At 38.7% G+C, this 57,671-nt stretch carries 22 protein-coding genes and 1 pseudogene (2 of these 23 running past the window's edge); 9 read left to right on the forward strand and 14 right to left on the reverse strand.

What is annotated here, in order from left to right:
• Positions 1-6,395, forward strand: partial view of a beta strand repeat-containing protein gene (locus tag MS2017_RS06475; RefSeq protein WP_122951662.1) — the 3' portion only. Its footprint begins 8,674 nt before the window's first position; the window shows 6,395 of its 15,069 coding nt (coding positions 8,675-15,069); its start codon lies beyond the left edge, outside the window; the stop codon is at positions 6,393-6,395.
• 155 nt (positions 6,396-6,550) lie between these two features.
• Here MS2017_RS06475 and MS2017_RS06480 read toward each other — a convergent pair whose 3' ends face one another.
• Positions 6,551-8,506, reverse strand: a complete 1,956-nt coding sequence (locus MS2017_RS06480; RefSeq protein ID WP_164707642.1) for an LTA synthase family protein — start codon at positions 8,504-8,506, stop codon at positions 6,551-6,553.
• A gap of 202 nt (positions 8,507-8,708) precedes the next feature.
• Here MS2017_RS06480 and MS2017_RS06485 point away from each other — a divergent pair, with 202 nt between their 5' ends.
• From MS2017_RS06485 to MS2017_RS06510, 7 genes are all read left to right on the forward strand, one after another.
• Positions 8,709-10,544, forward strand: a complete 1,836-nt coding sequence (locus MS2017_RS06485; RefSeq protein WP_122951664.1) for an LTA synthase family protein — start codon at positions 8,709-8,711, stop codon at positions 10,542-10,544.
• Positions 10,545-10,626: 82 nt separating this feature from the next.
• Positions 10,627-11,664, forward strand: coding sequence for a hypothetical protein (locus tag MS2017_RS06490; RefSeq protein ID WP_122951665.1), 1,038 nt, complete (start codon positions 10,627-10,629; stop codon positions 11,662-11,664).
• Positions 11,665-11,807: 143 nt separating this feature from the next.
• On the forward strand, positions 11,808-13,559 hold the full coding sequence (locus MS2017_RS06495; protein WP_241156913.1) for an LTA synthase family protein: 1,752 nt from the start codon (positions 11,808-11,810) through the stop codon (positions 13,557-13,559).
• Positions 13,559-14,500 (forward strand): lipopolysaccharide heptosyltransferase II, encoded by a 942-nt coding sequence (gene waaF / locus MS2017_RS06500; RefSeq protein ID WP_206423653.1) that lies wholly within the window; start codon positions 13,559-13,561, stop codon positions 14,498-14,500. The genes MS2017_RS06495 and waaF overlap by 1 nt, the downstream gene beginning before the upstream one ends.
• A gap of 233 nt (positions 14,501-14,733) precedes the next feature.
• Positions 14,734-18,435: an nSTAND3 domain-containing NTPase gene (locus tag MS2017_RS06505; RefSeq protein ID WP_122951667.1), complete on the forward strand. Its 3,702-nt coding sequence runs from the start codon at positions 14,734-14,736 to the stop codon at positions 18,433-18,435.
• A gap of 198 nt (positions 18,436-18,633) precedes the next feature.
• A complete protein-coding gene (locus MS2017_RS11325; RefSeq protein WP_164707643.1) occupies positions 18,634-18,795 on the forward strand; it encodes a hypothetical protein in 162 nt (53 codons plus the stop codon).
• Between the two features lie 241 nt (positions 18,796-19,036).
• Positions 19,037-25,825: a SwmB domain-containing protein gene (locus MS2017_RS06510; protein ID WP_122951668.1), complete on the forward strand. Its 6,789-nt coding sequence runs from the start codon at positions 19,037-19,039 to the stop codon at positions 25,823-25,825.
• A gap of 407 nt (positions 25,826-26,232) precedes the next feature.
• Here the strand turns inward: MS2017_RS06510 and gmhA are convergent, their stop codons facing one another.
• The 10 genes and pseudogenes from gmhA to MS2017_RS11920 form a co-directional block, all read right to left on the reverse strand.
• A complete protein-coding gene (gene gmhA / locus MS2017_RS06515; protein ID WP_122951669.1) occupies positions 26,233-26,799 on the reverse strand; it encodes a D-sedoheptulose 7-phosphate isomerase in 567 nt (188 codons plus the stop codon).
• 2 nt (positions 26,800-26,801) lie between these two features.
• Positions 26,802-28,229: a D-glycero-beta-D-manno-heptose-7-phosphate kinase gene (rfaE1, locus tag MS2017_RS06520; RefSeq protein ID WP_122951670.1), complete on the reverse strand. Its 1,428-nt coding sequence runs from the start codon at positions 28,227-28,229 to the stop codon at positions 26,802-26,804.
• Positions 28,226-29,230 (reverse strand): ADP-glyceromanno-heptose 6-epimerase, encoded by a 1,005-nt coding sequence (gene rfaD, locus MS2017_RS06525; protein ID WP_122951671.1) that lies wholly within the window; start codon positions 29,228-29,230, stop codon positions 28,226-28,228. The genes rfaE1 and rfaD overlap by 4 nt, the downstream gene beginning before the upstream one ends.
• A gap of 164 nt (positions 29,231-29,394) precedes the next feature.
• The gene (locus MS2017_RS06530) at positions 29,395-32,844 is read right to left on the reverse strand and encodes a M4 family metallopeptidase (RefSeq protein WP_122951672.1); all 3,450 of its coding nucleotides are present in this window, start codon (positions 32,842-32,844) and stop codon (positions 29,395-29,397) included.
• Entirely contained in the window at positions 32,844-33,443 is a 600-nt protein-coding gene (locus MS2017_RS06535) for a hypothetical protein (RefSeq protein ID WP_122951302.1), read from the reverse strand. Before MS2017_RS06535 ends, MS2017_RS06530 begins: the two co-directional genes overlap by 1 nt.
• 246 nt (positions 33,444-33,689) lie before the next feature.
• Positions 33,690-43,838: an integrin alpha gene (locus tag MS2017_RS06540; RefSeq protein ID WP_122951673.1), complete on the reverse strand. Its 10,149-nt coding sequence runs from the start codon at positions 43,836-43,838 to the stop codon at positions 33,690-33,692.
• Between the two features lie 580 nt (positions 43,839-44,418).
• On the reverse strand, positions 44,419-47,370 hold the full coding sequence (locus MS2017_RS06545) for a hypothetical protein (RefSeq protein ID WP_122951674.1): 2,952 nt from the start codon (positions 47,368-47,370) through the stop codon (positions 44,419-44,421).
• 362 nt (positions 47,371-47,732) lie between these two features.
• Positions 47,733-47,996 carry a hypothetical protein gene (locus MS2017_RS06555; protein WP_122951675.1) on the reverse strand — a complete coding sequence of 88 codons (264 nt, stop codon included), beginning with the start codon at positions 47,994-47,996 and terminating at the stop codon, positions 47,733-47,735.
• A 620-nt stretch (positions 47,997-48,616) separates the two neighbouring features.
• Positions 48,617-53,275: a beta strand repeat-containing protein gene (locus tag MS2017_RS06560; RefSeq protein ID WP_122951676.1), complete on the reverse strand. Its 4,659-nt coding sequence runs from the start codon at positions 53,273-53,275 to the stop codon at positions 48,617-48,619.
• A 389-nt stretch (positions 53,276-53,664) separates the two neighbouring features.
• Positions 53,665-53,802, reverse strand: a pseudogene (locus tag MS2017_RS11920) (IS30 family transposase); the annotation flags it as partial.
• Between the two features lie 165 nt (positions 53,803-53,967).
• On the opposite strand from MS2017_RS11920, the gene MS2017_RS06565 reads away from it, so the two are divergent.
• The gene (locus MS2017_RS06565; RefSeq protein WP_122951677.1) at positions 53,968-54,228 is read left to right on the forward strand and encodes a hypothetical protein; all 261 of its coding nucleotides are present in this window, start codon (positions 53,968-53,970) and stop codon (positions 54,226-54,228) included.
• 1,682 nt (positions 54,229-55,910) lie between these two features.
• Here the strand turns inward: MS2017_RS06565 and MS2017_RS06570 are convergent.
• The 3 genes from MS2017_RS06570 to MS2017_RS06575 form a co-directional block, all read right to left on the reverse strand.
• Positions 55,911-56,420 (reverse strand): Lcl C-terminal domain-containing protein, encoded by a 510-nt coding sequence (locus MS2017_RS06570; RefSeq protein WP_122951678.1) that lies wholly within the window; start codon positions 56,418-56,420, stop codon positions 55,911-55,913.
• 70 nt (positions 56,421-56,490) lie between these two features.
• A complete protein-coding gene (locus MS2017_RS11330) occupies positions 56,491-56,637 on the reverse strand; it encodes a hypothetical protein (RefSeq protein WP_158009224.1) in 147 nt (48 codons plus the stop codon).
• A 40-nt stretch (positions 56,638-56,677) separates the two neighbouring features.
• Positions 56,678-57,671: the 3' portion of an Lcl domain-containing protein gene (locus MS2017_RS06575; protein ID WP_122951679.1), read on the reverse strand. Its footprint extends 593 nt past the window's final position; the window shows 994 of its 1,587 coding nt (coding positions 594-1,587); the start codon falls outside the window, past its right edge; it ends in the stop codon at positions 56,678-56,680.

Here is a 57,671-nt window from a genome sequence, read left to right on the forward strand (position 1 = left end):
AATATAAGGTTTATACGGTTGATATTGCAGGCAATATTTCAACTGCTTCTGCGGGTGCAGTGACAATTGACACGACAAATCCAAGTGCGCCAACAGGTTTGAGTTTGGCTGATAGTAGCAATACAGGAAGTAACGATGATAATATTACTAGCCAAACCAGTGCTTTAACCCTTTCTGGAACTGCAGAAGCAAATGCCACAGTAGAGTTATTTAATGGTGCAACTTCATTAGGAACTGTGACGGCTGATAATAGTGGTAACTTCTCTAAAAATGTGGATTTAAGTGCTGATACAACGCATAATATTACTGCAAAAGCAACGGATACGGCAGGTAATACCAGTGATGCTTCTGCTGTTTTGGCTATTACGGTTGATACGGTTGTTCCTACAATGACTACAAACACCACAGGACAAATAGCATCTAGTAGTGATCTGGTTGCTACATTTAGTGAGGCCATTGCCAAAGGTACAGGTGATATTGTCATTAAAGAAAGTGGTGGCACTGTGTTTGAAACACTCAGTATTCTTGGGAATAATATTACCATTGGTGGTGCAGACAATCGCACTTTAACTATTAATCCAAGTGCTGATTTAGAGCCTAATAAGTCTTACTATATAGAGATTGCTGCTGGTGTGTTAACCGATGTTGCGGGAAATGATTTTGCAGGTATTAGTAATGCTACTGACTGGACTTTCAGTGCGGCGAGTTTAAGTACGACAGTTGTTTGGTCTGGTACTGATGTTGATGCTACTGATAGTTATATCAATGCTAATGAATTGGCGGCGGCTACCATCACAGGTAAGATTAAAAATCAAAGTAATGCTAGCGATGTGTCTATTACAGAGATTAAGTTTATTTCAGGTAATGGAGGCGCGCAACATATTGTTAGCGATGCTTTAAAGAATGCAATAAGCATAGATACTGATGGCAATTGGACATTGGTTAATGACGCTAGTTGGACTTCTGCATTGGATAGTGATAAGACATATATCGTACAAGTTGCCTTATCAGGTACTTTGTTAGGCAATGTCGTGAATGGCTTAGGTCAAACCTTAAGCGTAATCATTGACAATACAATAGTAGGTACACTAGCAGGTACACTAGCAGGTACACACACGGTTACCATTAGTAATGATACAGGTATATTGGACAATGACCGTATTACTAATGACAGTGCAGTCAAAGTTAGCTTGACTTTGGTTAGTGCACTCACTTTGAGTGCCGATGAGGCACTACAAGTCAGTGCTGATGGTACAAATTGGATAGCAACCACCAACACCGATACCAATACTAACACCGCATGGGCAACTGCAGACGATGCTGTTACCTTGGTAGCAGGTGCAAGCACCACTTTAACTGCTCGGGTGATCGATACGGCTGGCAATGTTACGGTTCTTGCCTTAAGTGACAATGATTACACCTTAGACACTGTTGGGTCTTCTGCAACTTTAAACACCACGGTTACAACTAAAAATACAGGTAATATATCTGTTCAAAGTTCTGAAATTGGCACGGCATATTTGGTTCACAGTTCAATAACAGTTGATGCAAACACTACTCAAGCCAACCTTGACGCCTTTGCATTGGCAGACAAGGTAAACAAAGTTACTATTGCAACTGTTGATACTGCAACTGATTTAGCGGCAACTGATTTAGTTGATGGTGAATATAAGGTTTATACAGTTGATATTGCAGGCAATATTTCAACTGCTTCTGCGGGTGCAGTGACAATTGACACGACAAATCCAAGTGTGCCAACAGGTTTGAGTTTGGCTGATAGTAGTAACACAGGGAGTAACGATGATAATATTACTAGCCAAACCAGTGCTTTAACCCTTTCTGGAACTGCAGAAGCAAATGCCACAGTAGAGTTATTTAATGGTGCAACTTCATTAGGAACTGTGACGGCTGATAATAGTGGTAACTTCTCTAAAGATATAGATTTAAGTGCTGACACAACGCACAATATTACTGCAAAAGCAACGGATACGGCAGGTAATACCAGTGATGCTTCTGCTGTTTTGGCTATTACGGTTGATACGGTTGCTCCTACAATGACTACAAATACCACAGGACAAATAGCATCTAGTAGCGATCTTGTTGCCATATTTAGTGAAGCCATTGCTAAAGGTACAGGTGATATTGTCATTAAAGAAAGTGGTGGCACTGTGTTTGAAACACTCAGTATTCTTGGGAATAATATTACCATTGGTGGTGTAGACAACCGTACTTTAACTATTAATCCAAGTGCTGATTTAGAGTCTAATAAGTCTTACTATATAGAGATTGCTGCTGGTGTGTTAACCGATGTTGCGGGAAATGATTTTGCAGGTATTAGTAATGCTACTGACTGGACTTTCAGTGCGGCGAGTTTAAGTACGACAGTTGTTTGGTCTGGTACTGATGTTGATGCTACTGATAGTTATATCAATGCTAATGAATTGGCGGCGGCTACCATTACAGGTAAGATTACAAATCAAAGTAATGCTAGCGATGTGTCTATTGCAGAGATTAAGTTTATTTCAGGTAATGGGGGTGCACAACATATTGTTAGTGATGCTTTAAAGAATGCAATAAGTATAGACACTGATGGCAATTGGACATTGGTTAATGATGCTAGTTGGACTTCTGCATTAGATGGTGATAAGGCATATATCGTGCAAGTTACCTTATCAGGCACTTTGTCAGGCAATGCCATGAGTGGCTTAGGTCAAACCTCAAGCGTAACTATTGACAATACAATAACAGCGACACTAGCAGGTACACATACGGTTACTATTAGTAATGATACAGGTATATTGGACAATGACCGCATTACTAATGACAGCGCAGTTAAGGTTAGTTTAACCTTAGCCAGTGCATTTACCTTGGCAAATGATGAAACACTACAAGTCAGTGCTGATGGTGCAAATTGGGTAGCAACCACCAACACCGATACCAATACTAACACCGCATGGGCAACTGCAGATGATGCTGTTACTTTGGTAACAGGAACAAATACTTTAACTGCTCGGGTGATTGATACGGCTGGCAATGTTACGGTTCTTGCCTTAAGTGACAATGATTACACCTTAGACACTGTTGGGTCTTCTGCAACTTTAAACACCACGGTTACAACTAAAAATACAGGTAATATATCTGTTCAAAGTTCTGAAATTGGCACGGCATATTTGGTTCACAGTTCAATAACAGTTGATGCAAACACTACTCAAGCTAACCTTGACGCCTTTGCATTGGCAGACAAGGTAAACAAAGTTACTATTGCAACTGTTGATACTGCAACTGATTTAGCGGCAACTGGTTTAGTTGATGGTGAATATAAGGTTTATACGGTTGATATTGCAGGCAATATTTCAACTGCTTCTGCGGGTGCAGTGACAATTGACACAACAAATCCAAGTGTGCCAGCGGGTTTGAGTTTGGCTGATAGTAGCAATACAGGAAGTAACGATGATAATATTACTAGCCAAACCAGTGCTTTAACCCTTTCTGGAACTGCAGAAGCAAATGCCACAGTAGAGTTATTTAATGGTGCAACTTCATTAGGAACTGTGACGGCTGATAATAGTGGTAACTTCTCTAAAGATGTAGATTTAAGTGCTGATACAACGCACAATATTACTGCAAAAGCAACGGATACGGCAGGTAATACCAGTGATGCTTCTGCTGTTTTGGCTATTACGGTTGATACGGTTGCCCCTACAATGACTACAAATACCACAGGACAAATAGCATCTAGTAGTGATCTGGTTGCTATATTTAGTGAGGCCATTGCCAAAGGTACAGGTGATATTGTCATTAAAGAAAGTAGCGATGGTACTGTGTTTGAAACACTCAGTATTCTTGGGAATAATATTACCATTGGTGGTGCAGACAATCGCACTTTAACTATTAATCCAAGTGCTGATTTAGAGCCTAACAAGTCTTACTATATAGAGATTGCTGCTGGTGTGTTAACCGATGTTGCGGGAAATAATTTTGCAGGTATTAATAATGCTACTGACTGGACTTTCAGTGCGGCGAGTTTAAGTACGACAGTTGTTTGGTCTGGTACTGATGTTGATGCTACTGATAGTTATATTAACGCTAACGAATTGGCGGCTGCTACCATTACAGGTAAGATTACAAATCAAAGTAATGCTAGTGATGTGTCTATTACAGAGATTAAGTTTATTTCAGGCAATGGGGGTGCACAACATATTGTTAGTGATGCTTTAAAGAATGCAATAAGCATAGACACTGATGGTAATTGGACATTGGTTAATGATGCTAGTTGGACTTCTGCATTAGATGGTGATAAGGCATATATCGTGCAAGTTACCTTATCAGGTACTTTGTTAGGCAATGCTATGAGTGGCTTAAGCCAAGCCTCAATCGTCATCATTGACGACACCATCACCAGCACACTAGCAGGTACGCACACAGTTGCCATTAGTAATGATGCGGGTACATTGGGCAATGATCGTATTACTAATGACAGTGCAGTTAAGGTTAGTTTGACTTTGGAAAATGCACTTACCTTGGCAAATGATGAGATGCTACAAGTTAGTGCCGATGGCACAAATTGGGTGGCAACCACCAATACCGATACCAATACTAATACCGCATGGGCAACCGCAGACGATGCTGTTATCTTGATAACAGGGGCAGGTAAAACCCTTACTGCTCGGATAATTGATACGGCAGGTAATGCCACTATACTTGATTTAACTAACAATAGTTATCTCTTAGACACCAGTGTGTCTAGCGCACCATTAGGCACGCATCTTGTGGCTATTAGTAATGATACAGGTGTATTAGATGATCGCATTACCAGTGATAGTGTAGTTAAGGTTAGTTTGACTTTGGCCAATGCTCTCATCTTGGCAAGTGATGAAATGCTACAGGTTAGTGCTAATGGTGTAACTTGGGTGGAGGCTACAAACACAAACACTACCACAAACACAGCGTGGGCAACCGCAGACGATGCTGTTACCTTGATAACAGGAACGGGTAAAACCCTTACTGCTCGGATAATTGATACGGCAGGTAATGTTACCACTCTCCCCTTAAGTGACAATAGTTACACCTTGGACACTACGCAAGCAACTATAACCAGTGTTGTTATTAACGGCAAAAAACGCGGTGATGGGCAGCTCTTTACTGGTTCTGGCATCGCCACTGATCCAAACTTCGTTTTCAATGAAACCAAAAGTATCTTGAGAGTCAGAGATGAAATTATTGTCAAAGTAACGATGAGTGAAGTGGTTCACTTGACAACAACAGATGCTTCAAACCCAGCAACTTACACTATTAAGATTGATGCTGTGGATAAAGTTGCTACTTATGTAAGTGGCTCTGGTTCCAACGCTTTGATCTTTAGTTATGCAGTTGAAGATAATATTAACACGACAAATATCACATCACCCGTCAATGCATTATCACTAGGTGCTGACATACTTAAAAATGCTATTGGTAACAATACCGACTTAACCATATCAGCACCCAATATTACTGTTACGGATATCACAATAGACAACACACCCTCAGTAATAAATGCAGAAGCAACAAAAATTTTAGATTCAGCTGACGGTATTAAAGTGAAAAGCAGTGAGAATGGAACGGCTTATTTAATTCAATACCAAATATCTACTTTTGTTAGCTCTGGCTCTATTTTAACCTACAAACAAAAGCTTGATCAAGTGGTGACTATTGCTGACCCTGATGGCATTCCTTATGGTGTTAAGATAGATGTTTTGGCCGATACCTTTGCAGATTTATCAATTAGCCAATTAAAAACAGGTGAGCGTTATAAGCTGCTTTTCCTTGATGAGGCGGGTAATTTCGTAGGTAGTGAGGTTGACGATCTCCTTATAATCATTGGTGGCAATACCTTGTCACACGACATAGGTAATATTAACTATGGCTTATCAGAATATCAAAATGATGCAGAGGTAAGTAACTTCATAGGTGGCATAGGTGCAGATACCATAACAGGTAATGCAGACATAGATACCATTGCAGGTGGTGCAGGTGCAGATGTGATAACAGGTGGTGCAGGTGCAGATGTCTTTAACTATAATGTTGTTGCAGACAGCACTAAAGATAACGCTGATACCATTACTGATTTTGAAGTTGCAATAGATAAATTAAATCTTAAAGATATAATAACAACTGGTACCAATGGTAATATTACAGATGCCGCCAGTTTGGCTAAATATATCTATGCTGAAGCTGATGCTGGTGCTGACACTAATGTTAAACTCTACATTAAGAGCGATGGTGTTAGCACTGGTACTGTCAGTGATTCTAATGCAGATATGCTGATTAATCTCACTGTAGTTGATGCTACGGCTCAAAGTGCGCTTGTTGCGGCGCTTGCTGATAACAACCTAGGTGAATATATCTTATCGTAGTGTATCTCCCTTAGCAAACAAAAAAACCACCCCTTGGGGTGGTTTTTTTTCGTCCATAGCAATTAAAAACAACAACTCTTCTTGGGCAACCTGCATTTAGGCAGAATCTCAAGTGGATGAATTTTTGTAAATCACACAACCAACCAATACTCAGTTTAAAACTTGTTTTGACGCTCGAAATCTTTAAATATTAAATACTTTGCGACTGCCTCTTGGTAGTGTAGTTGCTGGATAATATTGCGCTGATGGCTGTTTAATTCTATACTTTTCTTACTTAGTAAACTACCCTCGCCCCAAGTTTGTAAGCCAAATTTATTGGCAACGCCTTTAGGAAAAATAACATGGTAACCAGCATTGGCGTTCCAGCCGTACGACTGTTGCTGGTCTTTCTTAAGGAGCGATTTTCCAAAGGAAAAATAATCAATCTCAGACAAAGACAAATCAAACAAAGTGGGGAAAATATCAAGGTGAGAGCCGTATATTTGAGTATTGATAGGTGGTTTATATGACTCTGGAATGTATAAATATAAAGGCACAGCATATTTATAATAACCTAATTCAGCTAAATTATAATTAGCAAACCCCTTTAATACATGATCTCCCGTTGCAACAACAATGGTGTTCTTGGCAAACTCAGAAGATTTGAGCCAACTGATAAATTTACCCAATTCGTTAGTTTGATAATAATAACCATCTAACATAGTTTTGGTATTTTTATTATGCGCATCAAATTGGCTTAAGTCAAAATCAGGAGATTGATATTCAGCAGGTAAAACTACGGGTGGATGGTTATTTGTGGTGAGTAAGAAATTAAAAAAAGGTACACTTGAGTTTTGCATTTTTTGCTTGCTAAATTCAAACAAATCTCCGTCAAAAGCACCCCACGGATTATTTGACTGACGCTGCAAACTTTGCTCTATGCTACTGCGATCAAAAAAATTGTCAAACCCTTGACGGGATTGAAAATCGCCTACACTTCGCCAAGCACGATTACCCCCACTGATAAAATTGGTGGTATAACCTGCTTTTTTAAAAACCTGCATATTGGAAATATCAAATGGCGTTCTTTTGCCTTTGCTTTGCGACAAGGGTGTAATGGGACTATTTTGCAACAATCTTTCAATAGTGGGATTAGTGCCATAAGAATTGGAGAAAAAATTGGTAAAGAAGTAATCTTGATTTTTATGCTGATTAAACGCCCCTAAAACATTGTTATCACTCTTCTGCTTTGATGCAATATGAGATGACCAGCCTTCCATTAATACAAATACAATATTAGGTGGTGGCAAGTGTTTGTTTGAAGTTTTCCGAATCAAAGGATTGTGCTTGTTATAGCCAGCCTTTTGTTTTAATTCATCAAAATTATTGACATGATTGTCATTTAACAACTGACTACTAGAGAAAAAATGCGTATCTTTTTGATTGTCTCGATAAGCATAATATAAATTCATAATTGAATTTAATGCCAAGGCGTTAAGTGCGGCGTCAGCATTGGCTTGATTGGTTTTTCTAGACAAAGGAAAGGTACCAAAACTGCCTCTAGCAAAGAGTGACAACACAACAAACCACAATAAGAAGTTCAGCATTGTCTTTCTTCTAGGTATCGTATTTAAAGCACTTATTTGGTGTTTTTTCACCATCCAATACAACAATATAACGCTGAAACATAAAAAAGCAAGTGTTAAGTTAATGGCCAAAGAATTAACCGCCATACTTTTAATTACATTTACAAAACCATCATCCGTTAATCCGAATATCAACTGGTCAATGCCACTACCAAAGAAATGATAAAAACCATAACCTGACAAACAAATCAAAAGTTCCAGCAAAAAAATAAGCAACAATACATAACTAAACAATACAATAGTTTTTGAAGATTGCCTGACAAACAACAAAACAAAAGAGAGGGGAAGTAAATAAAATATTAAAGACAGCGCACTAATAACTTTAAGGTCAAACCTAAGCCCCATATAGTACAAGTCCAACATCTGTAAAGGCGAATAACGATTAAAATCTAGCAAAAACACCAACACTGCACTGCGTTGCAACACCAATAATATCAGCGAGGCGACAACAAACCACAGCATTGGACGAATAATATTAACTACCACAACAACAGTGGCTTAGAATAAAAAATGTTATGTGAGTTTTGAGTATTTAACGGTATTTGTTGGGCTAAAAAATCGCCAAATGCGTAAAAAGTAGAATCTTGATGATTGTTCATATTTATACCAAAACCTCACGCCTTTTAGTGTCATTACTTTTTAAAGATAATGCTAAAATATTTTCTTTAAAAATGCCTTAAAAACCAGTATGTCGCTATTCAAACAATATTATAAACTATTGCTACTTTATGTGGCATTCATTATCATTACAAAAGTTTTGTTCTATTTTTATCTGCGTGATAATTTCTCAGAGTTGTCATGGCAAGCCTCTATTTATGCGATTTTTTGGGGGTATAAATTTGATTTTGCTGTTGCTGCACTACTTTCTTTTATCGCCTCATTGTTTGATTTTAACAAAAAGGCTTATGCCTTCGTGTCAACACTTTTTTTGATTTTAATAGTTAATATTCAAATTGGCGATATGTTGTATTTCTCAGAGTCTGGCAGACATGTGGGCTACGAAATATTTGATATTTTTGTGGATATGAAAAGTCTTTTATTAACGGCTTATTCGCAACATTTTTTCCTAACATTGACAACATTAATTTTAAGCACCATTGTGTTTGTTATTGGCTTCAGTCAATGGAAAACAGTTGTTATTACACAATTTAATCGTTATTACATACCAAAAAAAGTGATACTTCTGATCATGTCAATATTTTTCATCAGAGGTATGTCGGTTCAGGGTATTCCACTTAACCCTTGGCAAGCAGGGCAACTTGCAAATAACAAACAAGCAATATTGGCACTGAATGCGTCGTATAGCGTAGTTTTTGCATTGACCAACAAAAATAAAGCAATCCATCAGTTGCCTATCCCTAATGTGACAAAAAATATCGCCAACCAATCCCTTAAGGCACTATATGCCGATAAAAATACCAAGATTGATACGCCAATTTTGACCAGTAAACCCAATGTCGTTATGCTCTTTTTAGAAAGTTGGAGCGCTAAATATATGCAGCCTTATGGTTATCAAAACTCAACCACACCTTATTTTGATACCATTCTCAAACAATCCATTCGACCTAGGGCAATGATTGCAGGTGGTCATCGCACCTCAGAAGGGATGTTTGCAACTTTAAGTTCTATGCAAAATCCCCTGGGAAGAACGATTGCCAAGACGCCATTACAAGACATTAAGCACCCTTCTATTGTGGATGATTTAAATAAAATCGGCTATTCTAGTGCTTTTTTTCAAGGCACAAGCAAGGAAACCAGCGGAGTTGGGAGTTTTGCCCAATCTCTTGGATTTGTTGAGTCGTTTGGAAAACGAGATATTAAAAATACACAATACCCTCGAAATAATTGGGGTGTGCAAGATTATGATTTGTATCAATTTGCCTTAACACACATACAATCCATGTCCTCCCCATTCGTCATTGGCATTAATGGCGCAACCACACATGACCTCGTTGTGCCTGATGAATTTCCCAGTCAGCATTTTTCTGATGATAAGGATTTAAACACAATGCTTAACACTTATCGTTTTGCTGATTTCTCTTTAGAATATTTTATAAAAGCAGTTAAAAGCAAACACCCCAATACTGTATTTATTTTATTTGCTGACCACACAGGCAGTAGAATCTCGGACAATTTGGAAAATTATTTGATTCCATTTGCAATATATGCACCCAATATACTGCCAGCACAATACAAAGATGTTGTTATGTCACAAAGAGACATAGCACCCAGCCTTTATGACTTGATTATTGGCGATTATACGAAGACGCAGTTTAGTGGCAAATCCATTTTCAGAGATGCATATTATTTTGCAGACTATTTTCATAACAATATACTGGGCTGGATTGAGGCAGAAGACATTGTTGAGATAAGCATTCAAACAGGGGATTTCTTATGCTTTAAGCTGAACTTCTTACAAAAACAAGCCGTTAAATGCGAAAATAAACACGACGATTTAAAAAATCACGCACTATCCTTTACTGCTTATCGTCAAAATTTGCTATTCAATGCCACCAATAAATAGCCCCAAGGTATTGATTTCCTTTTCAAAAAAATAAACCGAACAATGTCGTTAAATGTAAAAATAATAAAAACTTTGTGTAATTATGAATAATATTTTTAAATGGGATTGCCATTCTGATCAACCTTATATCATTACCGATAAAGCCTTTAAAAAGGAAAAGAAGAAACCCTATTTTCTTGAATATTTAAGTATGTTCTTGTTATTTGGCCTGGTTTTTCCAATAACATTCCTGTGGCAATTTGTTATGCGCTTTCCAAAAACGAATATGCAAGTTGGCATTGGGGTAAATTTAGACAAAGGTGAGGCACAATACGCACTGGTAAAAGAATTAGGCGTTCAGCATTTAATGATTAGAATGCCACTTTGGGAGATGGAAAAAATAGACGAATATGTGGCGTTTGCCCAAGGCTTTGGTGCTGATAAAAAATTTATTATCAATGTTTTACAAGACAGGGATCACATCGAGGATTTGGCACTTTTAGAACAAGATATTAAAATCATTTTTGACAAATTTCAATCAATTGCCCATGAGTATCAAATTGGTAACGCCATTAACCGCAGCAAATGGGGTTTTTTTTCAGTCAGCGAATATCTTGATTTTTATCAAGTGGTGCAGAATATTAGAGACACAAATTTTCAAAAAATTCAATTAATCGGCCCCAGTGTGATTGATTTTGAATATTATTACACTGCCTTTGCTTTGTTTAATTTCAGAAAGATTAAATTTAATAAATTATCCAGCCTACTATATGTGGACAGAAGAGGTGCCCCTGACAATCGACAATATGGCTTTAATCTAAAAAATAAAATTAACCTACTGGCAGCAATGGCAAATCTATCGCCAAAAAGCAATCATAAAATAGTAATTACCGAAACCAATTACCCCTTAAAAGCAACCGCCCCTTATGCGCCCACTAGCGAAAAAGAGTGTGTTAGTGAGTTGGAATATGAGCAATATATGCAAGATTATATTAACATTGCCAGAAAGACCCATAAAATTAGCCACCTTTATTGGCATCAACTTATTGCTCCAGGCTATGGTTTGGTGGATAATCGCAATGGGAAAATTAGAAAAACACCTGCATTTTATAAATTTAAACACTTAATTGGACAAACTTAATGGACATTATAAAGCAACTTTTAAAACATTATTTTTACTTAATCCTGGTTTTTTCGATTGGTAGATTGTCACTTTTTGTGTGGCAATTTGATAGATTTTCGCACACCCCTGATTATTGGCTAACTTTTGTATATGGGATCAAAATGGACACCATATTGGCGTTAATGCTACTGGTGCCATTGCTTTTTCTATTAACGCTTGCACCGAAAGTATTGGCAAAATTTGTTGATAAGTTATTGGGCTATTATTTCTTAATAGTCCTTATGTTAGTTATCTTTATAGAGAGCGCCACTTTCCCATTTTTTGCACAATATGACATCCGTCCAAATTATTTATTTGTTGAATATTTGGAACATATTCGTGAAGTCAGTTCAATGCTAATAGCAGATTATAAAATGGTTTTCTTAGCCACTTCTGTCGTTATGTTTATTGTGGCTCGTGCGTATTTAAAGCAAGCACAGCAGCAGTTTTTATGCTGTTTTGATTGGCCTTATATTAAAAGAGTTGCATTGCTTTTGCCGTTGTTTTTAATATTTTTAATTGGCATAAGGTCTTCATTTGGACACCGCCCTGCCAATCTTTCTGATGCCCTATATTCGCCAAACAGAATCCTTAATGAAGTGACTAAAAATTCGTTATACAGCATCTTATACGCCATTTATTCCAATAAGCATGATGGTAGCATTAAACGCTATGGATCGATGAAAATTGACGATGCCATCCAGCGCGTCAAACACAGGCTTAATATTCAAAATACTCATCCAAAATATATTTTTAACCGCACTGTTGGCACGCATTTCAAGCAGAATAAGAATAAGAATTTGGTGATTTTTATCCAAGAAAGCATTGGCGCTCAATTTGTTGCAGCCGTCGGCGGGGAAGACGGCATCACCCCTCATTTTAATCAATTGGCGAATAATGGTCTTTTGTTTACGGATGCATATTCAAATGGCACCAGAAGTATCAGGGGACTAGCCGGGTTGGTTGCAGGGAATTTTTCCATTCCGGGCAAAGGCGTACTTAAAAGAAACAAATCGCAACAAGATTTTTTCACAATGGCATCCTTGTTAAAATCTCATCAGTACGAAACTGTATTTTTATATGGCGGCGAGTCTCGATTTGACAATATGAAAAGTTGGTTTTCTGGCAATGGATTTGACCGCATTATCGAGCAAAATGATTTTGCTAATCCAAAATATGTAGGGTCGTGGGGCGTAAGCGATGAAGATTTGGTCATTAAAGCCAATCAAGAATTCAAAAAATACCATGACCAAGGTCAAAAATTTGCAGCCGTTATGTTCTCCACTTCCAATCACGCACCCTTTGATTTTCCTGAGGATAAAATCGATTTAATTGAGGGCGTTGCCGTTAAAAGCGTTAAAAATGCCATTAAATACGCCGATTATGCCATAGGTCAATTCATCAAACTGGCTCAAAAAGAGGATTATTACAAAGACACTATTTTTGTCATTGCCGCCGATCATGATGTTCGAGTTTATGGCGACGACTTAGTACCTGTCAATCATTTTCACATTCCCGCCTTAATTTTTGGACAAGGCGTACCGACAACAACCTACGACAAAATTAGCACACAGCCAGATATTTTGGCAACGGCGTTGGATTTAATGGGCATAGAAGGTTTAAGCCACCCTATTCAAGGGCATTCAATTTTTTCTGATAAAAAACAAAATGTCACACTAATGCAATTTAACGATTCTTACGCCTTAAGACAAGATGACACAGTTGCAGTCATCAGACCCAACAAAAAACCCCTAACATTTCTTTATAAAAACGGACAACTAAACGCCACAACACACGACAAAACACTTGAACAAGACGCACTCGCTTTTGTCATAACATTAGATTATTTATACAACAACACATTGCATCAATAATGCGCAAACTATTAATAGAAATCCCAACTTGGCTAGGCGATTGCGTAATGGCAACATCCGCCATTGAAAACATCATCAAACAACAACCCGATGTCCAAATAACCATTTTTGGCTCTAAAATTTCCACCGAAATTTTCAAACACCACCCACAAGTAAAGCGCATTGTCGTTGACACCAGCAGAGAACAAAAACATCGCCTTTATTATTTATACAAAACCGCCAAACAATTAGGAAAATTTGATTGCACCCTATCCTTCAGACGCACCATAACCAGCAAACTATTTGTCCTTTTCACCAATGCAACCCGCAAAGGAAACTATAAACGCTACAACAAAAAACCCACACACCAAGTCAATCGATACAACGACTTTGTCAACACGATTTTAAATACAAACAACAGCCCCGCAAAATTAGTCATCCACCCCAACCCAACAAAACCACCCAAACCTAATAAAAAAATCCTAGGCATCAACCCCGGCGCCTCATACGGTAGCGCCAAACGCTGGTACCCCACTGAGTTCGCCAAAGTAGCAAGCGCCCTATCCAACCAATACGATATCATTATTTTCGGCAGCAACAAAGAAACAGACATCGCCCAAGACATAGAAAAATCACTCCTCAAAATGGGCGTTACCAATTACCAAAACCTTGCAGGTAAAACCAACATTGCCCAATTAATTGAACACATCTCTCAACTCAATCTATTCATCACCGGCGACAGCGGCCCCATGCATGTAGCCGCCGCCTTTCAAATCCCCACCCTCGCAATCTTTGGCCCCACCAAAGACAATGAAACCGCTCAATGGAAAAACAAAAAAAGCACCATCATCAAAAAAAACCTTGAATGCCAACCCTGCATGCAACGCACCTGCCCCTTAGGACATCACGATTGCATGAAGCAAATCAAAGCCGAGCAAGTGCTTGAGGAAATAGTCTTTTAATCCAGTTGTATTCGCTATTTTTAAACTAAAAACTGTGGTTGTGTGGAAAGTTATGCATTTCTAAGTGGGGTTTGGGAACGAGGGTTAAGGCTTTAAAGAGTTGACAGAAATTTTAAAGTGGTAAAATGAAAACTGATTTTGCGCCAAATTACAATATTTCGCAAAATTATAATGACAAATTTAGTTTTAATTCACCCCTTGCCTTGATAACCTTTAATAATTATTAAAAAAAAATGTCAAAAATCAACCAAATAGAAACATCATTAAAAGAAATTGATGCAACAACTTTTCATAAACTAATGGATGCTTACTTGGTAAAAAAGTACGCATACCCCATAACTTCAAATGGTACAAAATTAGGAGAAGATAAACCAACAACTGGCACACCCGATAGTTATGCAAGTCTAGACAATGGTGATTATATATTTGCAGAATATACGACTCAAAAAGCTAGTGTTGCAAATAAGTTTTTAAAAGATTTGGATAAATGTTTTAAGGAAGAAAAAACAGGTATCCCTATAAATAAAATTAAAAAAATAATACTTGCTTGTAATTCAGATTTAAACCCTAGTGAAGTTAAAAAATTATATGACAAATGTGAGGAACAAGATATTGATTGCACGGTTTTAGGAAACTCAACAATTGCCAATGATCTATCTTGTAAATACCCAAGTATAGCAAAAGATTATCTAAATATAGAAATTGACACAGGGCAAATATTAGACTACAGTAATTTTATAGAAAATTACAATTCAAGCAAGTTTTCCACCCCTTTAAACACTCTGCTCTTATGCAGGAAAGAGGAATTTGACACCCTATGTGCAGATATTGAAAATTTAGCCATAGTATTGATAACAGGTGTTGCAGGCATAGGAAAGACTAAGTTAGCACTTGAAGTTTGTAAAAAATATTCTCGAAAAAACAATGTTCAGTTTAAAACTATCCTTAATAAAGGTGTGAATATTTTTGACGATATAAAGACATACTTTAATGAAAATGAGTCTTATCTTATTTTAATTGATGATGTAAATAGAGCTTATAAAGCCTTAGAGTATATTCAAGAATATTTTGGAGAAAAACTTACAAATGGTAGTATTAAGATAGTTGCCACTGTAAGAGATTATGCGAAAAATCAAATTTTACAAAAAATACCTTCAAAATTAAATCCTTCCGAATTTGAGCTGAAAGCATTAAGCGATAACTCTATTAAAAAAATTGTAGAAGATGAATGTGAAATTCATAACTCTGCCTATCTTGAAAGAATTACTGACATATCAAAAGGAAATCCTCGTTTAGCTTTAATGGCTTCATCTATAGCAAAAGAAAAGAATAATTTAGACTCTTTATACGATGTTACATCGCTATACGATGAATACTTTTCAACTATAAAACAAGATTTAGAGGTTTTTAACCAAAATAATTTTTTATTAATTATTGCAATTGTTTCGTTCTTTAGAGTTGTGGACAGACACAATCAAGAACAATGCGAATTAATTAAAACTACTTTTAACATATCAGTAAATGATTCTTGGAAGGATATTGAGAAACTACATGAACTTGAAATATTTGATTTGTACGAAAATGAAGTTGTAAAAATATCAGACCAAATCTTATCTACATATCTATTTTACAAAATAGTATTTGTTGATAAAAAAATATCAATTGATATTTTTTTGGAAAGCCTTTTTTTGCAATATAAAGCAGAATTTAAAGATATTATTAGCCCTATTTTAAATACTTTCGATTTTCAATATATTATTGATGCACTCAAAGAACCTGTCAATAAAATATGGGACAAATATTCCAATGATGAGCAAAATTTATATCATATAATGGATGCTTTTTGGTATTTAAAACAAACAGATATTCTACTTTACTTTAAGAAAAAAATTACAAGCATTAATAAAGAGGTATTTGATGTAAATTCTCTTAATTTTTGGAATAAAGAAAATACAGATATTTTAAATGATGAAATACTAAAACAACTTGTAGTTTTTAAAGACACTCAATCTGTAAAAATTGCCACTGAACTTATTTTATCTTATTTCGAAAAAAGACCATCTAAATTATCGGCAGTACTGCAAATTTTAGCTAATGAATATGGCTTTAAACATGAAATTTATCAGTATAAATACGAAAAAGAAAACACTTTACTGGAAACTATTTGGGTAGAGTGCAATAAGGGAGGAAACGAACTTATTTGTAAGTTGTTTATTCAAATATGTAGAGAGCTTCTTAAAGTAGAATTTAAGGACAACCAGTTTACAACAACCTTTAAATTAATGGAGACAAATGAGCTGAAAGAAATTAGAAATAATATGTTTAGATATTTATCTATTCTATATGAAGATGATAAATATCAAAACGATATTATACGATTAATTAGAAGCTATCCATCTGGAATGGGTTACATGCATGAAGTTTCTAAAGTAGAACAATGGGACAAAAAAAATATTATACAGTTCATTCAAACTCACTTTGACCCCAACATTTATGAACATGTAAAAGCCGTTAATGAGTGTTTAGATGGATTTGACAGACATAAGATTTCATATGAATTAGACATTCGTAATAAATTTCAACATCCAATATATGAATTAGAAAAGATCATGATGCTAGATTCATGGGATGAGTTCGATAAAACTAAAAAGAAGAAGTTGGCAAAATTAATTGAAAATTATGATTTGCCTGATTGGGAATTGTTTTTTGATCAATGTCACATACTCTTTAATAGCAACAAAGAGGGCGAGTATGAATTTGGAAATAATTTAAGAGATCTATTTCGTATATTAGCCAAAAAAAATCAATCGCTATACATCCAAGTACTTGAAAAATACCTTGAGTTATCCAATCCATTCAATATTTCTATTAACCTTGTAGACTTAGTTACTATACTGGGAAAAGAACAATCTTATGAATTCTTAAAAAAACACTCTTACAATTGCAAAAACTCTTGGCTATTTAGTTTTTTTCAAATGCTGCCAAATGATTTAACTAATGAGGGTGACATTGAAGAAATACTAACTCTTTACCAAAAATCTGAACAACAGTTTATACCATATCATACAAAATTTTTAGAAAAGTACCTTTCTATTGAGCCAGATATTTTTATTAAAATTACTCGTATTTTAATAAATAGAGAAAACAGTGAAGGCAGTCTGTTTATAAATGGAATTGCAACAATCTTTAATTCGAATATAGATGAATCTCAACATTTAGAGAAGTATTTTAAAAATGATTTAGAGTTATTGAAACAGGCTTATTTGTTATGCTTAAATAAGCAAGGTCGTTTTGATTATAATTCAGTTTCCTTAAATGAACTTGTTACTTTAGACGGCTCTTTTCTAAAGAGATTTATTCACAAAATATTTGAAAAAGAGATTGTTAGTTCGCATGACATAAATATTGATTTGAAAATATTTTGGTCAAGAGATGATTTTAAAACGGTTTTCTTCAATATATTGGAAATAATTTTCAATATTTCTAAATCTAAAAAAATATGGCGAAGTGGTGAAATATTAAAGAACTTCCTGAATAGCCCGCAGGAAGGAGAAGACATTAAAAATAAAATAGATTGCATTATAAAAAAATATATTACTAAATTTTCAAAAGATGAGGGCAGAATGGTATTTATTTTTGAATTTATTAGTAATCTTTCACTTGAAAATAGAAAAAATTTTATATTCTATTTTTTACAAGAAAATGATTCGTATGAACTTTTTAAAAAACTCTCACTTAAACCTAGTTTTTCTATATTTTCAGGTAGTCGTGTTCCATCTTTACAAAAAGATAAGGATTTTTATAAATCATTACTTAATAATCTATCGTCAATAAAATTTTTAAAGCACAATCGGTATTTGGAGCAGAAAATTTCACATATTGAACAACAAATAAAGTTTGAAAAGAAAAGGGACTTTATGAGTCCATTAAATTAAGCCGTTACAACCCTGTCATTCCTCACTCCCAAGTTCCACTTGGAAATACAGATGTATATTTAGTTCATTTGTTACGCATTTTTTTGTTTAGTTTAAAGAGTTTGAAATAGGAAAAATTAAATTATTGCCTAAAACTGTTGAGGCTTTATATTAAACGATATTTTAGATTTTTATATAAAAAGAGACCTTTGCATAAATATGAATAACCATCAAGCATCCACTTTTCACCCACTTGATAATTTTTTAAACCCAGCCTTGGCCCTGCTAGGACAAGGTTTAAGAAAATTACCAAGTGGGCAAAAATTGAATTTTGCTAATCATCCATATTTATGCAAAGGTCTCAAAAAATATCAAGAATGAATTAAACATAGAAACTATGCGTTACAAAAGATTGTCGCTGTATAATATGGAGATGATATTTTTGTATAAATAGCCATCAAAATCCACTTTTTTTACTACTCGGAAATTTTTTAAACTCAGTCTTAGTTCTGCTATGACAAAGTTTAATGAAATCATCAATTTGGCAAAAATTGAATTTCACTAATCCTCTTTACAAAGATCTTAATGTAAAGATAATAACAACAAAGAATCAGGAGGAAACATGCAAGCCAAAACATCGAAGGAAGTCACAATATTACAAAACAAAGCGCAAAAACTCGCCGACAAACTTAATGAAGAGATTGTTACTATTACCAGAGATACCCAACACATCCAAGTTCAAGTAGGCACAGTTTATCAATTAAACATCGAAGATTTTGATGCTAAAAAGTTAAACCTAATTGCCAAAAAAGTCGGCGATGACTTGGAGGTGGTACTAGAAGAAGGTACTGTTGTTTTCGATAACTATTTTGCTGTTTGTGCAACCGATTTATCTTGCTTAGTCTCTCTTCCTGCTGAAGATGGTGAGCTGTATCATGTTATTGCTGATACTTTCTTCACTTTAGAAGATGGCACTCAAGTTGTGTACTTTTATGGCGAACACTCTATTGTTTCTACAGAATCTAGTGCAACAAGTGCAGACAACAACCAAAGTTTTATGGATGTTGTTAATTCGAATATAGCAATTGTGGCCGCAGTTGTAGTTGCAGCTGTTGTGGTTGCTAGTAGTGGTAGTGGCAATAGTGATGGCGATAGCGATAGCGATGGTAACAGTAACTTTTTTGTCACACTTATGGCGGGTCCGGTATTGGACAACACAGGCATCAAAATTGCTGCTTATGACAAAGATGGAAAGTTGATAGCCGAAGGCGAAAAACAAGCAGATGGTCGTTATAAGTTCGATAAGAGCAAAATAACTGGCATTGTTATCTTTAAAGCATACGACACCGATGATGCTGTTGATTATCAAGATGAAAAAGGCAATAAAATGGATTTAGACATTGCCTTATTAGCAGTGACTAACACAGAAGGTAAAAGTGTAGCGGCAATCACCGTGTTAACCACAATAGCCGCAAAACAAGCAGGTATTACAGACGATGGCAAGGCTGAGGCTGGTGGCGTTACAGTTTCTTCAACTCCATTAACTGAAACAATAGTCAATGCAAAAAACGAAGGCGTTGGCAAGGCATTTGGCGTTAATGACATTATTAGCATCCCTAAAGCTATAATTGACAAAAACGGTAAAGTTACTCAGGATGCTGATAACTATGGTCAAGTTTTGGCGGCAGTTTCTGGTGTAGGTACGATTAAAGATGTTGTTGAAAAATACGATACCATAGGTGAATGGGATACTGCAACACAAAACGACGGTACTTTTAAGGATGCGGTAAAACAAGAATTTGTTAATGGCGCTGCCAAAGTAGTGACGAACAATGATGAGATTAATGATATTGCTTTAAATGCAGTATTAACAGGCAATGGCAGTATTACAGCACAAGTATTTATTACTATCACTAGCAATAAAACAGGCATTGCAGGCAATGAAGTTACCTTTACATTTACATTTAGTAATGCACTGGCAAATCTATCGGATTTTACTGTTAGCGACATTGGCATTACTGGTGGCACTGTGGCTAGTTCATTTAAAACGGGCGCAACGACTACTGTTTATCAATTAGTTGTTACCCCAAATGCCAATACAGAAGGCAACATAATAATAAGTGTTGATGCCAAACTGAGTAAATACACCTCGGCAATAAACTTTACTCAAGCCTACGATGTTAAAGCCCCAACCACTCCAGAAAATTTAGTATTGGCAACCAATGACGACACAGGTCTCAGTGATAGCGATAACATAACCAACAAAACCACTGTAACTATTACTGGTAAAGCAGAAGCAGGTTCAATGGTAGAGTTGTTTAACGGCAACACTTCGTTAGGCGAAAAAATCACTGCTGATAGTAACGGAAATTTCAGTAAAACAGTTACTTTAGCGGCAAACGCAACAACAAATATTACCGCCAAAGCAACCGATGCTATTGGTAACACAAGTGTTGCTTCTAGCGCTTTGTTAGTGAGCGTGGATACTACAGATCCTACTTTCACCAGTGGCAACACAGGCGCAAGTGTTGTCAATCAAATCAACCCTGTTTATAATGCAGAAGTTGACGACGGCGATACCAGTGTTAAATATACACTTAGAACAGCCGATTTACTTAAATTTAACATTAATGCAGATAGCGGTATCGTTACTTATAAAACCGCCCCAAGTGCGATTACCGCCACACTAGACAACATTGTCATCACTGCTACTGACATCGCAGGCAATAGCCAAACCCACAATGTAGCAATAGCGATAGTGAACAATCCATTGGTCATTATTACCAGTAACAAGCCTAATGGCACCAATGGTGCATTTGAACTAACCTTTACCTTTACTGAAAAAGTAAACGGTTTTGAACTGAGCGACATTGTCTTTACAGGTGCAGGCACGAATGATGCAAACATCAGCAAAGGCACTTTAACAACCGCCTCTTCAGGGGCTAATCAAAATAAAGTTTTCACCTTAATGGTCACCCCAGAAACCGCACTCACAGATGGCGACATTACCGTTGATGTCGCTGCCAATGTAGCAACAAGTGCAACTTCCAATCAAGCCAATATTGTCGCCGCTCAACTTATCCAAAAATTTGACGAGACCAAGCCAGCGACACCAAACGCTATATTAACAGACAGCGGTAGCAATACAACAGACGGTATTACCAATGATGCTACCATCAGTGTGCCTGCTAATACAGAAACCAATGCAACGGTAGAATACAAAATTAACGAGGGTGCTTGGCATCAAATCTACACCAAACCCACAACAGGTGGCACCTACACAGTGAAAGTAAGGCAAACAGACAGAGCAGGCAATGTTTCCGACGAACAGTCTATTGTCTTTACACTAGACACCACAATACCAATAGTTAACACAACAACCATCACTGCAACAAACGCTACTGGTACTGCCAAGACTGATGTACTGGGTGTGGGTGATAAAGTCATTGTTACTGTTACCCTGAGTGAAATTGTTGTGGTAACTGGCACACCTACTTATACTATTAATGTGGGTGGTGTGAACAAAGCCGCTATTTACTCAAGTTCTTCTAGTGATACTTTGGTATTTAGTTATACCATTGTTGCTGGTGATAACGACTCTGCTGGTGGTATTACTGCTGGCGTTAATGCATTGCTCTTAGCAGGTAGCACTCTTAAAGATAAGGCTGGTCATGACGCTGTTCTAACAACACCTGCTGTTACAGATAATGGCAGTAAAGCACAATGGGCGACTGGCGCTAGTGCTAGCAGTCAATCTAATTCTGCTAATTATGGGGCTAATGAAGCAATTGGTGCACCCGATTCATCATTAAATCTTGATGACAATGAAGCGCAAGTCGGTAATTCATGGTCAGAAAATTGGGATGACAGATCAAAAATAAACACACTTACTTTAACTTACGATACTGCGGTTTTTATTCAGAAAATTGTTGTTAGAGAAACATATAAAACAGGTGCCATTAAAACAGTAGAAGTATTTAAAGACGGCAATTTTGAAACGGTTTACACTAAATCAGGAGCAACTGAAACGGGTGGCAAAATGGAAGGTGTTGTTGCAGGCAAGGTTAGTGATACAGAAATTATACTTGACAATATACTGAGTTATAAATCAGAAAAAATTCGTATTAGCGTTGGTAGTGATGGTGTATCTGAATCTAATTTGATTGATGCAGTTCAATTGATAGGACTCATGGGGCTTGCTGTTGATACTACTGCACCTATACTTTTTAGTGCCATTATCAATGATAAGACCTTGGTACTTACCTATGATGAATCTTTAGACGCTACCCATGTGCCTATACTTGAAGACTTTGCCCTGAATGTAAATGGTAGTGTTATTGAGAATGCCTTTGAAGGTAATATCGTGATTAACGCTAAGACTATTACTTTGACTTTAACGAACGCCATTGCCATTGGTGCCTCTTCCATACTGCTTAATTATGTTGATTCTACAGGCAATGACACCAATACTATTCGAGATACGGCAGGCAATAGAGCTGCAAGGATAACCGGCCAAAGTGTTGAGAATAACATTGTTGCCGACACCACTGCACCTATATTTACCAGTGCTGCTGTTGATGACACGACCTTAGTCCTTACCTATAACGAAGTCTTAGACGCTGGCAATATACCTGCGACTAGCGCTTTTACCCTTGAAGTGGATGGCAATACTGTTGTGGATGCTTTTACAGGTGTTGCCGTGGTTGATGCCATGGCCAAGACTGTTACCCTAACTTTAGCAAGTGCTGTTATTAACGGTGCCACTGTACGGATTAGTTATATTGATACCACTACAGGTGATGACACTAGCGCCATTCAAGATACAGCAGGCAATGATGCAGCAAGCATTAGCAACAAAAATGTTGTTAATAACACACCTTTTGCTGTTGATTTAGATCCTGCGACAGGCATTCAAATCAGTAGTTCAGTAGCAAGTAGTGCAACAAAAATTGCAATAGGTGTCGCCTTTGATGCAGATATTGCAGATGCCACCAGTGCGGTTATTAAATCTATTAAAGTTATATTGGGTGGCACTGGTTTGAATACCACACATGACAAATTAGTACTAGACAACGACATTGCATTAAATAGCGATATTACCAAAGTAACAGGCAAAACCATTGGCACGGTAACAGGCTTAGAATACACTTACACAAAGACTTCTCAAACCTTGCTCATCAGTAAAACCACAGATACTTTTACGGCTATTGAGGTGGCAAAAGTGGTGGAGGCCATCAAACTTAAAAATATTGATGCGGATTCTCAACTTGGTATTAGAACCGCTACCATTACTTATACAGATACTGCTGGCAATGAGTCAAACTCAGCGATTGCTTCGTTAGAAGTGGCGGCGCCTCGTGGCTTTATTCTCAATGGTGAGATGGCTAACGACCAAAGTAGCTATTCACTCTCCAACGCAGGCGATGTGAATGGTGATGGCTTGGATGATTTGATTATTGGTACTCCTAATGCCACTCCAGATGGCAGGATAAATGCAGGTAAATCCTATGTCGTGTTTGGTAAAACCACAGGCGCCGCTATTGATCTAAGTGCTATTACCTCTGGCACAGGAGGCTTTGTTATTAATGGTGAGACAGGGCGTACTCCGGGTGGCTTTGATGATGATTCTGATCACAGTGGCTTTTCAGTCTCCAGCGCAGGCGATATGAATGGTGATGGCTTGGATGATTTAATTGTTGTCGCTGATAATTTGTATGATTTTGAAAAAAAACCCTATGTCATCTTTGGCACAACCAGCACCACAGCAATTAACCTATCCACCATTGCCAATAGCACAAAGGGCTTTACTATTGTCAGCGATTCAGTAAATGATTCTGGTCAAATGGTAGTCTCTAGCACAGGCGATGTGAATGGCGATGGTTTGGATGATTTGATTATTGGTATTCAAAGTGCTGATCCAGACAATAGGAGTCGTGCAGGTAAATCCTATGTCGTGTTTGGTAAAACCACAGGCACAGTTGTCGATCTAAACATTATAGCCTCTGGCACAGGGGGCTTTGTTATTAATGGTGAGGTGGCGAATGATAGGAGTGGTAGCTCAGTCTCTAACGCAGGCGATGTGAATGGTGATGGCTTGGATGATTTGATTATTGGCGCTAACTATGCTAGTGACTACAAAGGAAAAACCTATGTGGTCTTTGGCACAACTGACACCACAGCAATTGAGTTATCTGCTATTGCCAGTGGCACAGGAGGTTTTGTTATTAATGGTAAGGCAGAAAAAGGCTATAGCGGTACTTCGGTCTCCAGTGCAGGCGATGTGAATGGTGATGGCTTGGACGATTTGCTTGTTGGTGCTCATATTACCGATTCAAATGGTAAATCAAATGCAGGTAATTCCTATGTCGTCTTTGGCACAACCAACACCACGGCAATTGATCTATCTGCTATTGCCAGTGGCACAGGGGGCTTTGTTATTAAAGGCGAGTCAGTGGATGATAGAAGTGGCTTTTCAGTCTCCGGTGCAGGCGATGTGAATGGCGATGGCTTGGATGATTTGCTTGTTGGTGCTTATTATGCCAATAATCAAAAAGGAAAAACCTATGTGGTTTTTGGCACAGCCGACACCACAGCAATTGACCTATCTGCTATTGTCAGTGGCACAGGAGGCTTTGTCATTCATGGTGAAACAGCAGGGGACGAAAGTGGCGCTTCAGTCTCCGGCGCAGGCGATGTGAATGGCGACGGCTTAGATGATTTGCTTATTAGTGGTACTTATGCCGATCCAAATGGTAAATCAGGCGCAGGTAAATCCTATGTCGTGTTTGGCAAAACCGATACCGAAGCTATTGACTTAACCAAACTTAGTGGCAACTCAAAATACGCTATCGATTATCTCGGCAATGAAAACGCCAATACCCTTACAGGCACCAATAGCAACGAAATCTTCGTTGCTGATGCAGACAATGACATACTGATAGGTAACGGCGGTATGGATGTCTTTAACGCAGGATCAGGCGATGACACCATTATCATTAATGCCAGTAACATCGCCGCATTGGCACAAATGGGTGCAGGTAACCGCTCTCGTGTGGATGGTGGTGGTAATACTGACACACTAAAATTAGACGGCAGTGATTTAACCCTAGATTTAACCAACATCAGTAACAGACGCATTCAAGATATTGAAGTAATTGACATCACTGGTTCAGGTAATAACACTTTAAAACTTAATCTTAATGACTTGCTAGACAGCTCTAGCGCCACCAATATCCTAAAAGTAATCGGCAATTCAGGTGACAAAGTTGATATAACAGTTGACAGCACTCACTTTATCAAAGGCGCTGGCATCACACAAGACAGCATTCAATACGATGTGTATGCTCACAGCCGTGCCGATAGCGATGCTCATGCTGCACTTTGGGTTCAACAGGATGTTAGTATTATTTGATAAAATAAAAACCACAGCGAGGTTTTTATGTCAATAGTTGACCCTTGAAAACCACTTGGCCACTACTTGATTTGTCATAATAACAAGTAAACCAATTTTTGGTAAGGTGGCGCTTTTTTTTGGTCGTTTTGCTTAAAAATATGTTAACCGAGTCTTTAACAATATCTACCAAAAAGGACTTGCTGTGTGAGGACTATCTCCTCGTTCCGAGTTCTGCTTGAGAATGTATGCACTACCATTCTTTGTTTTTATTTGTTTTTATGCGTTTAAAAGGATGGGTTACAAACCCATCCCTACCCATGGCATGGTGTGTATTATTTGGGAATGTGGGTCTTTTTTAATTTCTCGCTTTGTCTTTTTTTTACAAAAAAAAGTTTGAAAGTTACTGGGGCAATAAGCAACATGCGCTAATCTATAGTTTGCTCAATAAGATGGCAGAGTGTGTGACCAAGTACAATGTGCATTTCTTGGATGCGTGGGGTGTCTTCACTAGGAATGACTAGGTTGATGTTGCATAAGTCGTTCATTTTGCCACCTTGTCTACCGCTAAAGCCGATGAGTTGGCAACCTGAGTTTTTGGCGGCTTGTAGTCCGTTGATAACATTCGTGCTGCTGCCGCCGGTGCTGATGCCGATAGCGATATCGTTTTTATTTGCTAGGGCTTCTACTTGGCGAGAAAAAATAAATTCATAGCCATAGTCATTGCCAATTGAAGTGAGGGCTGAGGTGTCGGTTGTAAGGGCGATGGCGGCTAGGCCTCGGCGTTCAGTTTTGTATCGGCCTACGAGTTCTGCGGCGATGTGTTGTGCGTCAGCGGCACTGCCACCGTTGCCGAATATGAGGATTTTGCCGCCATTGTTAAGGCTGTTTGTGCATAAATTAACTGCCATTTCGAGTTGAGTACTGATGGCGTCCATTGTTGCTTGTGTTGTTTTTAGGTGTGCGTTAAATTCAGATTCAATGACGGATTGCATAATTATTTTCCTTGTTGGATTTTTTCAATGGTTTTGGTGGTGCTTTTACCGTTGACAAATTGCACCAATTTTAATTCCTCTACAATGTCCTGCCCTACTACCTCTTTGCCTGCATAATCTCCGCCTTTAACCAGGATGTGTGGCTGAATGGCTTTGATTAAATGATAAGGTGTGTCTTCATTGAATATCACTACATAATCAACGGCTTCAAGTGCTGCCAATATATAGGCTCTATCGGATTGCGTATTAATGGGGCGGTCTGCGCCTTTTAGGGTGGTTACTGATTGATCGGAATTGAGTCCTAATATTAGCACATCGCCAAAACTTTTTGCGGTTTCTAAATAACGCACATGGCCTGCATGTAGCAAATCAAAACAACCGTTGGTGAAAATAATTTTCTTGCCTTTTGATCTTAATTCAGCACTCAGAATGGTGATTTCATCGTGTGTTTTAATGTGTGCATCGCTGCTTGATTTGTTTAAACTGGATTCATATTCAATGATTTCATTGAGTGTGGCGGTTGCGCTACCGATTTTGCCAACGACAACGCCTGCTGCAAGATTTGCAAACTTGACGGCATCATCAATTCCATAACCACAAGCCAAGGAAAAACCCAGCGAGGCTAATACGGTATCACCTGCCCCTGTCACATCAAACACCTCTCTGGCCTTGGTAGGATGAACACGCAATTCATCATCATAAATTGCCACGCCCTGCTCACTAAGGGTAATAAGTGACACTTTTAAATCATAATCAATTTTCAGTTTTTTTATCACATAAGCAAGGCTTGCGTCATCGTTGATGTTGGTTGCTAAAGATTCGCTGGCTTCTTTTTTATTGGGGGTTAGTAAGTAAGCGCCTTGGTATTTGGAATAATCTAAACCCTTGGGGTCGATTAAGACTTTTTTACCATTTTCATTGGCAATGGTAATTAATGACTGGGTTAGTTCGAAGGTTAGTACGCCTTTTCCATAGTCAGATAGCAAAATGGTATCATAGTTTGCAACTAGGTTTTTAAAGGAGTTTAGCAATTGGGTTTGTGATTCTTGGCTAATTTCATCTGTGCTTTCTCGGTCATATCTAACCACTTGTTGTTGCGAGGCAATGATTCTACTTTTTTTACTGGTAATGCGATTTTTTTGTGTAATCAAGTGATTTGTATTAACTTTAATGTCATTAAGTAAGGCTTTTAATTCATCGCAAATTTCACAATCACCGACCACACTCATTACACCAACTTGTGCACCGAGTGCATGTAAGTTATTGATGACATTCCCCGCTCCGCCCAACACGCTACTTTCTCTTTGCACATTAATCACTTGCACAGGGGCTTCTGGTGAGATTCTGTCGCAAGTTCCCCACAGATAATGGTCAATCATTAAATCGCCAATGACCAAAATTTTGGGCGCTTTTCCTTGTAAATTGATCACGATATGTCAGTGCCGTATAAGCGTTTAATTTCAGGAATATAGGCTTTGATACCTGCTTCTAGGCTAATTTTTGGTTCAAATCCAAGTCCAGTTTTTGAGGTGGAAATGTCTGCTTGTGTGTGCATTTGATAGCCTGCATAAGGATTGGGAATGTAATCGGTGCCTAAATCGGTTTGTAGTTCTTGTTGCAAAATATCAGCAATATCTTGAAAACTTCTAGGGGTACCAGTACCCACATTGTAAGTGCCATTTTGCTGGGGGTGGCAGGCTTTAATATTGGCTTGAATAACATCTTCAATATTAATGAAATCACGCAATATTTGCGCTGAATTTTCAAACAGTTTTGGTGCTTTTCCTGCTAGAATTTGATGCCCCAACTGGATTACCATGGACGAAGTCTTGGCTTTGTAATATTCACGAGGGCCATACACATTAAAAAACTTTAAACCAACAATGGTCATTTCAGGAAAATCATTTGCAAATCGATAAGCAATTTGATCCATCATATATTTGCTAAATCCATAAGGGTTTTCAGGGCTTTCCTGACCCACCGTTTGTGGCGAAGGCAAACTTCCATAAGTCGCTGCTGAACTTGCATACACCATTACTGCACCGTCTTTTTGAGCTTTGTTTAGCAAATCATAAAATGAATTTACATTGGTTTTCATTACTATTTCTTGGTCGTACACCCGTGTATCAGAAATGGCGGCCTGATGAAAAATAAAATCAAATCCATAATCATCAAGCAGTGCTAAATCAGTCTTATTATTAATGTTGCCACACACCACATCACCAGTAAAGCCAATTAAATTCTTATAATGTCCAAAACTTTGTAAATTACCATTGGCAAAAGTTGCCTCACTTCTAAAACAATCAAACACCACCACCTGAGCATTGGGGTAGTTTTCTTGAAAATAGAAGGCCAAATTACTGCCAATAAATCCAGCGCCACCAGTGATCAAGATAGTTTTGTGGTTAAAATCAATATCGTTATAAGTCATAAGGGTTTTTTAAAGTTATTACAATGTCTAAATTTTAACCTACTAACGAGGCCTTTGCACAAATATGAACAATCATCAGCATCCATTTGGCAATGATAAATTTCTTAAAAAATACCCTTATTACTCGGTGGCATTGGCGTTAACAACAAAACTGCTTGTGATTATTATGGTATTGAATTAGGTGCTGGCTTATTTGAATCAAGCACATTAATAGCTTCCCATGCTCGTTTAACTTGCTCTATAACATTCACATCACTGCCAGCGCTGGCAATCATACCTGCTTTGGCATCATGAAAGGTAGTTACTTCAGTCCATTGATTTTTATTGGCATCTAAGGCAATTTTCATCGCATTATCAATGCCTATGCCAGTAACAGTAGTGCCGTTATGAGTACCACCAACTGACAATAAATAAAACATTTTATTAGCAACGGAACTGTTGTAATGCACGCCACATACATCGTTTTCATGACTTGATGGTACTGGGCAATTGATTTCATCTGTTGTGCGCCAGTTTTCGCCCTTGTAGGTGTCTGGATAAGGCACGGTATCGTTAACCCTAGGTCGAATGGCGACGCCACTTCTATTCAAAATTTTATAATTATCCTCTTTTCCATAAGCCACAGCCAATGAAGACGGGTTACTCATTGAGCGATTAGGTGTATTCACTGGGCCCAGCGTCCATATTTTTTCGCCAGTTGAATAATGTTGCTTCACAGAAATACCGAACCAGTCTGAAAATGCTTCATTAAGCGCCCCAGATTGACGCAAATATGCCAATTTAGAAAAACTTCCAGTAATTGAATGCCCCCATTCATGGGCAACAACATCCACAAGATAGGACAAACTTTTCCTGTGACCTCGCTCTGGTTTAGGGGGTGTGAAATAAAGATTACCTCCACTGGAAAAAGCATTAAAGTACGAACCAGGATAACAGTCTGCGCCACAAGAGTCTGAAGACCGAGGATACAAATAGTTGGTAATTGACAATAAATCCCCGTCTGCGTCATTGTAACTATTTGTTTTTAAAATATCTTTTAAATAACGGTAAACTTTAATTGAGTTGGCGTGTGCATCAACCCCTTCTTTATCAAGATATTTTGCTTGTGTGGCAGTATGTTTAATATGCCCTCCTTCATTACCCAACCCAATTGATTTAATGGTTTTGACTTCTACATTAGAGGTGTCTGAGGTGACAATACTCTGCAAGTAATAACTTTGGTTTGACTTTAGAATATCTAAGGTGATATTATTGCCATTTTGCCCTTGGGTAACTATTGTTTTTTTCGTTTCATCAAGTGTTTGAATGGGGGTGACAATCGGATCTTTATAATAGCAAGCTTGTGTGCTTGCAGCTCGAATTCTAACAACGATCATACCCTCGGCTTGTTGTTGCATATTGAAACGAATTACTCTATTTCGATCTACAATGACACGGTTTTTAGCCACCCCATTCTTAAACACTCTCACCATACAACAGTTAACTTTGCCACAAGCAAGTGTTGGTATTTCAAATGTTCGCCTTCCTGTTGAAGGGAAGGTAAAGTTATATTCCCCCTCTTCGGTAGTAATTCCTGTATAACCTGCTGTGCTTCTATCGTTTTCTATTTGAGTGGTTAAAAATTGTTCAGCATTTTCTTTACTCACCAGTATTTTACTTTCACCAAATCTATTAATATACTCTTGGGACAAGTCACCATCGGGCAGATATTGTTCCTTTGTGTTACTTGAAAATCTGGCAACATCAATGCCATTACTTGGATCGCTATCAACATCTAAAGTTTGTAACAATTGCGTGATTTTAACCATTTTTTGATTGCTATTAGCAATATCACTTGGATACAATGTACCAGTGGCTAACGATTTACCCAAATACAAACCACCTAAATAGAATTTAATATGTTCGCCTGTTTTATATTTATAGGTGCCTAATGTATCGGTTATACCAGTATCAGTTGCAGTAACATATTTCAATCCTTTAACTGCACTGCCCTTAAAGTAACCCGTTACTATGCTAGCAACAACTAGAGCGGTTGGTGTACTATCTATGTCTTCTGATGCGCCCATAGAATCCGTAAAAATGGCTCGCACTTTAATGTTTTTGCCAATATAAGCTTGAATTAGGACGAGTTCACTACTACTTTGCCCACTAATAAGATTATCGTCAACATACCATTGATAAGTAATATCACTTGGTACGCCATCAATATCATTAATATGTGCGCTCAGTGTCTCGCCTCGAATAGCATTACCAAGAATACTGATTGTGGCTAGATCATTCACATTGGCAACTGCATTAGATGGTGCACTATACACACTTTCTGATGCCCCCATAGAATCCGTAAAAGTAGCCTGCACTTTAATTGTTTTGCCAACATGATTTTGCGTTAGAGAGAGTGTGCTACTGTTTTGCCCACTAATAGGATCAGTGTCAACATACCATTGATAAGTAATATCACTTGGTACGCCATCAAGGTCGCGAATTTCTGTTTCGAGTGTCTCACCTTGGCTGACATTACCAAGAATGCCAATTGTGGCTACATCATTCACATTGGCAACTAAGCCAGATAGTTCACTATATATATCTTCTGATGCCCCCATAGAATCCGTAAAAGTAGCCCGCACTTTAATTTTTTTACCGACATAATCTTGCGTTAGAAAGAGTGTACTGCCGTTTTTCCAATTAATAAGATCATCGCCAATATACCATCGATAAGCAATATTATTTGGCACGCCATCAAGGTCGTAAACATCTGCACTCAATTTCTCACCTTGAATAGCATTACCAAGAATTCTGATTGTGGCTAAATCATTCACATTGGCAACTAGGCTAGATAGATCGCTATATACATCTTCTGACACACCTGTAGAATCTACGAAGAGGACTCGCACTTTAATTTTTTTACCAACATGGTTTTGAGTTAGGGGGAATGCATTGCCACTTTGTTCACTAACAAGATTAGCGCCAGCATACCATTGATAAGTAATGTCACTTGGTACGCCACCAAGGTCTTCAATCTCGGCTGTTAAAGTCATATTTTCTACAACATAACCATTGATACGAACAGTTGCTGGGGTATTGACAACACCATATTTATTGAGTGTTTGAGCCAAATGCTCTTGAGCCTTATTTTTCGTTACTAAAGTTTTGCTTGAAAAAGTATGGCTATCAATATAATCTTGCGTTAAATCATCATTAGGCAATGTAGTATCAGCACCTTTAAATTGTTTACTCACATCGATGCCATCGTCTAAATTGTTGTTGCTATCCAAGGTTTGTAACAATTGTGCAATCTTAATACTATGTTCATAATCTGTTGCGATATTATGAGGGTAAAGTGCTTCACTTGCTATGGCACTACCCAACACCATATTACCCAAAGAAAAAGTAATCCTCTCTCCTGCTACATATTGGTAACTGCCGAGTTTATCAGTTGTGCCACTTTGTGTTATGGTCGTGTAGTTTAGTCCTTCAACTGCACTGTCTCTAAAATAGCCAGTTTCAACGGGTGCATTATCACCACCACCACTGCCACCACCACAAGCAGATAGCAATAACACACTAAGTAGAGTAAAACACCGAATGCCTTTAAGCTGTAATGGTAAAGTTATCATTAGTATTTAATGTCCTCTATTTTTGATAGAATATTGGGTGGATTGCTATCACTAACACGATAAATAGTTTCTATGCCGTTAACCGATAACCGCACTTGCCAAATAACATAAGGTTGTGTTTGTATAATCATGGGCTTGATGGACAATACTTTGTGTTGTTTTTGGTCAATAAATGCCAATACTTTGTCAGCGGTTAATTGGGTTTTTTCTTGATTAAGGTGTGCGTCAATTTTGCTTTTAAACGAAGGTGATAATAATTGCTGATAACCACTAATGCTACTAACAGCCTCTTGGTCAAAGTGGACAATAATCTGCATTTTCTCCACCTCAATGCCACGGTATGTGGTCTTGAAACGCAAATGCTGATTGCCAAACCTGTCGGTATTGGTTTGTTGAAAAAGTAACGCCCCATCACTGCTAAGATTTAATTGAGCCCTGTGTTCTAGAATGCTTGAACGGGCTTGCTCAAGTGTTGTTGCAGATCCGCCCATGCTGTCTGCACTTAGGATATTGTCAACATCAAGATGAAAAAAACCACCCCAAGCATAGGTACTGCCTAGGTAGCCACATAAAATTAAGGTACGAATCATTGTTGCCATAGTTTAAGATTTGATTAGATTGATTCTAGACATAGCATTATACTTTTGTTAGCCCTTGAAAAGCGTGTAAATAACTTTTTTTTCAGCGGGTTATTAAATTTAATATAGTACCAAGAAAAACAATATACGGCAAATTTCACCCCTTAAAACAACAAAGAGACTTCTGCGTTAAGCATAAATACCAACCAAAATCCAAATTTTATTCAACATCCATATCTAAGGCAAAGATTTCATAAAGAATGGTTGTTAAATCACACCTAAATCTTGATCTATCCATAATTTTGCAGTGATGGCATTGGGATTACTATAAACATCATAAGTAATACCATTCTTTGTTTCTGTAAAGTCCTTAATAAAGGCAATATTGCTCAATTCTATATCCACTTTGTCACCCGAATCACCCACAACTTTAAGAACATTGGTTTCACTGGAAATATCCAGCAAATCATTCAGATTAAGTTTTAAAATGTTGTCACCTGAACCTGTTAAATCAATGATTTCAATGTCTTGTATGCGGCCATTGTCTATTCTAGTAAGGTCTAGGTTAAGATTGGCACCTGCTAATTTCAGGGTATCGGTATTACCGCCACCATTAACACGAGCGAGTAAATTGCTACTGAGTGTATTACTGTAGAGTTTAGCAAGGTTGTCATTATTAATAATAATAGTATCGTTACCTGCGCCTGCATTAAAAACATCGGTGCCACCGTTGCCCGTTAAGATATCGTTGCCCAAGCCAGCAACAAACAACTCATCAGCAGAAGTGCCTGCTAATGTGTCATTTTTATCGCCGTTGGTGTCGCCTTGAAAATCAATTGCATGGCCAATAAAACCTGTGCCCTTGCTAACATTTGACAAATGAACGGCTTTTGTGTCAGTTTTGCCAAACACCACATAAGATTTTCCTGCATTAGCACCACTAGCGGTGTCTGCCCAAAGAGCACCAATAATCAAATCATCTAAGCCATCACTGTTAATATCGCCTGCTGAGGAGACTGAAACGCCACTCTTGTCTCCATCACCCTCACCGTTAATGATAAAGCCACCTGTGCCAAAGCCTACATCTGATAAATTAACGGCACTTGTATCGGTTTTGCCAAACACGACGAAAGATTTGCCAAAGCCAGTGCCACCACTTGCAGCGCCAACAATTAAATCATCTAAGCCATCGCCGTTGACATCGCCCGCTGAAGAGACTGAATGACCACTCCAATCACCAGAACGCCCACCATTGATAACAAAACCGCCTGTGCCATTGGCTATGGTTGATAAATTAATGGCAGTTGTATCGTTCTTCTTGCCAAACACGACGAAAGATCTGCCTGCACAAGCACCAGCAGGAGATCTTGCATTAGAATAACCGATAATCAAATCATCTAAGCCATCGCCATTGACATCGCCTGCTGAGGAGACACAATCTCCTTCTCCATTGATAATAAAGCCACCTGTACCAGCGGCTATGCTTGACAATTCAACGGCAGTCGTGTCATTTGTCCTACCAAATACCACATAAGATTTGCCTGTTAAAACAGTGCCGACAATCAAATCGTCTAAGCCATCGCCATTGACATCGCCTGCTGAGGAGACTGAAAAGCCGCTATAATCCCAAGCATTCTCGCCATTGATAACAAAGCCCTCTGCGCCACCATTTACATCGAATAATTTAATGGCATTTGTGAAAATCGTGCCAAATACCACGAAAGATTTACCTGCACTTTTACTGCCAGCAGGGTCTGCCTTATAAGCACCAATAATAACATCAGCCAAACCATCGCCGTTGACATCGCCTGCTGAGGAGACTGAATAGCCGCTCCAATCCCCAGTCTTATAACCATTAATAACAAGACCGCCCGTGTTATTTATCTCTGATAAATTAACAGCTACTGTATCGGTCTTGCCTAATACCACATAAGTTTTGCCTGCTTTGCTGCCACCAGTAGGGCTTGCTCTATAAGCACCAACAATCAAATCATCTAAGCCATCGCCGTTGAAATCGCCTATTGAGGAGACTGAATAACCACTATGATCATCAACCTTGTCGCCATTAATAACAAAACCACCTGTGCCAGAGGTGATGTCTGATAAGTTAACAGTAGTTGCGTTAGTTTTGCCAAATACCACATAAGATTTACCCGAATGATATCCACCAGGGGTTGCTCTATAAGCGCCAACAATCACATCATCCAAGCCATCGCCGTTAACATCGCCTGCTGAGGAGACGGAAAGACCACTCCAATCATCAGCACCTTCACCATTGATAGTAAAACCTTGTGAAGAAGGAAAAGAAACGGTTAAACCTTGTTTTACCCACAATTTTGCAGTAGGCGCGCCTGTATGAGAATAAACTTTATAAATAACACCATCCATACTTTCATTTGTATTTGATTTTTCAAATCCAGGCGTCTTAAATTCAACTTTGTCACCTACATTACCAGTAACTTTAAGAACATTGGTTTCGCTGGAAATATCCAACAAATCACTAAGGCTAAGTGCCAATGTATTGTCACCTGAGCCTGTTAAATCAATGATTTCAATATCTTGAATACGGCCGTTATCTATATTAGTGAGATCTAGGTCAAGGTTAGTGCCTACCAATTTCAGAATATCGGTACCACCGCCACCATCAACACGGGCAAGTAAATGACTATTCAGTTTGTTACTGTAGAGTTTGTCAAGGTTATCACCATTAATAACAATAATATCGTTACCTGCGCCTGCATTAAAGACATCAGCACCACCGTTGCCTATTAAGATATTATTGCCTGATCCAGCAACAAATAACTCATTGACAGGAGTGCCAATATATTCACCCTTATTTCCTTGGAAATCAATTGCATGGCTAGAAAACCCTTTGCCTTTACTGATTTCTGTTAAGTTAATGGCTTTTGTGTCGGTTTTGCCAAATATGACATAAGATTTACCTGCGTTATTATCAAGGGTGTCTGCCCAATTAGCACCAACAATCAAATCATCTAAACCATCGCCATTCACATCGCCTGCTGAGGAAACTGAGGTGCCACTATAATCCGAAGTATTCTCACCATTGATAATAAAACCACCTGTGCCAGACGCAATATCTGATAAATTGACAACAGTGGTATTCATCTTGCCAAACACGACATAAGATTTACCTATGTCAATAGCACCAAGGGCATTCGCCTTATTAGCACCAATAATCACATCCTCTAAGCCATCGCCATTCACATCGCCTGCTGAGGAGACTGAGTAACCACTATTGTCATAAACATTCTCGCCATTGATAACAAAGCCACCTGTGCCAGAGGCTATGTTTGATAAATTAACAGCAGTGGTGTTAGTTTTACCAAACACCACATAAGACTTACCTACATTGACACCAGCAGTAGAGTTCGCTTGATAAGCACCAACAATCAAATCATCTAAACCATCGCCGTTGACATCGCCTGCTGAGGAGACTGAACAACCACTATAATCCTCAGCATTCTCGCCATTGATAACAAAGCCACCTGTGCCAGAGGCTATGTTTGATAAATCAACAGCAGCGGTGTCATTCTTCCTGCCAAACACGACAAAAGATTTGCCTACTTGACCGCCGACAGTAGAATCTGACTTTTCAGCACCAACAATCAAATCATCAAGACCATCGCCGTTGACATCACCTGCTGAGGAGACTGAGTAACCACTCCAATCCCCAGCCTTCTCGCCATTGATAACAAAACCATTAATACCAGCAGCTATATTTGATAAATGAATGGAACTTCTATTAGTCTTGCCAAACACGACGAAAGATTTACCCACTTCACTACCAGCCTTATAAGCACCAATAATCACATCATCTAAGCCATCGCCGTTGACATCACCTGCTGAAGAAACTGAGTAACCACTCCAATCCCCAATTTTGTCACCGTTAATAGTATAGCCACCTATGCCAAGGTTTATGTTTGATAAATTAATGGCAGTGGTATCATTCTTCTTGCCAAATACGACGAAAGATTTGCCTGCTTCATTGCCACTAATAGACTGTGCCTTATAAGCACCAATAATCACATCATCCAAACCATCGCCATTCACATCGCCCGCTGAGGAAACCGAATAGCCACTATTGTCATGAGCCTTCTCGCCATTGATAACAAAGCCACCTATGCCCAATGCTATGTTTGATAAATTAATGGCAGTGGGGTCAACCTTACCAAATACCACATAAGATTTACCTGCATTAGTGCCGCCAGTAGGGTCTGCCCAATTAGCACCAACAATCAAATCATCTAAACCATCACCATTCACATCGCCTGCTGAGGAGACTGAGCGACCACTGATATCTGAAATATTTTCGCCTTTGATAACAAAGCCTTGTGCAACAAAAGTAGAAACAATTAAATTTTGTTCTACCCACAATCTTGCAGTAGGTGCATCTGCATGAGAATAAACTTCATAAGTAACACCGTCAACCGTTTCATCGGCACCTAGTTTTGTAAATCCAATTGCCTCAACATTGCCACCTGAATTACCAATAACTTTAAGCGTATTGGTTTCACTGGAGATGTCCAGTAAATCCTTAAGATTAAGTCTTAGAACATTACTATTTGATCTTAAATCAATGATTTCAATATCTTGTATGCGACCATTGTCTATTTTAACAAGATTTAAAAAGAGATTGTCGCCCTCTAATTTCAAAGTGTCGGTGTTGCCACCACCATTAACACGGGCCAATAAATGACTACTAAATTTGTTACTATAAAGTTTAGCAAGGTTATCGCCATTAATGACAATGGTGTCATTGCCTGCACCTGCATTAAAAACATCGGTACCACCGTTACCTATTAAAGTATCGTTGCCCAAACCAGCAACAAACAATTCATTAACAGCGGTACCTACGAGTGTGTCATTTTTATTGGCATTAATGTCACCTTGAAAATCAATTATATGCCCAATGAAACCTATGCTCTTACTAACATCTAACAAGTTAACAGCTTTTGTATTGGTTTTACCAAACACCACGAAAGATTTACCTGTTTTATTGTCTGCCGCATAAGCGCCAATAATCAAATCATCAAGGCCATCGCCGTTCACATCGCCTGCTGAGGAAACTGAGTAACCACTAAAATCCCCAGCATTTTCGCCATTGATAACAAAACCACCCGTGCCAGAAGCTATGTCTGATAAATTAATAGCAGTTGTATCACCCCTCTTACCAAACACGACGAAAGATTTGCCTGCTTTATTGCCACCAGCGGGGCTTGCCTTATAAGCACCAACAATCAAATCATCTAAGCCATCGCCATTCACATCACCTGCTGAGGAAACTGAATAACCACCAAAATCTCCAGCATTTTCGCCATTGATAACAAAACCACCCGTGCCAAAGGCTATATTTGATAAATTAATGGCAGTTGTGTCGTTCTTCTTGCCAAATACCACGAAAGATTTACTGGTATTATTGCTATTAATGTGAGCACTAACAATCAAATCACCCAAACCATCGCCATTCACATCGCCTGCTGAGGCAATTGAGGTGCCACTTTGATCCAAAGCATGCTCGCCATTAATAACAAAACCACCCGTACCAGAGACTATGTCTGATAAATTAATGGCAGTTGTGTCACTCTTCCTACCAAATACCACATAAGATTTTCCCTCATTATCAGCACTGTCGGTAACGCTTGCCCGATAAGCGCTAACAATCAAATCATCTAAACCATCGCCATTCACATCGCCTGCTGAGGAAACTGAGGAGCCGCTATAATCATTAGCATTCTCACCATTAATAACAAAACCACCCACGCCAGAGGCTATATTTGATAAATTAATGGCAGCTGTGTCATTCTTTTTGCCAAACACAACGAAAGATCTACCTACTCTATCAACACCATTGAGATCTGCATGATGAGCGCCAATAATCAAATCATCCAAGCCGTCGCCGTTCACATCACCCACTGAGGAAACTGATCGTCCACTCTGATCATCAGCATTCTCGCCATTAATAACAAAGCCACCCGTGCCAGATGTTATGTTGGATAAATGAATGGCAGCGGTGTCATTATTTTTACCAAATACAACAAAAGTTTTACCTGCACCCATAACATTAGCAGGGTCTGACAAATAAGAACCAACAATCAAATCATCTAAGCCGTCACCATTGATATCACCTGCTGAGGAGACTGAAAAACCGCTATTATCATAAATATTCTCACCATTGATAACAAAACCACCCGTGCCAAATACTATCTCTGATAAATTAACAGTAGTTGTATTAACATTCTTACCAAATACCACATAAGATTTACCTGCATCAGCGCCACCAGCAGGGTCTGCCTTGCAAGCACCAACAATCAAATCATCCAAACCATCACCATTCACATCGCCTGCTGAGGAGACTGAATAACCACTTTGATCTCCAGTATTTGCACCATTGATAACAAAGCCTTGTGCGACAGAAATAGAAACCAATAAATTTTGTTCTACCCACAACTTTGCAGTAGGTGCATCTGCATGGAAATAAACTTTATAAGTAATGCCATTCACTGCTTTACTGGTATTTGATTTTTCTAATCCAATCACTTCAACACTGGCACCTGAATTGCCAATAACTTTAAGCACATTGGTTTCACTAGAAATATCTAACAAGTCCTTGAGACCAAGTCTCAAGGTGTTACTGCTTGATCCTAAATTAATAATTTCTATATCTTGGATGCGACCATTGTCTATGTCAATAAGGTCTAAAAACAAATTGCTGCCCTCTAATTTCAGAGTATCTGTGCCACCGCCACCATCAACACGAGCCAATAAATGACTGCTAAGTTTGTTACTATAAAGTTTAGCAAGATTGTCACCATTAATAATAATGGTGTCATCACCTGCACCTGCATTAAAAACATCGGCGCCGCCATTACCCCTTAAAATATTGTTACTTAAACCAGCAACAAACAACTCATCGGCAGAGGTGCCTGTATATTCGCTCTGATTTCCTTGAAAATCAATTGCATGGCCAGCAGAACCTATGCCATTACTAACATCTGATAATTTAACGGCTGCCGTATTAGTTTTGCCAAACACCACATAAGATTTGCCTGCTACGCTATTTGCCTTAGGAGCACCAACAATCAAATCGTCTAAGCCATCGCCATTCACATCGCCTGCTGAGGAGACTGAAAAGCCGCTACGATCACTATTCTCGCCGTCAATAATAAAACCGCCCATGCCAAGCGTTATATCTGATAAATCAATGGCAGCGTTATCAGCCTTACCAAACACCACATAAGTTCTACCCACATTAAGCATATTATTAAGATTTACCCCATAAGCGCCGATAATCAAATCGCTCAGTCCATCCCCATTGACATCGCCTGCTAAGGAGATTGAGTGACTACTAAAATCCCAAGCATTCTCGCCGTTGACAACAAAGCCACCTATACCAGCTATTATGCTTGATAAATTGACAGCGTTTGTATCCTTTTTACCAAACACGACGAAAGTTTTACCTGTATTTTCTTGATCAGAGTCTGCTGCATAAGCACCAACAATTAAATCACTTAAACCATCGCCATTCACATCGCCTGCTGAGGAGACTGAGTACCCGCTATAATCCTCAGCACTCTCACCCTTAATAACAAAGCCACCTATGCCAGTTGCTACGCTTGATAAATTGACAGCGTCGGTGTTATCCTTTTTGCCAAATACCACATAAGAGCTACCTGCCTTAATACCATCAGCGGAGTCCACCCCAAACGCACCAACAATCAAATCATCAAAGCCATCGCCATTCACATCGCCTGCTGTGGAGACCGAGTACCCACTATAATCCGAATCATTCTCGCCATTGATAACAAAACCACCCGTACCCGCTTCTACTTCTGATAAATCAACAGCAGATGTGTTGGTATTTTTACCAAAAACCACATAAGATTTGCCAGCAGCAGTGTCCGCTCCCCAAGCGCCAATAATCAAATCATCCAAGCCATCGCCATTCACATCGCCTGCTGAGGAAAGCGAGTAACCACTTAAATCCCCAACCCCCACGCCACTAATAGCAAAGCCACCTACGCCAGAGGCTATGTCTGATAAATTAACAGCAGTTGTGTCATTCCCCTTGCCAAACACCACGGAAGTTTTGCCTGCAAAAAATTTACTAGTAGATTTCGCCATATGAGCACTAACAATCAAATCATCAAAGCCATCGCCATTCACATCGCCTGCTGAGGAAACTGCGCGTCCACTCCAATCATTCTCATTCTCACCATTGATAACAAAACCTCCTATGCCAGAGGCTATGTCTGATAAATTAATGGCAGTTGCATTGGTCTTGCCAAACACGACGAAAGATTTACCTGCTTTATCGCCAGAAGTGGGATCTGCCCAAAAAGCACCAATAATCAAATCATCCAAGCCATCGCCATTCACATCGCCTGCTGAGGAAACTGAAGAGCCACTTTGATCTCCAGCCTTCTCCCCATTCATAACAAAACCTTGCGCAACAACAGTCACCACACTACGACTATTAAAAGCCTGAGGTACCCCAATAGTAAAAGGATTTTCAAGATTGATTACAATGTTTTTGTTACTGGCATTGCCAGCGGCATCTGTGGCGGTGATGGTAATGTGGTGTGTTGCGGTGGTGCCTTCGCTTACTGTAGGTTGCTTGGCATTGTATTTAATTTCGCCACTGTTTTTATCAATGTTGAATTTATCTGCATCTGCACCGCTTAATTTGTAAGTAACGGCATTGGCATCAGTGGTAACTGCGATGTAAATAACAGTTGCCTCAAGGTTTTCGTTTTGCGGGATATCTATTGTGGATGCATTGCTAGTATCAAATACTGGGGCGCTGCTGTCATAGATGTAATTGTGACTGGCGATACCGCCGTCTATATCGTCTTTAATCTCTGAGGGGGTGGCGGTTGTGGTGGTGAGTGTTTTTGTAATGGCGAATTGAACGGAACTGTTGGTGTCTGCTGTTAGGGTTTGGCGCCAAGCAATTGTTTTGTTGTCGTTGCTCCAGATGATATCTGTATTGGTGGTGCTAATGTCTGTCCAAGTTTCGCCGTTATCGATGGAGCCCCAGAGTTTTTTGCCTGTGGATAGTGCGTTGTCTAAGGTGGCGCTAATTGTTAGAGTGCTGTCGTTGGTGATAAAACTAACAACGCCTGTATTGTTGCTAATAGTGATGTTTGAAATGGGGATTATTAGATTGTTAAAATGAGTAACGGTGTTGGTGGCTAGTTTGACAAAACTTGTGGCTTCTTGGTTGGCGCTAACGGCTTTGTTGTATGCTTCTTGAGCGGTGGCAAGGGCTTGTTTTTGTGCGTTTGTAGCGGTGGTGCTGGCTGTTGTTACTGCGTCTTTAGCAATTTTTAATGCTGCTGCTGCGCTGCCAGCATGGGTTTCGTCGATATCGGCGGTGGTGATGGCTTTGTTTGCTTGTGCTTGTGCTTGAACGGCAATGGCGCCAGTTGCGAGTGCTGTGGAGGTGGCTTTGTTTAAAGCGCCGTTGTTGGCGATGACATCGGCTATTTGCTCGATTACTTTTTCGAATGTGTTGGTGGCGGTGGTGTTTCTCATGCCGGAGAGTGCGGCGGCTACTTGTCCTGCTTGTTTGGCGAGTGTGTTGCTTTCATCACCTGAGCTGTTAATGGTGTCAACATTGGTGTCAATTGCGCTACCTGATAGGCCAAATGCTGCGTTGACTTCTTCGTTGCATTTGTTGATATCTGTTTCGTTTAAGGTGATGGCTGTGGTGGTTTTATCTACGCCGAGGATTTTGGCGGCGATGGAGGAGCGGACAGTGATGTTAATGGTGTTTGCGCCTGAGTTGAGATAGGCGACAGCGAATAAATCGCTGTCTAGTGCTTCGGTGCCGTTGAGTTCGTCTTGGTGGGAGATGCCAGTTTTTGTTAGTTTGATGTAGACAGCGCCAGTGTAGTTGGCGTTGGTGCCGGTTAAGGTGATTGTGATTTGGCCGTTGTCGTCAAGGGTGGTTGTGCTTATTAATGTGCCTGAACCATCAGCTTTGTATACTTTAACTGAGTTTACATTGCCATTTATATACTTACCTGCTGAGAAAATGCCTGTAATGGTGGTAGCGATATTGTCAGTGGTAGCTTCAATCGCAGGTGCTGCATTGTTGTTAATCGTTAACATGTCAACTTTAGAAGAGCCTTGATCGATACTTGCATCTATGGTGGAGCCAATAAATTGCTTGTCATTAAAATAATGAGCAACTTGCCCTAAGTTATCGTCAGTTTTTTCGGCAATTGAGTATGGGTCTTTAGAATTAAAATCTTTGGTATTTGGCAAGTGAGTTGTATCTGCTTGCTCTTGAGCCTGTTGTGTATTTTTGACTGCAAAGTCTATTTCTTTATGGTTTTTTTTTACAGTTGCTTGCACTGTCATTTGTGATGCTTTTAATTGTGTTGTTTTCATGGTTTTTATTCCTAATATTGATAAATGATAATTTATTTCTAATCGGAGGTTCTTACATCAAGTGTGAATAGCCACTAAGGATTCACTTTCAACTTACTTGGTAATTTTTTCTAAACCTTAACTTGGTTTTGCCATGAAAAGGCTTAAGAAAATTATTAAATTGACAAGGATTGAATTTTGCCGAATTATTTATGTTTATACAAAAATTTCTATATGAAGAAGACTTTTGTATAAATATGAATAATCATCAAGCATCCACTTTTCACTCACTTGGTAATTTTTTAAACCCAGACTTAGCCCTGCTAGGACAAAGTTTAAGAAATTACCAAGTGGGCAAAAATTGAATTTTGCTAATCATCTATATTTATATAAAGGTCTCACAAGAAAATTAAAATTATACTACGGAAATTTGGCTTGAATTAATATTTTTTTTAATGAGTTAAATGCTTCAACTCAAACCCTTGTTTGTTATTTTTTAACCCCCACAACTAACAAACCCCCAATTAAGGGGGCTTGCAGACTAACTAAGGATGCTTATTAGTTAATAACAGGGTGCGTGAGAAGCGCAACCCACTTGGTTTTAATTGCCATTACTGGCATCTTGAATACCCGTGCCTATTACTACAGGGAAATTATTAGAATCTAACTCAATTAGATCGGAGCCATCTTGCCGTTTACAAGTATAGGTAAGTGGGTTCGCCACCGATGGCTCCTCTATGGAATGCTCCCAACCTGAGTAGAGCATAAAGATCTGTTTGTCGCAATTAATTAGATCTAAATCAGCGAGACTAACCTGAGAGGCATCTTCGTACCCAGCCTTCACAAGGGATAAGACCTTGCCATTAAAGTAACCTTGGTCATAGTTCACTGTTCCAAGGTAATCAAGCAAGTTTATTTCGTCAGCATGAGGGAACCAGGATCTTATGTTGGCTTTCTGTTTCTCAGTAAGAGTAACATCTAGAACGCCACAGTATGGCAAAGAGGAGTCGCCTGTGACAACAAAAGGCTTATCTGCATCCTTACTTAACTCCTCAGTTATCTTCTCAACATCAGGAGTTGCATGCTTGTTAGCATCATCAATTTCCTCATACACACAGGCGCCAGCACCGTCACCAGTCTTAAGGGTAAAGGTATTTGCCGTTCCTTTCGTGTTGTTTATATTGAACATCAACTTTGTAAACCTTCTTGCATCGCCACGCAACATATGCACCCAATTGTTACTCCTCATGAGTTCAGCCGATGCCGCCTGGTTAGCACGCTGAACATTTTCTTTCTCAATGATCGTCTGAGTAGCCTCAAGATCTGCTGCATGGGTATTAGCAACTGTGTAAGCAGCATTGGCAGTTTGTGAGTAGGTAGTAGTGCTAGCGTTCGTGCCATCGTCATAATCTTTGGCAGCGTCATCTTTATAGCCTTTTGCAGCGTCACGGGTAGCGCCAGTTTCTGTATAACCTTCTGTCGCCTTCCAAGCGGCAAGTGCCATGTTTTTTGCGGTTTCAGCACCCGTTTTGGCATTATTTGCCATATCTTTAAAGTACCTAACATTCACCTCTGCATTATTGGAATCAGTTTTGGTATCTGTGAGCGCTCTGGCAATTGTGGCATCAGTGGCAAGCAATACATTTTCTTTAATTTCTACCGCTGTCTCCGATGCAGTCTTTGCAATATTTTTTTGCATTCCAGTTATCTTAGCCCAAGCGTGTGTGGCAAAAGTATAAGCGTTGACCACCAATTGATTAACTTCTCTTTTGTCGGCATCAGCAATAGTTGCACTGTTAGCCGCAAGCTTTGTGTTACTTGCCGCTGTATCGACTGCTCCAGCCACTATAAGTGCGGCCTCTATTGTTCCACTTTCAATAAGACTGGCGTTTTTTTCTTCAGCCACTTTTTCTTCTACTCTAGCAGTGGCAAGATATGGAGGGGTGTTTACTATAGTGTAGCGATCAGCAATGGCACTTATGATTCTTGCTATCGCCTCCCAGTCACGCTTAGCATTATCACTAAAATCTTTGATGTCATTTACAAGTCCAGTGCTATTGGTGGGATCAGCGGTAGTGGCAGATGTCCAAGCACTGGCGGCTGCATTCTTTGCGGCTTCAGCAGTGGTATGCTCACTAATGGCATCTTCTTTAAATCTAGAAATATCAACCAAGACTTCGCTGTTATCGGCATTTGTCTTAGCTGTAGTGGCATTTGTCTTGGCTGTAGCAACAATGCCAGCCTTGGCTTGTGCTGTTGCCTTATACCCTCCTATCTCTGCTTCTAGATACAGTGCAGCTGCTCTGGTTACAATGTTGCCCCTGAGGGTAACTATGGCATTGTAATACTCTAGTACACCAGCAGACTTCTCGTTATCTTTGCTTGGTGTTACCCCATTAGAGTAGGCGAATCTGGTAGCCTCGGCATCAACAGAGTTATTGCCAACTAAGCTTTTCTTGGCATTCTCAGCATTATCCATAGCGACTTGTGCCAAACCTACTTGAGTGGTTATAGCAGTAAGATAGCTATTTATACTTCCTACAGTGGCTGTTTGTGCGAGAGACTCTGTGTTAAATGCACTTTTGTATGCATTCCAAGCCTGTGTTCTTGCCTCTTGAGCGAGAAGCAATTTTGCACGAACAACACTGCCTGCTATTCTGACACTAGTTGCATAAGCAAAGGCTTTATCTTTTTCAACTAAGGCCATTGCTGTTAATTGTGTAGCTCCTTTAGCGTCCACACGCTCATTACTGTAAAAGTTTTCGACTGCCACCACATTGTTCTTGGCTGTATCAAATAAAGTAGTTGGATCAAAATCATCAGGAGAGCCAATCACTGGAACTATTTCCAATGCTACAACTTCGTTATATGCTTTTTTGACAATATCGAAGGCAACCATTGCAATATCATAAGCAGTCTTGGCCTCGTTTGCTGGAGTAACCACATTCTCAGTAGCGGCTAAAGCAGCGGTTACTTTTGCAACCACAAGTTCAACACTGGCTTTTACATTAGTCCATGCCGCCCCTGCAACAACCTTTCGAATGTGTGTATAAGCATTAAAGTATGAGGCTGCGGCTTTGTTTGCTGAAATTACAGCAGCATCATAGGCGGCCTTGGCGGCTGCTACATTGGCGGCGTCATCAGAGGCGTTAGAAGCGGCGTCATTGGCGGAAAAAATGGGGTTTTCGTTATCAGACTCAGCTTCACTTGTAATTCTTACTGCCTCTTTCCATGCTTGCATTGCCATAAGTAGTGCATTTGCGGCCTTAAAGCTTTCATCTTTTACCATTATTTCTTGGTCGGTTACTTCTTTTGTAACTTCCTTGCTATCTGTAAAACTGCTTAAGATAGTAGAGGCGGTAGTTTCAGCATTTTCTGCAGCCTTTGTGGCAATGACATTAGCTGCTTTTGCAGCCTGTGATGCCGTAGCAGAAGAACTGTATATTTCAGCACCAGGTTTCGGTGTGCTTGAATCTCCGCCCCCATCCGAACCACATCCTGCTAAAAATGCGACTGTAAATAGCATACCCATTGCTTTATTTAGTTTTTTCATAATGTTTTTTCCGTTAATTTTTTAAAACGCCATCATTGACACCTGAAAACCCCCAATTAAGGGGGTAAAAAACTACTAAAGTTAGGGTCATGGAGTAATAAGGGCTATAAGTTTGCCCCAGTCTCTAGAGAAGGTGCCTCAGTTTGAATTATTACGATTGTTATATATTGTTGCGTAGATTAGTGGCAGTATTTGCACTATCGTAAAAACCTGAAGAGTCATTTTTATGCGTAGTAACTGAAACAGCATCAGTGACTCATAAGTTTTTGCAGAATTCCAAATGGCATTCGCAACATTCTTTGTGGTTTTAGTGCTTCTAAACCCTCGGCGGGGTCTTTTTAGATTGAGCAGATGGGTGTCAATCATTTTAAACTTACTGTTAGTATATTCCAAGGCACCTCTGCATTGATTGCCTGTTGACCATCTGAGTTATCCCCATTTTGGGTGCTAGTGGCTAAAGTGTTGTTCTTTGCAGTTTTTGCATTAACCGCTAAATCGTACAAACAAGTACCTTCAAAACTTCCAATTCTGGAAACGGCATTATACTGCGCTATACCAGTGTAAAAATCTAACGCTTTTAACTTCCTGATTAACTCATTGAATTTGTATTTTTCTTGTCTTGCCATGTGCTTATTTCTTCGTTTGAACAACTAATTTTATATGCAAAAGATAGTTTAATAATGATACCATTAAACCAACCTTAAAAATTTATTATTCATATTTTAGTAGCACTGCACTTGATTTAAGTGCAATATATTGCATCTAACACACGACATTACCCAAACTTTAGCACTAATGAAACCACTGCATAAGCCAAAAAAAATCACCAAAACTTCAAAAGCCCTACCTTTCTAAGAAACTCAAAAAATCTGCAAAAAAAAACACCTATATTATTGCCTTTCATCTCTTATTTTCGCATCTTTTTGTTAAAAAAAAACGCAATAACCCCAGAGACCCCTGCATTAAACATAAATATCAACCAAAGACTAAATTTTATTCAACATCCATATCTGATACAAAGGCCTGATAAAAGAATGGTTGCCAAATTACACCTAAATCTTGATCTATCCATAATTTTTCAGTGTGGCATTGACATTACTATAAACACCATAAGTAACACCATCCTTTGTTTCTGCAGAGCCCTTTAATAAAGGCATTATTACTATCCACTTTATCACCTGACTTTAAGAACATTGGTACTCGCTTAAAGGACATGCTGAACCATTGTTTAGATGCCTCTAAAAAACTAAAGCATTTGAACGCCTTGTTGAATCCAAAGTTCAATATCAGATGAATTTAACATCTCTGAAGAACCAGCACTATAATGATGAATGTTATAAGTATGGTCACTCACAGTTTGGACTTCGCTTGATGATTGACTAAATCCAATGGCATTAACACTATCAAGATGACTACCTTGGACTAGAAGGATATTGATTTCATCGGAAAGGCTGAAGAAATCACGCAGAGTGAATGTTAATTTATTGCCTAACTTGCCATCCCCACCTGAAAGGTTAATCACCTCAATACCTTGGATGCGATTATCATCTATTGCTCTCAAATCTAAATGCAAACCTTCGCCAGCCAAATGCAAAGTATCACGACCACCACCGCCATTGATGCTGGTGAGTAAATTACTACTAAGAGTATCGCTACTAAGTTTGTTAAGATTGTCCGCGTTAATGGTGATCCGGTCGTCACCATTACCTGCATAAAAAACATCGTTTCCACCATTACCTACTAAGACATCATTATTTACACCGGTAACAAATAACTCATCATTTGCACTGCCTACAAATGTATTGCCAGCTCCTTTCTCTTGAAAATCAATTACATGAGTGCTGATTCCATATTGGGCAACATCTGCCAAATCAACAGCTGTGGTATCTTTTTTGCCAAATATTACATAAGATTTTCCTACCCCTTTTCCCTGGGCTGTGCTCGCCTTATTGGCACCAACAATCAAGTCATCTAAACCATCGCCGTTGATATCACCTGCTGAGGAGACTGAAATACCGCTGTTGTCACCAGCATGCTCACCGTTAATAACAAAACCACCTGTGCCAATACCAGATGCTAAGGAAATGTCTGATAAATTAACAGCAGTGCCACTCGTTTTGCCAAACACCACGAAAGTTTTACCTGCATTAGGTCTTCCATCAGGATTCGCCTTATTGGCACCAACAATTAAATCATCTAAGCCATCACCGTTGACATCACCTGCTGAGGAGACTGAAATACCGCTATTATCATTATTATTTTTACCGTTAATGACAAAGCCTGCTGCACTCGCACTAGTTGCTGCGCTAATATCTGATAAATTGATAGCGGCACCACTTTTTTTACCAAATACCACATAAGCCCTACCTGTCGCACCATTTTGTTCTATATTGGGGGCGCCAATAATCAAATCATCTAAGCCATCGCCATTCACATCGCCTGCTGAAGAGACTGAATGACCGCTATAATCATTACTCGTCTCGCCATTAATAACAAAGCCACCTGTGCCAATATTCGACGATAAAGCAACATCTAATAAATTAATAGTGGTATTGCTCTTTTTACCAAACACCACATAAGATTTACCCACTTGCTCTCCATTGACAGTGCTTGCACTAGGAGTGCCAACAATTAAATCATCCAACCCATCACCATTCACATCGCCTGCTGAGGAGACGGATGTTATGGTGCCACCGTCTACCACTGATACACCACTAATGGTAAAGCCGTCTGTGCCAATTTCGTTGCCAATGTCCGATAAATCAGTAGCAGTAAAAATTCTGTCGCCACCAAACACCACAAAAGCTTTACCAGCGGCTACTTTTGACCCTTGAGCGCTAATAATCAAATCAGCAAAACCGTCGCCGTTAACATCGCCTGCTGAGGAGACTGCATTGCCACTGTAATCATGAGAATCTTCGCCATTAATAACAAAGCCACCTGTGTCATATGGTGAGGCAACATCTGCTAAATTAATAGCCTTAGTGTCCCCCTTACCATACACGACATAAGTTTTACCTGAATATTCTTTTTTACCAGACTTTGCAAGCCAAGAGCCAATAATCAAATCATCAAAACCATCGCCATTCACATCGCCTGCTGAAGAAATTGAACGACCGTTCCCATCACCATTATTTTCGCCATTGATCACAAAACCGCCCACACCAAATTGTGCATCAATATCTGATAAATTAATAGGGGTGCCATTCGTCCTACCAAACACCACATAAGTTTTTCCTTTTAAAGATTTGAGCATATTAGCAGGCGAGCCAATAATCAAATCATTTAAGCCATCGCCATTCACATCGCCTGCTGAAGAAACGGAGATGCCAGTCTCATAATCAACCTTTTCGCCGTTAATAACAAAACCTTTTGCTACAGGAATAACAATATCAGCAATATCTATACGGGAGAATCTTTGGTAAAGTGTTGTATCCAACCTATCTCTTAAAGCCTCCTTGTCAATACTGACTTCCCCATTTTCACTGGGTGTCATTGTGTAACTCAGTGTTCTTATGTTGGTGTCGTCTTCACCTAACCAAAAAGAGAATACTCTCGCACCATCCATTTTAAAAATTTCACGGTTCATAAAACCTGTTTGCAAGCCATCGACTTTTCTATCAAAAGTAAGTTCAAGAACAATGGTGGTACCATCTTTAACGAAGACAGTAACGGACACATCTAACATTACACGAAAATTCGCACCTTGCTCTATCCATAATTTTGCCGTTGGCGCATTCTCGTGAAAATAAACAACATAGGTAACACCATCAGCAGATTCTACCGTGTTTGATTTGTGAAATCCAATAGCTTTAATGATGCTACTCGGACCTCTGATCTTAAGAATGTTAGTTTCATTGGAGAGGTTTAAAACATCATACAAATCGCACGATAGCGTATTAAACAAATCCTTCTCCATTTTGGGCCCAGACAAAACAATAGTTTCAATGCCTTGAATACGACCATCACTTATTTTTGAAAGATCTAAAGTTAGATTATAACCAACCAACTTCAAAGTATCATGCCCGCTACCACCATTAATGCTAGCCAGTAAATGACTACTAAGGGTATTGCGACTAAGTTTAGCAAGGTTGTCAGCATTGATGATAATTGTGTCATCACCTGCACCTGCATTGAAGACATCAGCACCGCCATTGCCCGTTAGAGTGTCATTACCTCTACCAGCAACAAACAATTCATCCTTTGAACTACCTGTAAATTTTTCATCACTATCATTACCCTTAAAATCAATTGCATGGGCAATACCGTCAACACCATCAACGCCGTTATTAAAATCCGTCAAATTGATGGCCGCTGTGTCGGTTTTGCCGAATATTACATAAGATTTACCTGCATCCCTCAATTTGGCAGGACCTGCTCCAGATGCACCAATAATCAAATCATCTAAGCCATCGCCGTTGACATCGCCTGCTGAGGAGACTGAATCACCGCTATAATCACAGCTTTTATCGCCGTTAATAACAAAGCCACCTATGCCCAATTCAATATCTGATAAATTAATGGGGGCACTACTTCTTTTGCCAAATACGACATAAGCTTTTCCTGCGTATGTTCTCGCAAAAGGATTTGCTGCATGTGCACCAACAATCAAATCACTTAAGCCATCGCCGTTGACATCGCCTGCTGAGGAGACTGACCAACCACTAAGATTAGAAAATTTCGCACCGTTGATGATAAAGCCATCTGTGCTGTCCCTGCTTGCCATGTCTGATAAATCAATGGCAGTCGTATTCATTTTGCCAAATACTACATAAGATTTTCCCGCATTAACACCTCCAACAGAGTCTGCATAAAGCGCACCAATAATTACATCATTTAAACCATCGCCATTGACATCGCCTGCTGAGGAGACTGAACAACCGCTATAATCACCTTCTTTCTCGCCATTAACAACAAAGCCACCTGTGCCTGTGCCAGACGCAGAAGCAATGTCTGATAAATTAACAGTAGTACCATTTGCTTTACCAAACACCACATAAGATTTACCAGAATTAACTTTTCCAAGAAAAATCGCATACCGAGAACCAATAATCAAATCATCGAAACCATCGCCATTCACATCACCTGCTGAGGAGACTGTCCAGCCACTGAACTCGTTAGAATTTGCACCGATTATAGTAAAGCCGCCCACGCCTTTGTCGATGACTGATAAATCAATAGCGCTGGTGCTATTTTTTTTGCCAAATGCTACGAAAATTTTACTTAATTGATGATCCTTAGGCTCTGATGTCATCATGCCACCAATAATTAAATCATCTAAGCCATCGCCATTCACATCGCCTGCTGAGGAGACTGAATAACCACTAAGATCGCCAATTTTCTCACCATTAATAACAAAGCCACCCGTACCAACACCAGATGCTGGATCAATATTCGATAAATCAACAGCAGCACCATCCACTTTACCAAACACCACAAAAGATTTGCCCGAATTTTCTTTTCCAGTAGAACCTTCCGCATAAATACCAACAATCAAATCATCTAAACCATCGCCGTTAACATCGCCTGCTGAAGAGATTGAATAACCATTGGTATCACCAATTTTATTACCGCCAATAGAAAAACCCCCTTTGTTAGAGGCAATATTTGACAAATCAACAGCAGCGCCATTCACCTTGCCAAACACCACAAAAGATGTGCTGGTAAATTTATTGTCTGAACCAGCAGGACTTACCAGCCAAGTATTAACAAACAAATCGTCCAGACCATCGCCATTCACATCACCTGCTGAGGAGGCTATATATCCACCGTCAATCACAAAGCCTTGTTTGAAATGAGACTTTGTGTTTTCATTTGTTGCCCTCCGAAACCTTATCTTTTCATCTATTGCCTTTGTGTTTCCATCTGTTGCATCTATTGCATCTATTTTGAATGTGGTTTGCATGGCTATTTCTCCAGAAGTTAAATAAAAATTTACCTATATAATACCACGGAATTAAAAAGTTGGGTTAATTATTTTTAACAAAATTCAAAAGCAAAAATCATTCTTTTTCAGTCTCCCTTGAGAACGACAAACCCAGTGTCACTCACCCTATTTAAAAAAAAGCAAACCAACCCAACCCGAAGCCCACTTTACCACCACCCAAAACAACCCAAACAAAGATGCCTTTCACTGTCTCAAACCCATTTTCAAAAATAAAATGAATATAGCGCTAATAATCGCCCCAGTATTAGTAAAAATACCTATTATACTTATGGACATAAAGGCTATTTTTTACTACCAATACTTGGGATGAACACTAGATTATTTAGTTTGTTTTTTGAAAATGGTATTTTGCCGATAACCAAGTCAATTTCCCAATCGCCAATACAAGTGCGAGTATCAATATCAATCCTGCTTGATATAATGCCTTGATAGTTATTTTTACCGTAGCGTTTTCGATATGTTTTATATGAATGGCGTAGGCACTTGCAATTGGCTAGAAATTGTTAGTGTTAAAACTGATAAAAGCGCAATTCTTACAAACACCGAGTTTATGACAACAAAGAGAGGCACTACATCAAAGTTCGTGCAGTTGTATAAACAATGATTCCGACAAAAAACTATGCAAACTTAACTATCCATACAATGGCGTTTTGCAGAGTTTAAAAGATAAAGATTGCGACAGCAAGCCGTTGGTTGTAAACAATCTGCTATTTGTTGATTCATTTACCTCAAGATACAACACAACAAATGCCACCACCTACTTTGGCAGCAAGTTCCACAGTACAAACAAGATTCTAATCGATGAAGGCATACATCCCATAAATACCCAAGGGATTACTAATCATAGCAGAGCAGAATCAACCAAAATATATCATCCATTATTCAAAGTGAATGGTACGCCGCTCTCCTGACAACTTTTTCAAATTTCTTATACACCCAATTCGTGGTGTGATATTAATTTCAATAAAAAAATTTATCCTTAGATGTCAAGTATTCAAAAAATAAAAAGGATAATTTGATACCTATTAACGATATTTTGATTGAACACTTTTCAACACTCAGGGGAAAATCAAACCATCCAAAGTAATCAAAACAAGTTTTTAATATCACAACATTTTTAAACAGTTACAAAGCAGAACAAATAAACGAAGATCAAATCTCAAGACTATTCACAAAATGGTCGAAAAAAAATTGGCACACTTGTCTCTCCCCACAGATTTAGACACACAACAGCGACAAAAATTACCAATAGCAAATGCCATTTAAAATCACTGGTCATTCTGACATTAAAACAACTTTAGGTTATGTTGAAACGAATATTGACGATTTGAGAAAGATTCAATCAGTCATTAATAACGCAAGAAATAGATAAAAAAACCACTTACCGATTTTTCGATAAGATCACATAAGTGCTTACTTGTTGTAAAAAACTAAAAAATATATTCTTGAATTTTATTACAGACCTTACTATATTTATTAAGCAAATCATCTAGGTAAAAAGTTTAAAGAGCCAAAATTTCTAACTTCAGTGGCAATCAAAATTAAAAAAATTCTGTTTAGTTTATTAAATCTTGCTTATCTCATAAGCACTACTAAGCGCTGTATTTGAATAGGCGGGTCTCATATATATGATTTGTGCAAAGAATTTGGATTGTGGGTTTCAACTGCCGTATTCGAATAGGTGGGTCTCACATATCTCTGGCACGATAATTATTGCGAGTGCAATGATGTTTTTTGTAGGGGTGTTTACCATGTTTCGTAACACCTATTCTTGTCAAGACTTGACTAAATAAGGAGTGACAAAGGCAAGCAATAGAAGGCAAAAGTTTTGATGTTGGTTTTCTCTATGGGATAGGTTCATACGACTCTACCCGAAAACATTAATTTTAACTTCTAGTTGGCAAATAATCCTTAATTCTTTGCTCATTTTCTATTGTAGATTGTTCACGCCCTCTTGATTGGCTGGATTATCTTACCCCCTTCTTTGCCTATGTTTTCCATTATTTATCGTTAAAAATTATGAACCTTATTTGTTCTGGTTAAAAACTCATGGGCTGCGCCTAATGACGCATAAATCTCATTGATTTTTCCCAAGTGGCATTAATTGTGTAACTTTCGGTTGAACTTGTAGAGGCGTCATGTGCTGAGTTAGAATAAACTTCACCGCCAATTTTAGTAAATCACCAAAACCAGTTTTTACACCAGTTTGATTAGTCCACCTACCCTATTTCCCAAAAGTTATATCTTTGGGAAATATTGCCCACAATACGGTCAATAAATAAATTCAATTCTACTGATAAAACTTTAGAATTAAAGTATCTTATTGGGTATTTTTAGCAATGACCGACATAGATTCTCGCCAATTGGGGGTGGTGCGTTTATGGGTGTCAATGTCAAATTCACTATTTTTCTACTCATCTACAACTACCCTTCAGATGAAAAAGCAACCACATGCTGGCAACATATTCCTCCCAAAAGATAATACTTGTTTATCTTCATCACACTCTACATCTTGGGGAAATATTAAACACAATACGCCGTTCTTTTAATAAATCTTATTATGATGAAAGTGGCAAAAGTCGGATTAAAAAAATTACTGTCCGAGGCGCACTAGGAGAACCTTAGATGTTTTATCGTGGCGTATCCGTTCTCTTTCAACACCATTGCTAAAATTCAGTTGAAATGCTTTATGTTGTTCATCACGAAAACTAGGTGAAGATGCCCAAAAGAATCCAGCGGGCATATTAGGGAACAATCTTTTATTAATGCTTGGATTGTAGCAACTGCGTTTAACAAGACTTGCTAATTCTTTGATATTTGGTAAGCGCCAATCTTTATATCCTGCAAATTTTCTTTTTTCTGCTACTCTTAATGCCCTCTTCCAAGTTACCTCAGGGGCTCTTCCTTTTGAGCATTTAATGCCTCTTGTTCCTTCGGCACATCTTTTCCACATTAATTTGGTTAATGTGTCCGTAACAGTTCCGTTATTATTATATTCATAACGATCGTTTTTCCAATTGTCGACAATATTAGGGTTGCAGATTTGAGCGCTCATTACTAAACCTGATAAAAATACTAAAGTTAAAAAAATTGATGTTTTCATAATTTTATTCCTATGGTTAAAAAATTGCTAATTGTTAAATTAGGTAAGTTCTATTATTGATATCTTGATCCTATTCAAGGTCGTTATAAAAATTACCTAACTCTTCGTTACTTAAGGTGGTTACATAAGTCTTATTTGCTAACAACATAACTTTGATTGTTTTCAAATAAATACTTAAATGTTTAAGAAATATTGGAACAATATCATCGTTAAACATAAAGACTTTCAGAATTTATTGTATAGAAAGTAATTCATAATTATTCCCCAAAACGCACTAAGCGCACATTGGCACCTGTGCCAGCATTCAAGCGCTCTCCATGACCATTAAAGAAATGTATTCCCCACGGTGTACTCTTGTTTTTATTAACATTAGGCACAGACGACCAAACAAAATTAGCAACTGTATGGGGGAAATAAGTCATATCTATGCTAGGGGTTTTAGAATAATCAACGATACTTCTAAGCTCCTCAACCGTTGGCAATCGCCAATCTTTTTTGCCGCATAAGCCCGCCTCATTTACCGCTGTCACAAAATCCTGAGTGTTAATTGGACAATGTCCAACAAGAAATATACCGCCGTCTGAGTCATCACAATTATTACTGGGGTGGAGTTGTTTCACGCCCATCTTGCCACCATTACTTTTTCCATCTGTACTATACCAAAAGTACTTACTATGCGAATCATGTAAATTAAGAACATCAGGGACTTTGTTCTCCCACATAAGTCCAGTTACCTCATCTTTAACACAAGACCAATTTGTTGCAGTAGCTGCGAGTGGCTTACCTGTATTGCTGATCTTGGTAAAACTAAATCCTGCGTGCCCATCACTGTCATCATTATGCGTTGCATCACGCCCTTGATTACAATCTTGCTTGCTTTTTATATTACTAGTGCAGTTAGTATTGTTACCTCTTCTACCCTGAGTTTTCTTGTTGTGGCCTAGTCTGTATCCTCCGCCAAAAGTAATACCTGTGTCGTTAAGCACGCCAAGTCCAGCTCGAGGTGTGACTTTTACTTGCTTACTCACATGACCCTCTACACCTTGAGAATCAACAGGGGTTACAACAACATAGTATTGTACATTATTAGACAAACCTTTAATCGTATAATCATAATTGTTACCATTCTTACACTGAGGAGGAGAGCATTTGTGTGCTTTGGCATTTGAAATGAATGTGCCATCCTTTAAAGTTGAGTAGTTAACAATATGACCATCTAAAGATTTAAAACTTTGTTGTGCATAATATATA

This window comes from Bathymodiolus thermophilus thioautotrophic gill symbiont (genome assembly GCF_003711265.1).
Taxonomy (GTDB): domain Bacteria; phylum Pseudomonadota; class Gammaproteobacteria; order PS1; family Pseudothioglobaceae; genus Thiodubiliella.

Coding starts and splice junctions, on each gene's coding strand:
- MS2017_RS06530 (WP_122951672.1), bottom strand. CDS start 32,844: ATGATAACTTTACCATTACAGCTTAAAGGCATTCGGTGTTTTACTCTA.
- MS2017_RS06560 (WP_122951676.1), bottom strand. CDS start 53,275: ATGCAAACCACATTCAAAATAGATGCAATAGATGCAACAGATGGAAAC.
- MS2017_RS06555 (WP_122951675.1), bottom strand. CDS start 47,996: ATGGCAAGACAAGAAAAATACAAATTCAATGAGTTAATCAGGAAGTTA.
- MS2017_RS06495 (WP_241156913.1), top strand. CDS start 11,808: ATGGACACCATATTGGCGTTAATGCTACTGGTGCCATTGCTTTTTCTA.
- MS2017_RS06540 (WP_122951673.1), bottom strand. CDS start 43,838: ATGAAAACAACACAATTAAAAGCATCACAAATGACAGTGCAAGCAACT.
- MS2017_RS06505 (WP_122951667.1), top strand. CDS start 14,734: ATGTCAAAAATCAACCAAATAGAAACATCATTAAAAGAAATTGATGCA.
- gmhA (WP_122951669.1), bottom strand. CDS start 26,799: ATGCAATCCGTCATTGAATCTGAATTTAACGCACACCTAAAAACAACA.
- MS2017_RS06535 (WP_122951302.1), bottom strand. CDS start 33,443: ATGGCAACAATGATTCGTACCTTAATTTTATGTGGCTACCTAGGCAGT.
- MS2017_RS06490 (WP_122951665.1), top strand. CDS start 10,627: ATGAATAATATTTTTAAATGGGATTGCCATTCTGATCAACCTTATATC.
- MS2017_RS06485 (WP_122951664.1), top strand. CDS start 8,709: ATGTCGCTATTCAAACAATATTATAAACTATTGCTACTTTATGTGGCA.
- MS2017_RS06570 (WP_122951678.1), bottom strand. CDS start 56,420: ATGAAAACATCAATTTTTTTAACTTTAGTATTTTTATCAGGTTTAGTA.
- waaF (WP_206423653.1), top strand. CDS start 13,559: ATGCGCAAACTATTAATAGAAATCCCAACTTGGCTAGGCGATTGCGTA.
- rfaD (WP_122951671.1), bottom strand. CDS start 29,230: ATGACTTATAACGATATTGATTTTAACCACAAAACTATCTTGATCACT.
- MS2017_RS06545 (WP_122951674.1), bottom strand. CDS start 47,370: ATGAAAAAACTAAATAAAGCAATGGGTATGCTATTTACAGTCGCATTT.
- MS2017_RS11330 (WP_158009224.1), bottom strand. CDS start 56,637: ATGTTTAACGATGATATTGTTCCAATATTTCTTAAACATTTAAGTATT.
- MS2017_RS06510 (WP_122951668.1), top strand. CDS start 19,037: ATGCAAGCCAAAACATCGAAGGAAGTCACAATATTACAAAACAAAGCG.
- MS2017_RS11325 (WP_164707643.1), top strand. CDS start 18,634: ATGAATAACCATCAAGCATCCACTTTTCACCCACTTGATAATTTTTTA.